Genomic DNA, 57,671 nt, shown 5'->3' with positions numbered 1-57,671 from the left:
ATCCTGCTAATATCCTCCTCTTTATCACAAGTATTCTCATCGGTGCTTTACTTGGTGCCCTAATTGGACAAGCACTTAGTAAGAAATTAGCACATAAAACATCATAAAAAAGAGCCAGATGGCTCTTTTTTTATTTATGACTTAATTTCTTGGTCAAGAAGTCTCCCAAGAACTGAATCGTAAAGATAATCAAGATAATGATGAGGGTTGCAAGGATAGTCACATCGTGATTGTAACGGTTAAAACCATAAGCGATCGCTACGTTACCGATACCTCCAGCCCCAACTGCTCCCGCCATAGCTGTTTCACCGACTAGTGAAATCAAGGTTACAGTCGTCACTCGGATCAAGTCTGGAAGTCCTTCTGATAGGTAAACACCCACAATATCCCAGAATGTCGCTCCACTTGCTTGAGCCGCTTCAATGACACCGCCATCAAGCTCTGATAAAACTACTTGAACCTGACGAGCAAAGAAGGCAAAAACTGCAAAAGATAGAGGTACGATAGCCGCATTTGGACCGATACTTGTCCCTACGATCAAATGAGAGAAGGGTGACAAGACTGCCAAGAGAATGATAAATGGAACTGCACGGAAGATTGAGGTAATCTTATCCAAAACCCAAAAAACAACTTTATCTTCTAAGACGCCACCTGGTCCAGTTAAGACGAGGAAAAGTCCTGCAACTAGTCCTAGGAATCCTCCAATGATAAAGGAAAGAACTGTCATATAAAGCGTTAAGTAAATTGCTGTTCCCCAGCCTGCTTGGCCTAACCAGCCCATCTTATAGACATTTGGTAAATATGTTTGGATCAAGTCTGCCATCTTACTGTCCTCCCTTCAATACTTTTAGTTGCACACCAGCCTGATGGATAGCCTCTTGAGCTTTTGCCAGTGCTTCTTTTTCTCCAGACAAAACAACCACAAGCTCACCCACAGGAGTACCATCCAAAATTTCAATGTTCCCATAGAGAATATTGGCTGTTACTTGGTAGTGTTTGTATAATTCATTCAAAAGTGGCTCATCTGTAGAAGCACCTGCATACTTGAGTTGTACCAAAATGCTATTTTCAGATAAGTTCTCCACGATTTCTTGCTTTTCAATCTTGACCATAGCTTCATCGATACCAGTAGCCGTTGAGATAAAGTCCTGGGTCAATGGTTGCTTAGGATCTGAGAAGATTTCAAGAACGCTGCCCTCTTCAATCAAGCGACCATCCTGCATGACTGCCACACGGTTAGCAATGTCTTTGACAATCTGCATTTCATGCGTAATCAAGACAATAGTCAAGCCTAGTTTACGATTCAATTCTTGCAAGAGTGACAAGATTTGTTTTGTCGTCTTTGGATCAAGAGCTGAAGTTGACTCGTCCGAAATCAAGATTTTTGGATCATTAGCTAAGGCACGCGCAATGGCTACACGCTGTTTTTGACCTCCAGATAATTGTGAGGGATAGTTTTCGGCACGGTCTGCAAGACCAACCAAGTCCAACAACTTAGCCACTTTAGCCTTCTTATCTTTCTCACTGAGTCCAGAGTGTTTGAGGGCAAAGGCTACATTTTCCTCGGCCGTTTTTTGACTCATAAGGTTAAAGTGTTGGAAAATCATCCCAATATCTTGACGCTTACGACGCAATTGCCCGGCAGTTAAGGTTTCTTTCCCATCAAAAATCACATCATCATCAACAGTAATTCTACCTGCAGATGGTTTTTGTAAAAGGTTAATAACACGAACTAGGGTTGATTTCCCTGCTCCAGAATATCCTACAATCCCGTAGATATCCCCTTCTTGAATGTGAATGGTCACATCCTTGACCGCTGTGATGGTTCTTTTCTTTTGGTGGAAAGTCACATCAATCTGGTCTAATTTGATAATGTCTCTACTCATAACTTCTAATCAGCTCCTCTACTAATTCAATATGGGTGTAATAATCGGCGATTCGCACATTTTCATCTCCACCATGGTCTCGGCTATTAGCATTTCCTAGGCCAAATGCAACCATAGGTACTTCTAAGGCATCAAATACCGTATGCATTGGACCTGTACCAGCTGTTGTTGGCAAGACAGATACACCCTGTGGATAAAATTTCTTGGCTAGCTCAATGACATTGAGAATGGCCGGCGCACTCATGTCACTTCGATAGCTCATCTCACCCAAAGTATAGTACAATTCTACCTTATCAAAGCCATTTTTGTCTAGTTGTTTTCGGATTTTCTCCAAAATATCATGGGGTTCAAGCCCCGGAACCAAACGGACTTCTAGCTTGGCACTAGCCTCTGCTGGCAAGATTGTTTTTACTCCTTGACCTTGATAACCAGACTGAATTCCTTCGATATTGAGCGCTGGCTCAAAAAAGAAACGTTTTAGAAAGGCTGTGCGTTCCTCTTGTAAAAGTGGCAATTCCAAGCCATAAATCTGGCTGATTTCCTCTGGATTGCGTTGGGCATAGGTTTCAACCAAGGCCAACTCTCGTTCGTTTGGTTCCTGCACATCATCGTACAAGCCTTCTACCAAGATACGGCCGTCGGCAGCGCGAAGACTAGTCAAAGCTTGAATGAGATACCATGGAGCTGATTCGATGACTCCACCATAGCTAGAATGGATATCGACGTCTGCACTCTTGACCTTGGCATCAAAGGTCACAATCCCCTTGTTTCCACCAGAGATTTCTAACTGTTCTAAAGCATTCTTTGTTCCTTGTTCCCAGACTAATAAATCTGCGCCTCGGAGTTTGTCCGCATGTTTTTCTAAATATTTATCTAAATCCATAGAGGCAGACTCCTCTGCCCCTTCCATGATGAAGCTGATATTGACTGGAAGATCATCGTGATGTTGCATGTATTTTCTCAGAGCGCTCAAGCGAGCAGTGATATGCCCCTTGTCATCATCAACCCCGCGTCCATACATAATGCCATCACGCACAGAGAGTGTAAAAGGATCCTCGGTCCAAACTTGATCACCATCTGCTGGTACTGTGTCATAGTGGTTGTAGAAAATGATAGTTTTGGCATTTGGCCGTGAACTTTTGAAATGTGCCATGACAAAAGGCGCTGTATAGCTCTCGTCAATCTCAACTTCTGCACCAACACGTTTAAAAATCTCACCTAGATAACGAGCCACCTCTTTCAGGCCGACTTGTTGGGCAAAGACTGATTTTTTAGAAATCAAGGTACGCAAAACTTCAAAATAATGTTGCGCTACATGATCCTTTTCAAACTTTTCAATTTGTTCTTCTTGGCTAGGGAAAACCATTTTCTCTCTACCTTTCTACTAGGACTTGTACCTTTAGAATCAATACAAGTGAATTTCATTTGTTTTAGGCTCTATATAAAAGCAAGAGGCGGAAAAAATCTCTCCCACCTCCCTGTGTTTATTACCAAACTGGTTGATCCAAGCCATCTGAAGTTTCTTCGATGACTTTTTTCACTTCGTCAGTGTGGTAAGCTGCGATAATTTTCTTGATTGCATCAGCTTTAGGTGATGATTCCCAATCTTTTTTCGCAACGATGATGTTATACCATTGTTTTGAGTTTTCATCAGCTTGCTCTTTAAAGAGTGCTTTCTTATAGTCCAATTTTGCTTCTGTAACAAAAGTGTTATTTACAACAGCTGCATCAACTGATGACAATGAACGAGCTGTTTGGCTAGCGTCCAATTCAGTGATTTTCAAGTTCTTTGGATTTTCTGTGATGTTTGCGATTGTCGCAAGTGCAGTTCCTGAAACATCCAACTTAATCAAACCAGCTGATTGAAGCAAGTAAAGAGCACGGCTTTCGTTAGTAGCATCGTTAGGTACTGCGATTTCACCGTTATCTGGGATTTCTTCCACTTTAGTGTACTTGTTTTCACTTCCGTTTAAACCTGAATAAAGACGGATTGGTGAGATGTAAGTATCTGCAATCGCAACAAGGTCTTTACCGTTTTCTTTGTTCCAGTTATTCAAGAAGTTGTAGTGTTGGAAAGCGTTCAAGTCTACTTCACCATCAGCAGTTGCTTTGTTTGGTTGTGAGTAGTCTGTAAACTCTGTAAATTCCAATTTAATTCCGTCTTTTTCAACTAGTTCTTGGATTTTATCCCAACGTGCTTCTTCTGAACCGCTACGGTTTACAGTTGCGATTTTAACTGTAGTTGTATTGTCCGCTTTCTTGTTTGAATTTCCGCAAGCTGCAAGTGTAAGGCCTGCTACTGTAGCAATCGCTGCTACACCTAACCATTTTTTGATTTTCATGATTCATTCTCCTTTAAAAATAATACCGTAATAGTATCTCATACTTTATTTGATTTCGCAAATTGTTATTAGATAGGCAGGCATATAGTTTGAAACTATATGCCTAAAAATTGAGAAATCATCCGCCTTTCTCAGACTAGATGATTTCATACAACTATTTAATGTCAGCTTCTGCTGGCAGGTAAGAGCCACCAAAGAACTGTTGAGATAGTTTTTCAAGCGTTCCATCTTTATAAAGTTCTTGGATGCGTTTGTCCACAAAAGCCTTCAACTCATCTTGACCTTTGGCAAGAAGTGGATAAACATAAGGTTGTTGGTCACTTGGGAGTTCGATGACTTTCAAATTATCCAAACCTTGGTTTTTGATAACTGTCTCTACACCGATCTTGTCAAAAATCTTATAGTCAAATTGTCCATCGCTCAAACGAGACATGATTTGTTGGAAATCTGCCTTAGTATAATTAAGGATAGTTGGATTGTCCGCATGTTCTGTGTTGTATGCTTCCAATTGTTTTGCTGAGGTTGTTCCTTGAACGACTTCAGTAGATTTTCCACCGATATCATCAAGAGACTTGATGCTAGTGTCGTCCTTCTTCACAACAAGAACGTTAGGATTTTTAGCAGTTGGCGCTGCGTAGAGGTATTTCTCTGCACGTTCTTTGGTATAACTAAGGTTGTTAACGGCCATTTGGTAACGATCGCTATCAAGTCCTGGGAAAATCCCTGACCACTCTGTCTTTTCAAACTTGACAGTATACTTGTCTGAGTCTTTAAAGATAGCACGAACAAGCTCAATCTCGTAACCTGTCAATTCACCATTTTCTTCATAGATAAATGGTTTTGGCGATCCATTAGTTGCTACAACGATTTCTTTCTTACCAGATGTTGCTTCACCAGATGCAGCATCTTTCTTCTCACCACCTGAGCAAGCTGCTAATACACCTGCGGCAACAAGCCCTAGGGCAGCAAGTGATGAATATTTAACGATTTTTTTCATGATATTTCCTCCAAAATAAGATACAGTCTTATCTTAACAGAAAAAAAGCAATTGCGCCATTATATGATTTCTATATTTGCCATAGGTTTTCTTTATGGCTGATTAAAAAACCAAGCGTAGGACTGCTATCAAGACCACTCCAAAGAGAACCGTCCCCACCAGATTGCGGTAACGAAAGGCGACTAAGGCTGTTGGAAAGACTGCTATCAAGTCTAACCATTTTATCTGTGGGAAGCTTCCGATTTTTCCTGTCACCACACTTGAAAGAATCAAGGCGAAGATAATAGATACAGGTAAAAATTTCAAAAAACGCTCTACGATTACTGGTAATCCTTTGTACTTAGCAAGTATGAAAGGAATCATTCTTGGAATCCAGGTCACCAAGCCAGAGAAGATAATTGCCATTAAAATATACTTACTGACCATCCAAGACCACCCCCATGGTACAACCTAGCAAGGTCGCAAACAGAACAGCTAGTGACTGAGACACCACTGTCAAAAGCATAAAGAAGGAAAGGGCAACAACTCCTAAAATGATGAAGAGGTTGCGCAAGGGAATCCGTTTTTGCATAATTTGAAACTGGGAAGTAAAAATCCCGATAAACATCCCCACTAGGGCAAAATCTAGACCAATAACTTCCGGATTTGGCAAAAGTCCACCTAGAGCAGTCCCGACAACAGTTCCGACAAACCAAGCTAGATAGCTGTTAAGGTTGTTTCCGTGCATCCACATAGGATTAACCTTTTCCGTATGGACCAGCTCGCCCATCAAGACCCCGTATGTCTCATCCGTCAAGAGGCTAGACATTCCGATATTATGCCAGAGACTAGTATGACGGAAATAGGTCGATGCATGTAAACTCAATAAAAAGAGCCGTAGATTGATCAAAAAGACCGTCATGGCAATAGCAGCCACAGGCGCTTGGACTGCAATTAAGGCCAGCATGGCAAACTGGGCACTTCCAGCATAAACAAAGAGACTCATCAAGCCCATCTCTACAGGGGTTACATATGGAGCCCCGATAATCCCACAAGCAAGTCCGATGCTGACATAGCCTAAAGCGGTCGGCACTGCAGCCTGTGCCCCCTCCCAAAATCCTTTTTCTTTCATAAACCTCCTCACTATTCATTCCTTCATCAACTACTTTCCAGACAGTCACAGAAAAATTATTATAACACATTCAAAGAGGAGAAAACAGTCTGGAATTTGAAACTAATAGCAAGTATCAGACCCTGAACAGTATGGTTCATTATGGATACATGAGAAATTGATCAATTCGAATTCTATACTTATAGCCTTCATTTTTTTCAGTATATTCATCTTCTATCGGGTAGACATCAACCCAGAGTTCTCTCCTTTGGCCTTGCAATTTGACTTTATAGCGATAGCCATCATCGTATAATCCTACTGTCTCGGTAGTTACGGATTTGAAAGTCGGAAGAGCTTCAATTTCTTTTTTTATAGTCTGGGATAAATTGTAGAGCGCTACTTGTTGCTCCATTTTTGAAGCTACAGGAATATGAACTGTCACTTCTTCCAAGCGATGTGATTTTGAAAATGTGAAATCCGCTCGACCTGTATAACCATTCAATGCAATATTTTCGTAATGATAGAAAAGCCGGCCTGTTTTATAGAAATAAGGATCCCTTGCATGCCAAGTGTCCCGAAAGGCGGTTTCCGTTTCTTCTATCACTTCATCAGCTTCTCCAAACACTTTTTCAAGAGATTTAAGGGGCATATTGAATGACAGTGACTCAAATAGAATCAATTGTGTCTTTGGAATATCCTGGCAAGCTGACATACAAAGCAATAAAGCTCCAAGAGCAAGCACAACTCTCATTGTTTTTTTTAATCTCATATTTCTACTATACTAAAAAACTCGCGCATTTGTCCAAACAAAAAAGTCAGCCTCAAGCTGACTCTTTATTCTATGGTATCAAATGCCAGGCTAGGTTTGGCATTGAGGTCTAAGCCTGCAAAGTTTTCTTTGTTCCACTCGCTAACACTGGCATAGGCAATCATACCTGCATTGTCTCCGCAGAGACGTAGAGGTGGAATGATAACCTTGACATCGGTGATTTCAGCCGCCAAACGTTCTCTAAGACCTTTATTAGCTGCTACACCACCAGCCACAACTAGAGTTTTAACAGGATATTTCTCCAAGGCTTTCTTGGTTTTTGCCATGAGAATATCCATAACTGCTGCTTGGAAGGATGCAGATAGGTCTTCCTTGGACAAGCTTTCTCCCTTTTGCTCGGCATTGTGATGAAGATTGATAAAGGCGGACTTCAAACCTGAGAATGAAAACTCCAGATTGTCTTCCTTAATCATGGCACGCGGGAAATCATACACATCCTGACCTTTATGGGCCAACTCGTCAATCTCACGACCTGCTGGATAGGTCAAGCCCATGACACGACCGACCTTATCATAGGCCTCACCAACTGCATCATCACGTGTTTCGCCAACAATCTTGTAATCACCAGCCTCAGACACATAGACCAACTCTGTGTGTCCACCACTGACTAAAAGGGCTAACAAGGGGAATTCCAAAGGCTCAACACTTTGAGCTGCCATGAGATGACCAGCCATGTGATTCACAGGAATCAGAGGAAGTCCATGAGCCCAAGCAAAGGCCTTGGCAGCTGACAAGCCAACTAGCAAGGCTCCGACCAAGCCTGGTCCGTAGGTAACCGCCACAGCTGTCACATCGTTTTCAGTAATTCCTGCTTCTGATAACGCCTCCTCGATACAGGCTGTAACGACCTCGACATGGTGACGGCTAGCCACTTCTGGCACTACGCCACCAAAACGTTTATGACTCTCAATTTGACTAGCAATGACATTGGACAAGAGCTCGTCGTCGTTTTTCAGGACGGCGACACTGGTCTCATCACAGGATGTCTCAAATGCTAAAATATATCTATCCTTCATCTATTTCTCTCTTCATGATAATGGCATCCTCAACTGGATCATGGTAGTAGGACTTTCTCTCAGCGATGACCGCCATTTTTTCTTTCTTGTAAAATGCTTGCGCTCGGTGGTTGGACTTTCTAACTTCGAGGAAAATCTCCCTGTCTGTCGGCAATGTTGCAAACAAGGCTGAGGCTATCCCCTGACCTTGATAAGCTTTCTTGACAGCGATTTGCAAGACTTCTGCTTCAAAAAGATTCTCCTGAATTGCTAGAAAACCTATCACTTCTTCCCCATCATAAGCCAAAGCATACCAAGTCTGGTCTTGAGACAGGTCTGCTTGGATTTGTTCCAACGTCCAAGGACTGACGGGATAAACGTCCGTCATCACTTCGTAGATAGCTTGTGCCACATCAGGCTGCTGTTGGATTCGTTTGATTTCTATCATAGGCGTTTAATGTAAGACTCGCCAGACTCCGTATGGTTCTTGAGCCAATTTTCCTCAGCTTCGACACGCTTGAGGTAATTCGGCACAAAATCGTGCAAGGAGTCTGCTTCCTTATCCCATGCCCAAAGAGCAAGATTAGCTGCATTTGGCAAGGTTTCTTGATAGTTAGCCTGTGGTAATTGTTCTTGGATCTGCTCCACAAAGGGACCCACTTCTCCAACAAAGGTCACCTGTTCAGCATCCTTGACTTGCTCAAGGACTTCCTCGAAAGACAGGTGAGCTTCGGGAAAGACAGGTTGAGCATGTTCATAAAATCCTGCGTATACATTGTTACGGCGTGCATCCATCAAGGGAACAACCAGACCTTCCTGTTGATTCGGTAGCAGAGCTAAAAGGCTAGACATCCCTACTAACTCAATGTTTAAGGTATGAGCCAAGGTCTTGGCAGTTGCTACTGCGATTCGCAAACCTGTATAGCTACCAGGCCCTTCAGCCACGATGATTCGATCCAAATCCTTGGGTGTCAAATCTAGACTATCCATTAAGAAATCAATAGCAGGCATGAGGCTAATACTGTGATTTTTCTTGATATTAATCGTGGTCTCAGCAAGAAGCTGCTTGTCCTCTAAAATGGCTAAAGACAGAGCCTTACTGGACGTATCAAAAGCTAATACTTTCATAACACATTCCTATCTTTTTGTCTGTTTACTATTATACTACAAAAGCCGACACATGGGAATTTTCTTTGTTTCCAAACAAGAATGTCCTGCCAAACAGACAGGACAAGCACTTAAGTATTCAAGCCAAAGTAAAATACAAACCAGACCACATAGGTCACTAAGAGAAGGAAAAACGAATACAGAGTCACGAAGCTAATCTTCCAAATGAGCTTGGCTTTCCGATACTCCAGCCGAGTATACAAAACATTTCCTCCGTAAACACAGGCAACAAATCCCGCAAAGGCCAGAAGACGAATGATAATAGCTAGTTGAAACATATCCTGCCCTCCTTCATAAGGAAAAACCTCTTTTCTAACTTTATTATAGCACGTGATTCCAAAGTCTTCAAATACTTGTATCGGGCAAAATGAAACACATTTCAAGCTCCTTACTTTCATGTTTCCTGCTTTTACTAATTCCCCTTTTTATGTTATAATTGAGATAATTGTAACGAATCAAGGTCAATACAGGCAGAAAATGAAATAGAAACAAACAGCTGCAAGCTGGTAATTTTTTGAATACAGCTGACCTGAAAACAGAAAGGAAACACATGATTTACAAAGTTTTTTATCAAGAAACAAAAGACCGTAGCCCACGTCGTGAAACAACACGCTCACTTTACTTAGACATTGATGCCAGCTCAGAACTTGAGGGACGTATCATTGCCCGTGAACTTGTTGAAAAAAACCGTCCAGAATTCAACGTTGAATATATCGAGCTCTTGTCAGACAAATTGCTAGACTACGAAAAAGAAACTGGCGCATTCGAAATTACGGAGTTCTAATATGGCCTATACTCTTAAACCAGAAGAAGTGGGCGTTTTTGCCATTGGTGGTCTAGGAGAAATCGGTAAAAATACATACGGAATCGAATACCAAGACGAAATCATCATCGTTGATGCAGGGATTAAATTCCCCGAGGATGACTTGCTTGGTATCGACTACGTTATCCCTGATTACTCTTACATTGTCGAAAATATCGACCGCGTCAAGGCTCTCTTGATTACCCACGGACACGAGGACCATATTGGTGGGATTCCTTTCTTGCTCAAGCAAGCAAATATCCCTATCTATGCAGGTCCACTAGCTCTCGCTTTAATCCGTGGAAAACTCGAAGAGCATGGCCTTTTGCGCAATGCTACACTTCACGAAATCAACCACAACACCGAGTTGACCTTTAAAAATCTTAAAGCAACTTTCTTTAGAACAACTCACTCGATCCCAGAACCTTTGGGAATTGTTATCCACACACCTCAAGGAAAAATCGTCTGTACCGGTGACTTCAAGTTTGACTTTACACCAGTTGGTGAACCTGCAGACTTGCACCGTATGGCAGCCCTAGGTGAAGACGGAGTGCTTTGCTTACTCTCTGACTCAACAAATGCTGAAGTGCCAACCTTTACAAACTCTGAAAAGGTCGTTGGTCAGTCTATTATGAAGATTATCCAAGGTATCGAGGGACGTATCATCTTTGCATCCTTTGCCTCAAATATCTTCCGTCTCCAACAAGCGACCGATGCCGCTGTTAAAACAGGGCGTAAGATTGCTGTCTTTGGACGCTCTATGGAAAAGGCTATTGTTAACGGAATCGAACTTGGCTACATCAAGGCGCCAAAGGGAACCTTCATCGAACCAAATGAAATCAAAGACTACCCTGCGGGTGAGATTCTTATCCTTTGTACAGGTAGCCAGGGTGAACCTATGGCGGCTCTCTCTCGTATCGCTAACGGAACCCACCGTCAAGTGCAACTCCAACCTGGCGATACGGTTATCTTCTCATCTAGTCCAATCCCTGGAAACACCACTAGCGTTAACAAGCTGATTAACATCATTTCTGAAGCTGGTGTTGAAGTCATCCATGGTAAGATTAACAACATCCATACATCTGGACATGGTGGTCAGCAAGAACAGAAACTCATGCTCCGCCTCATCAAACCAAAATACTTCATGCCTGTTCACGGTGAATATCGCATGCAAAAAGTCCACGCTGGACTTGCCGTAGATACTGGAGTTGAGAAGGACAATATCTTTATCATGAGCAATGGTGATGTCCTTGCCCTTACTGCAAACTCTGCTCGTATCGCTGGTCATTTCAATGCTCAAGATATCTACGTCGATGGAAATCGGATCGGCGAAATCGGTGCGGCAGTCCTAAAAGACCGCCGAGACCTATCCGAAGACGGTGTCGTACTTGCTGTCGCAACGGTAGACTTTGAGTCTCAGATGATTATTTCTGGACCAGATATCCTTAGTCGTGGTTTCGTCTACATGCGCGAATCTGGCGACTTGATCCGTCAAAGTCAGCGCATCCTTTTCAATGCTATTCGTATCGCTTTGAAAAACAAGGATGCCAGCGTCCAGTCTGTCAATGGTGCTATCGTAAACGCCATTCGACCATTCCTTTACGAAAACACTGAACGTGAACCAATCATCATTCCGATGATTCTCACACCAGATGAAGAATAATAAAAAATTCTCTGAAATCCTATGACTTCAGAGAATTTTTATTATTTAACGACAATTTCGTAACGAGTTTTGCTAGTGAAAGTCTCTCCTGCTTTTAGAATGACTTGATCTTTCAGGTCACTGTGAATAGCATCTGGTAAAGCCTGCGCTTCAAGAGCAATTCCATTGTGCTGAATCATCGGCTGACCAGCGATAATGACACTCTCATCCACAAAGTTTGCGGTGTAAACTACAAAGCAAGGAGCTTCTGTCTTGAAGAGAAGGAAGCGACCTGAACCTTGGTCATAGAGGAAACCAGCATTGTCATGTCCTGCAGGCAGAGCAAATGGGTGGTCCAAACCAGATACGAGTTGGATTTGCTCATCTTCTTCTGCAAAGATATCTTTCAACAAGGCGCCATTGTAGATATGTTTGACCACATCACGATCAGCATCTGGAGCTTTAGCTGGGACACCGTCAGGAGCGATTGGATAAATACCTTCTGTATTCAGTTGGAATACATGGCGGTCAACAGTCTGAGTGAAATCACCTGATAAGTTAAAGTAGCTATGGTTGGTCGGATTAACCAAGGTATCCTGATCCGTCGTTACCTTGTAGCTAACTTCGTAGGCACCAGTTTCTTCCAAGTGGTAGCTAATCCAAATTTTAAGGTTCCCAGGGAAACCTCCTGTACCGTCTGTTCTTTCTGTGTAAAGAGTCAAACCATGGTCGCTCACCTCGACTAGCTCAAACAAACTAGAATCCCAACCTGTTGAACCACTGTGGTTACAGTTGCTTGCGTTATTGACTTCGAGTTCATAGGTTTTCCCATTCAATTCGAATGTCGCACCTGCGATACGACCTGCAACTGGACCTACACTCGCTCCATGTTTAGGACTGTTACCTACATAGCTATCAAAATCATCAAAGCCTAGGATAACATTGGCAAAATTACCAGCCTTATCAGGAGTTACATAGCGTAGAATCGTTGCACCATAGGTCATGATTTCTAGTTGGTAGCCTGCTTCCGTTTCAAAGCGATAAGCGACAACATCCTTGCCATCAACTTTCCCAAATACACGTTCTGTGTATGTTTTCATCCTTTTCTCCTTATTATTTGAATTCGTGAATAATAACACCTTGAACGACGCGGTTTACTGTACCTGTAGGTGATGGTGTATCAGGTCTGTTTCCAACCTTAAGCGAAGTCAAAAGGGCAAAGAGTTGGGCATAAACGATGTAAGGGAAGACACGGTAAATATCGTTCAAGACACCGCCACAACCAAGTGCTACTTCTTTGACATTTTCAAGTCCAAAAGTTTGGTCACTCAAGAGAACAACGCGACGAGCAATTTTGTCACCTGCAACTTCACGAACTAAGTCTAAGTCATACTGACGAGTATAATCTGTTGTAGAACCAAAGACTAAAACTACAGTATCTTCATTGATAAGAGATTTTGGACCATGACGGAAGCCAACTGGGCTTTCATACATAGTTGCAACCTGACCAGCAGTCAATTCCAAAATTTTGAGCTGGGCTTCGTGAGCAAGTCCGAAGAATGGACCTGCACCTAAGTAAATCACTCGGTTAAAGTCTAGGTCAACCAATTCTTTCACATCTGCCACATTGTCAAGAACTTTACGAGCAAGACTAGAAAGCACTTCAAAACGTTCAGCTTTAACAGCAAATTCAGTTGGATCAAAGACCAAAAGGGCTGTCAACATCATTGAAGTAAAGCTTGATGTCATAGCAAAGCCAGCATCGTTAGAAGCTGCCGGTTGCAAGAGCAAGAGGTTGCGATCGTCACCGTGAGCTTGAAGTGCTAATTCCCCTTCAGCCGCACAAGTGATCGTTACTTGATAAAGCTCGTCAACCAAGGCCTTAGCCAGGTCAACCGTTGCTACACTCTCAGGTGAATTTCCACTACGTGCGAATGATACCAAAACAGTTGCCACGTCTTTTTTCAAATAAGTTTGTGGATTGGCAACAATATCCGTTGTCGCAATAGAGTTAAAATTCCATTTACGTTCGTCATAGACTTCCTTGAAGTAAGGAACCAAGGTGTCACCTACATAAGCCGAAGTCCCAGCACCAGTCAGGATAACCTTAATGTAGTCATGTTTATCTGCAATTCCTTGCAAAAAGGCTGCAATTTCATCACGACGGGCTTGATAGGATTCAAAAGCTTCCTTCCAAACATCTGGTTGTTGGTAAATTTCGCGTGTGGTGATCTCTGCTCCCAACTCAAGCAAATCTTCTTTTGTATAATCTAGCATTGAAAACCTCTAATCTAATATTGTTTCATGATTGAAAACATGGGAATGGGAGTCGCTCCCATTCCCATGTATATTTTCTATAAGATGATTTAACGTTTTAACGCAATCACATCTTATACTCAATGAAAATCAAAGAGCAAACTAGGAAGCTAGCCGCAGGTTGCTCAAAGCACTGCTTTGAGGTTGCCGGATAAGACTGACGAAGTCAGTAACATATATACGGCAAGGCGAAGCTGACGTGGTTTGAATTTGATTTTTGAAGAGTATTATTCATCTTCATCGTCGTCGAAGCTAGCCAATAAATCATTAACTTTCACAATGCTTTCTGAAGCACGACTCTTATAGTCCGCATCCATGCCAGTTAGGCTTGCATTGATAAATTCAATGACCATCGGAAGGTTCATTCCTGCATAAAGTTCAATGTCACGACCTTCCATAATCAAACGGCTCACCACGTTACATGGAGTTCCGCCAAGAAGATCCGCAAAGACTAGGAAATCATCCAATCCTTCAACAGCAGCTTCAAACTTAGCAGTAAATTCTTCTGGTCCATCTTCTGGAAGAAGAGCGACCGCATGAATGTTATCTTGTGGTCCCATAATCATCTCTGTGCTACCTTTAAGTTCTTCACAGAAACGACCGTGGCTCACTAAAATTAATGATTTCGTCATAAATTATGCGCCCATTCCAAGTGCAAATTTACCAAAGGCAGAAAGAGCCAAGGCAAGCACGATAATGATACCGATAGCTTTTGTAGAGTTCATACCCTTCTTACCAAGCAACCAGAAGATGAAGGCAGTGAAGATTGCTGGAAGCAAACGTGGGAAGATTGAGTTCAAGATATCTTGGAAGTCAATCATCTTTTCACCGATTGGCAATTTGTATGAAATTTCAAAGTTGATCATTGTTGCTACAAGAGCACCCATCATGAACACACCAAGTACAGATGCAGCTTCAATCAAAGCTGTCAAAGTACTTTGCATGTTGTTGATAAGGTTAACCCCTTCTTTGTAGGCAAATTCCAACTGTTTCCAACGGAAGATGTCATACGCTACTGCAACTGCAATCCAAAGGAAGATACCCCAAGGTTGACCAGCGATAGCCATTGTTGCAGCGATAGATCCCATGATAGCAGGTACAAGTGAACCAAAGATAGTATCTCCAAGAGGAGCGAATGGTCCCATCAAACCTGTCTTGATACCGTTAACCGCATCTTTAGAGACAACGCCATCTTTTTCTTCCATGGCAAGGTCAAAACCAACGATGATTGTGTGGAAGAATGGTGAAGTGTTGAAGAATTGAGTATGAACTTTCATCATTTCTTTCAACTCAGGAGTTCCATCTCCATACATTTTACGCAATTGTGGCAAGATCATGTATAGGTAACCTGATGCTTGCATACGTTCGTAGTTCCATCCCAATTGGAAAGTGAACAAGCTACGTTTGTTAATTTGATTAAAATCTTCTTTTGTTAATTTGTAATTAGAATTCGTCATCTTCAATTTCCCCACTTTCTGATGGTGTAGAAGGTGCTGCTACAGCAACTTTTTGGCTGTTCTTGAAGTGAACAACTGCAAGGAAGATACCCACGATAGAGATACCGATCATAGACAATCCTTTGAAGTTGTTAACAAAGCCAATTTTTTCAGCAACTTCAGCAGGAAGAGTGCTAATGATACCAGCAACTGCTCCACCAAGACTTTGTACGTTTGAGTAAAGAACAGTCAACATAGCTGTCAAACCAAATCCCATAGCAAGGTAGTGAAGGTTACGTTTAACTGGAAGGTAACGAAGCAAGATAGCGAATCCAAGACCTGGAAGCATACGACCTGCAAGAGTCAAACCGTCTGCAACCCATTGGTATTCTTTAACAAGGTTTACAACACCTTGTACGAATTCTCCACCGAAAGCAAGGGCGAAGAATACTGGAAGGGCACGAGATAGAGCCCAAGGAAGCGCACCAAGAAGATAGTTACGTTCGATTCCTTTGTAGTCAAAGCGTTCAATCGCAGCGTCAATACGGTGAGCGAAGAATGTTGTAGTCATACGACCAAGTACGTCGAAGTAAGTCAAAAGTGCTGCTACTGGTACAGCGATTGTAGTGATCGCAAGGTCTGTTTCGATTCCTTGTGAAACTGAGAAAGCAGTCGCAAGAACCGCACCAGAAGTTGCGTCAATACGAGAAGCACCACCGAAGGTACCTACCCCAAGTACGAACAACTGCAAGCTACCACCGATAAACAAACCAGTTGTCAAATCTCCCATGACTAAACCAGTAATGAAACCAGCGAATACAGGGGAACCTGCAGAAGAAACGATCGTCAACTCATCACAGATTTGATAAGCTGAGTACAGAGTGAGAAGTAAAATTTGCCACCATTGTATCATAACAATGACCTCCTAAAAATTTTTTCCTATTTTAATAAGCTCAAAAAGTCTGAAACTGGATCATTTGGAACCATTTGAGCAGTAAGTTTAACACCTTTTTCCGCCAATTTGTGGAAATCTTCTACGTCTTTATCAACAACGTTAATAGAACGTGTGATCGCACGTGTTTCTGGTGTTTGAGACATGTTGCCGACATTGACAGTTTCAAGTGGCACACCTGCTTCTACCAAACCGAGGAAACGGTCAGGTTTGCGTGCTACAATCAAAAGACGTTGGCTATCGTATTTACCAGCAAGGATATTCGCTGCTGCTTTATCAACTGGCAAAATACTAAGTTTTACACCTGGTGGTGTTGCGAGTTTCAAGCCGCTTTTTTCAACGTCGTTGTTCACAACATCATTGTCAACGACCATGATACGTGAAACATTAAGTTTAGCAGACCAAAGGTTTGCTACTTGTCCGTGAATTAAGCGCCCATCGATACGGCATCCTACAATTGTCATAAGTTTTCCCCCTTTATAAGTTTTAGTGTAGGTTTACAAGTTAAATGTATGTGTTCCTTATACTCCCCTTCTGTTTCAAAGATAATGATGCGGTTGGCACCTTCTTTGAGATAGCTATGTGGAATATAAAGAGATAAGGTTGGACCGACATTCCAGAAACGACCTAGATGATGTCCGTTGATATAAGCAATCCCTTTACCAAACTCAGATAAGTCTATGTAGGTATCCTTTGGCGCCTCAACTTCAAAGTCATAAGCGTAAAAGGCAGGTTGCCCTTCTGTCCATCCCTTAGAGAAATCAATATTCTCTGGGTTATCAAGAGGAAGTGGATATTGCTTCCAGTTGAGCAAGAAATGCAAATCTTTACAAACACCTGTGCGAATTCCTTTTCGCTGTGTATCTGCTAAGAATTTGTGTCCATAGTTGACACGCCCCATATTTTCAATAAGGATGTCAAATCTAGAGAGCGCTTTCTTTTCGCCTTGATAAAAGATATCTTCACCGATTTCTGTTTGGTACTGTGTTGCCACTCGTTTGCCATCGATAAAGAGTTGAGCTCTATCACGTCCGTCAATAATTCGAATGCGTTCTTCATCTGCATCCCAACTTGCTTCCGTACGATAGAGTAGGTAGCCGTAACCTTGTCCTAGCTCTTCCATTTTCTTAGGATAGAGACTTTCGATAGGACTTGTCAGGCTATCCAAGGTTTCAAACAAGGAAACTTTCTCGACCAGTGGAATGTTTTCTACTTCCATACTCTCTTTGTAAAGCGGTTCAGATTGCGGATACTCAGGATAGTAAGTCGCCATCATTTCTTTCACTGCGAAATATTTAGCAGTTGGATTTCCAGCTTCATCAAGAAGAGCGTCATAATCATAAGATGTTACTTGTGGTAAATCAATGGTTCCTCGAGCTGAACAACCATTCATAAAACCAAAGTTAGTTCCACCGTGGAACATGTATAGGTTGATAGAGCCTCGCTCTAGAACCTCGTGGACAGCTTCTGCTAATTCCTCAGGTTCACGCTTGATGATTGGTTCTTTCCATCGATTGAACCAGCCATCCCAGAATTCCATACACATGAGTGGCCATTTCTTGCCGTGCTCATCAAAGAATTCTTGCATCTGTGAGAAATTGTAAGCAGCCTTGGAACCAAAGTTCCCTGTCACAAAGAGATCATCCTCAATTAAGGTTCCAGCCTTAAGAGTTGCTCTCCATGGTCCATCTGATGTGAAAAGCGGACAAGTAACTGCTCGTTCTTCCATCAAACGTCGAATTTCCCTCAAGTAGGTCTTGTCCTCGCCATAGGATCCGTACTCATTTTCGACTTGCATCATGAGAATGTTCCCACCGTTTTCCAATAATCTCGGAACTAGACGTGGAAGCAACTGATCATAGTAGCGACCAACCATGTCAATGAAAGCTGGGTCAGATGACCGTATTCTCATATCCTTGGTCAAGAGCCATGCTGGTAAACCACCGAATTCCCATTCTGCACAGATAAATGGAGAAGGACGTACAATTGCATATAAGCCCAAATCTTGTGCAGTTTGAAGAAATCTCTCTAAATCAAGATTGCCTTCAAAGTTAAAGTTACCTTCAGCAGGTTCATGCATGTTCCAAGCAACATAAGTCTCAACCGTATTGAAACCTAGTGCCTTGAGGTTATACAATGAATGATGCCAACCTTCCGCAGGAACTCTAAAATAGTGAATGGCGCCAGACAAAATCTTGAATGGTTTCCCATCCAGATAGAAATCATCTTTAATTTCAAATCTTGCCATTCTTCCTCCCCTAAAAGCGAAAAGTTTGCGCTTTCATGTATTGTTATATCAACTATAAACTAATCGGGGATTAATGTCAATACTTTTTGAAATTTTCTTTAAAATTTTTCTATTTTTTTACTGAATCTTTTCTAAAACTCTTCTCAAATCCTATAAAATCAACATTCTGAAAAACTAATGAAATTAAGGAGGAAAACACGAATTATTTATATCTATCCTAAATTCTTATTCCGATATTTTAATTTTTTTAAGTGCTTTTCAGCTATTTTTAAGAATTTATGTTAAAATGATAAGTGGAGAAGGAAAAAAATGAGGTGAAAATATGGCAATTCCAAAGTATCAATACATTAAAGACGAATTGAAAAATAAGATCATTTCTGGTCAATTTGCTAGTGGAGATAAGTTCTACACTGAAGCAGAATTGATTTCCATGTATGATGTTAGTTCAATCACAGTAGTTCGCGCCTTGAACGACCTTGCCAAAGATGGATATATTGTCCGCCAACAAGGGAAAGGAACTTTCGTAGCTCGTGCACGTAAACACAAACTCGTTGAATTTTCTGATGTGGAAATCTTCGAAACCAAAGATGATAAAGTAACTGTTCTTTCTATCGAACGTGGGAACGATCTTAAATATTTAGAAAAACTTGGCCTACGCGGCGATCAATTCTATTATAAGATTGAACGTGTTCGTGAAACAAATGGTGTTACCTATATCTATCACAATTCATACATTCCTGAACAATACATCAATGCCAACTATCCAAATCTTGAATACTATAGTTCTATCTATACTCGTTTCAAATTGGACTACCACATTCACATGAATGACGAGCATTTTGAAGAAATTAACGAAATTGTATTTCCAACTCCAAAACATGCCGCTTCTATTTTAGGAATCGACACTAAATTCCCAACTGTTTTCCAAACTAAGACAACTCAGCTTGAAGCAACTGGTCAAGTTTTGGAATACATCGAAACTTATAAACGTTCTGATTTCTACAAAATTAAATTCATTTCTTGTGACCGTGGTCACTAATTTATAAAAATCCTGAGGCAACTGTCTCAGGGTTTTTATATAGCCATTATAGCATCAGCTCCCTTCCCTGGAAATAGCATTTCAAGCAATTCTATAATTAGTAACCTTTTTACTAAAAAATAGTCAAAATTAGAAAAATACATCTTAATTTATAAATTATTCTATTTTTTATAGTAATTTCCTCAAAAACTTGACTTTATTTTAGTTAGAACATACAATAGAGTTAGTATGTGAAAACGCTATCAAAAATATAAAAGGGGAGGTTTTTTAATGAAACCAGAAAATAAACAGCGCTTCTCTATTCGTAAATATGCAATCGGAGCAGCTTCTGTATTGATCGGATTTGCCTTTCAGGCGCAAGCTGTTGCTGCTGACGGAGTCCTACCTGCTCCAACAGAAAATCAGCCTGCTGTCCAAACTACTGGAGAAGTCACTCCACCAACGAGTGAAGAAAAACTCGAGACTGCTCCAACAACAGAAAACGCTACTCCAGCTGCTCCAGTAGCAACTACTGAAGCTCCAAAAGTTGATGTTGCTCCTGCACCTGCCGTAGCAGAACCAGTCAGAGCAGAAGAAACTCCAGCTAAGGAAGAAATTACTGAAGAAGCTAAGAAGACAGAATCTGAAAAAGAAAAAGAAAAAGAAGAAAACAAAGAAGTTGCTAAGGTCGAAGCACCTGCAGTCGCTACAGAACGAGCAGCTCAAGTGAATGAAAAACTGGCTAAAAAGAAAATTGTTTCTATCGATGCTGGACGTAAATACTTCTCTCCAGACCAACTGAAAGAAATCATCGACAAAGCCAAACACTATGGCTATACTGATCTTCACCTTTTAGTCGGAAACGATGGCTTGCGCTTCATGCTTGATGATATGTCTCTAACTGTAGGTGACAAAACTTACGCAAGCGATGATGTCAAACGTGCTGTTGAAAATGGAACCAATGCCTACTACAACGATCCAAATGGTAATCACCTAACTGAAAGCCAAATGACCGACTTGATTGGTTATGCTAAGAATAAAGGTATTGGGCTTATCCCAACAGTCAACAGCCCTGGTCACATGGATGCTATCCTTAATGCCATGAAAGAACTTGGCATTGAAAAACCTAACTTCAACTACTTTGGTAAAGAATCAGAACGTACAGTTGACCTTGACAACGAAAAAGCAGTTGCCTTCACAAAAGCTTTGATTGATAAATACGCTGCTTACTTTGCTGGCAAGTCTGAAATCTTTAACATCGGTTTGGATGAGTATGCTAATGATGCTACGGATGCCAAGGGATGGAGTGTACTTCAAGCCTATAAATGGTATCCAGAAGATGGTTTCCCAGACAAGGGTTATGATAAATTCATCGCCTATGCTAATGACCTAGCTCGTATCGTCAAATCTCACGGTCTGAAACCAATGGCTTTCAATGATGGTATCTACTATAATAGCGATACTACTTTTGGTACCTTTGATAAAGACATCATCGTGTCTATGTGGACTGGTGGCTGGGGCGGTTACGATGTCGCTTCTTCTAAACTACTTGTTGAAAAAGGGCACGAAATCCTCAATACTAATGATGCTTGGTACTACGTTCTCGGCCGTAATGCTGATGGACAGGGTTGGTATAACCTAGACCAAGGTTTGAACGGTATTAAGAGCACACCGATTACTTCTGTTCCAAAAACTGAAGGTGCTGATATCCCTATCATCGGTGGTATGGTAGCTGCTTGGGCCGATACTCCATCTGCCCGCTACTCTCCATCTCGCCTCTTCAAACTCATGCGTCAATTCGCGAACTCAAATGCTGAATATTTCGCCGCTGACTACGAGTCTGCTGAACAAGCTCTTAAAGAAGTGCCAACTGACCTTAGTCGCTATACTGCAGAAAGTATTGCTGCCGTTAAAGAAGCTGAAAAAGCCATTCGCTCTCTTGATAGCAACCTTAGTCGCGCTGAACAAGATAGCATTGACCAAGCAATTGCAAAACTCCAAGAAGCCGTTAGCAACTTAACCTTCACACCAGAAGCTCAAAAAGAAGAAGATGCCAAACGTGAAGTTGAAAAACTTGCCAAAAACAAGGTTATCTCAATCGATGCTGGACGTAAATACTTCACTCTAGACCAACTCAAACGTATCGTAGATAAAGCCAGCGAACTTGGTTACTCTGACCTTCATCTCCTCCTTGGAAATGATGGACTTCGCTTCCTCTTGGATGACATGACAATCACCGCAAACGGCAAGACCTATGCAAGTGACGATGTAAAAAATGCCATCATTGAAGGAACAAAGTCTTACTACGACGATCCAAACGGAACAACTTTGAATCAGGCTGAAATCACTGAACTTATCAAATATGCTAAGGATAGAGGCATTGGAATTATCCCTGCTATCAACAGCCCAGGTCACATGGATGCTATGCTTGTCGCTATGGAAAAATTGGGCATTGCAAACCCTCAAGCTAATTTTGACAAGGTTTCAAAAACAACGATGGACCTTGAAAACGAAGAAGCTATGAACTTTACAAAAGCCCTTATCGGTAAGTACATGGATTTCTTTGCAGGCAAGACTAAGATCTTTAACTATGGTACAGATGAGTATGCCAACGACGCTACTAACGCTCAAGGTTGGTACTACCTCAAGTGGTATGGACTCTATGGTAAGTTTGCAGATTATGCTAATGGTCTAGCTGCCATGGCTAAAGAAAAAGGTCTGCAACCAATGGCCTTTAACGATGGTTTCTACTATGAAGATAAAGACGATGTTGAGTTTGATAAAGATGTTATCATCTCTTACTGGTCTAAAGGTTGGTGGGGTTATAACCTTGCATCTCCTCAATATCTAGCAAGCAAGGGGTATAAGTTCCTTAACACTAATGGAGATTGGTACTATATCCTCGGCCAAAAACCTGAAGATGGTGGTGGTTTCCTCAAGAAAGCTATCGAAAATACTGAAAAAACTCCATTTAATCAACTAGCATCGACTAAATACCCTGAAGTCGACCTACCTACTGTTGGTAGTATGGTTGCTATCTGGGCAGATAGACCAAGCGCTGAATACAAGGAAGAAGAAATCTTTGAACTGATGACTGCCTTTGCGGACCACAACAAAGACTACTTCCGTGCTGACTACAAGGCTCTACGCGAGGAACTTGCTCAAATCCCTGAAAACTTAGAAGGATATAGCACAGAAAGCCTCGATGCTCTCAAGGCTGCTAAAGATGCTCTGAACTACAATCTCAACCGTAATAAACAGGCTGAATTGGATACACTTGTAGCCAACCTTAAAGCTGCAAGACTTGGTCTCAAACCAGCTGCAACTCATTCAGGAAGCCTTGATGAAAATGAAGTTGCTGCCAACGTTGAAAACCGACCAGAGCTTATCACAAGAACGGAAGAAATCCCATTTGAGACTGTTAAGAAGGAAAACCCTAACCTTCCAGCAGGACAAGAAAAAGTTGTCACTGAAGGTGCCAAAGGTGAACGTACAATCTACGTCTCAGTTACTACTGAAAATGGTAAGGAAACCGAAACAGTTCTTGAAGAAAAAGTCACAAAAGAAGCTGTCAATCAAGTGGTTGAGATCGGAACTCCTGTCACTCACGTAGGAGACGAAAAAGGAGTTGCTCCTGTTGCAGATGCCAAACCACGTGTTGTCATCGAGGACGAAGAAATTCCATTTACAACAATCACTCGTGAAACGGATGCCTTACCTAAGGGAGAAACTCGTGTCGTAACTGAAGGCGTCAAGGGTCGTCGTAGTCATTTCTACTCTGTGTCTACTGCTACTGACGGAAGCGAAGTGAAAACACTGGTTACTAGTGTTGTCGCTCAAGAACCAGTTACTCAAATCATCGAAGTTGGGACTCCTGTAACACATGTAGGAGACGAAGAAGGAGTTGCTCCTGTTGCAGATGCCAAACCACGTGTTGTCATCGAGGACGAAGAAATTCCGTTTACAACTATCACTCGTGAAACGGATGCATTACCTAAGGGAGAAACTCGTGTCGTAACTGAAGGTGTTAAGGGACGTCGTAGTCATTTCTATTCTGTGTCTACTGCTGCTGACGGAAGCGAAGTGAAAACATTGGTTACTAGTGTTGTCGCTCAAGAACCAGTTACTCAAATCATCGAAATTGGTACTCCTGTAACACATGTGGGAGATGAAAAAGGTCTAGCTCCTGTTGCGGAAGAAAAACCAGCACTAGAGATTCCAAATATACCGGCTCCTGTTGCAGAAGAAAAACCTAAATTAGAAATTCCAAGTAAACCAGCTCCAGCAACTGTTCCTGCCGAGGAAAACAAAGCTCTTCCTCAAGCCCCAACTCCTGTGGCAAAAGAAAATAAACTTCCTGAGACAGGAAGCCAAGGTTCAGAATGGTTGATTGCTACAGGTCTCATGGCTGCACTCACAGCTTATGGACTTAGCAAGAAAAAAGATTAAGCATAAATAAAAAGCGAGATACAATCTCGCTTTTTTGTTTTATGATTAGTCACCCAAACCGATGCGTTCGAAAATTTCATCCACTCGTTTGGTGTAGTAAGTTGGGTTGAAGATTTCGTCGATTTCTTCTTGAGTCAAACGTGATGTTACTTCTGGATCTGCTTCAAGAAGTGGTTTGAAGTCTACTTGGTTGTCCCATGATTGAGCTGTCTTCGGCTGAACAAGGTCGTAAGCTTGCTCACGGGTCATGCCTTTTTCAATCAAGGTCAACATCGCACGTTGACTGAAGATAAGGCCAAATGTAGAGTTCATGTTGCGGATCATGTTTTCTGGGAAGACCGTCAGGTTCTTGACGATGTTTCCGAAACGGTTAAGCATGTAGTCAATCAAAATAGTCGTATCTGGTGTGATGATACGCTCAGCTGATGAGTGAGAAATATCACGTTCGTGCCAAAGAGCGACGTTCTCATAGGCTGTCACCATATGACCACGGATAACACGCGCAAGACCTGTCATGTTTTCAGAACCGATAGGATTACGTTTGTGAGGCATGGCAGATGAACCCTTTTGACCTTTGGCAAAGAACTCTTCCACTTCACGTTGTTCTGATTTTTGAAGACCACGGATTTCAGTCGCCATACGCTCGATGGAAGTTGCGATACTAGCAAGAACCGCAAAGTACTCAGCGTGAAGGTCACGAGGAAGCACCTGTGTAGAGATTTCTTGAGCACGGATACCAAGCTTGTCGCAGACGTATTTTTCAACGAATGGTGGGATGTTGGCAAAGTTCCCAACCGCACCAGAAATCTTACCAGCTTCCACACCAGCAGCCGCATGCTCGAAACGCTCGATGTTGCGCTTCATTTCGCTGTACCAAGTGGCCAATTTCAGACCAAAAGTTGTCGGCTCCGCATGCACACCGTGGGTACGACCCATCATGATGGTGAACTTGTGCTCTTTCGCCTTGTCAGCGATAATGTTGGTGAAGTTTTCAAGGTCACGACGGATGATGTCGTTAGCTTGCTTGTAAAGGTAACCGTAGGCAGTATCGACTACGTCAGTAGAAGTCAAACCATAGTGGACCCACTTGCGCTCTTCACCAAGAGTCTCAGAAACCGCACGTGTGAAGGCAACCACATCGTGGCGAGTCTCCTGCTCAATTTCCAAAATACGGTCAATGTCAAAGTCCGCTTTTTCACGAATCAAAGCCACATCTTCCTTAGGGATTTCCCCCAACTCAGCCCATGCCTCGTCAGCCAAGATTTCCACCTCAAGCCAAGCACGGTATTTATTTTCTTCACTCCAAATATTCGCCATCTCAGGGCGAGAGTAACGGTTGATCATGTTGTTTCTCCTTTAATTCCATCATTAATAGTTTCGACGTATATATTCAGCTTGTTTGATATCTCCAACTTGTTCACATGCTTCAATATACATTAGTCTCGATTCTTCGCTCATATACATTATATTTTCCTTAAAATATACTATAGAATCATTAAATCGTTCTAATTTAAATAATACTATTGCATATATTTCATATAACTCTGGCAAAATAATATTTTGTCCTTCTAATTCAAGTATATTGGACAGTCTTTCTTTTAAAGATTTTAAAGAATCTGCATCATCAAAAGTTGTTTCATCAAAAGTTAGGAAAAAAATATTTCCTTCTACAAATTGACGATAGTTTTGAAACTCTCTGTCCTTATAAATATCTGATAATTTTAGAACTTCTTGGTAGAGACCCAGTTTAATTCTAATAGCTATTTGTTTTGCCAACTCTAGTTCAGTCACGTCTACTTCATGTAAAATATCAATATTTATTAGTTCTTTTATTAAAAGTAATTTGTCTATAGTTTCGTATTCATAATAATACAATATACTTTTTTCAACAATTATTTCCTTCATTTCTTTTGACAATGCAATAATCCGATCTAATCCAAAGAATAAAGTAATAAATAATACTGGTATTTTTAAAACATCAGAACCGATTTCTAAATTCCCAATTAAAGTAAATCCAAAAAATATACTATAAATAAGTATTTTTTTTAATAATTTCATTTCTTTGCTAGCACTTCCAGTATAGACCCATATAATAAATATTACTAATAAAGTTAGAAGTAAAGACAAATCTACCCCTAAGGCTGGAAATGATTTGAACAGACAATAACTCATAGTTATGAAAAGAAAAATGAAAAGAAAAATGAAAAATATGATTTTATTTATACTCTTTTTATTTTTTGTACGACTCCCCCACCAATTGTAAATGATTTCTTCAAAATAATTTAAATATTGCACAACAGTATAATATTTACCATTTCCAATAGGATGAAAAATAATTAAAATACCAAATAAAACAATAATTAACATTGCTTGAAAATAAACTCCAAAGATTAGAGTATAAATTAGTATTGTTGAGATTGCAATAAATACTTTCGACTCAAAATTTTGTTTCTTAAACAAGAACATTGTAACCATTGAAATTATCATTGGAAACAACATCTTAAAAAGCAAAGCTAACTCATCAAAAATTATTTCAGAAAATAATTTGAGAGAATCTGCATTCTGAGTTGATGGTACATATTGTAGAAACTCATTCTTCCCTGAAAATATTGCATCTATTATAAAGTATAGATTAGCAAACGCTACTGCTGGCTGTAAAATAAACGGTTTTATCTGCTGATAAACTACAACTAAAAATATGCATGCAAATATTAAAAAAAGAATTCCATATAAAATGCTTAAAGAATCTCTTTTTTTCAAATCATTTTTAGATACATAATTAATTGATGGCAACAACAAATTATTTATCAATCTAAAATCTAAAAAAAAATTTTCCATTAAAAATCTATTCCCTGTATCTTTTCTTTATAATAGCAATTTTTAATTTTTACACCAATCTCTTTACTAAGAAACATCAAACGATTAGATGAGATGAAATAATAGCCAAATTAGAAAATTTTGTGCTTCAAAATTGATAGACCTATTCTTCATCCTTCTCTTCACTATCAGGTTCATTAAGTGGGCTTGGTAAATCTAAATGCCCAATAGTATCAGATAGCCCTTGAATAGACTTTAATATTCCAGAATCTATTTTAGGTATTTGAATATTATGGAACACTTCCATCATAGATTTGATCGCATTATTAAAAGCAAGATTGTTAGCATAAAACCTATCCATTGCTGGTCTTATTACTTCTGATACTGTTTTAGATAAAGATGATAAGCTAGCCAGAAACTCCTGATCAAAAATATCATTTGTAAGTTTTCTAGTTGCTTCAAAATCCCATTTCTCGAGCATACTATATTCAAACTCTTCTAATTCTTTAATTACATCTGACAACAACAAATCTATTTTTTTGTAACGTCTATAGGTTAGTGTGTGAAAATGCATAACATCATTTCTGTACTCTCTTATTCTATCGTAGTTATTTTTGAGTACATCAACTTCTTCACTATTAGTGAATGGTGTAAAATGTTTTTCCCATATAGTGATTGGAAGCGAATTTCTTATCATTTCTTTCAGAATATGGTCATTTTTACTTTGAAAATCTTTAAAATGAATAGTTAAGTCATTAACTGGATTTATATTTATTTCAAATATTAATGCATGGAGTTCAGCTACCTGCAGTCTTTCAATATGCTCTATTGTATGAATTTTTGATAAATCTAATTTATCATTAGTCTTTTCCTTGATAATTCTTACGATATCCTCGTCCTCGAGCGGAGACAAAGCTAATACAAAAATTTTCCGTAATAGTGATTCATATACTTGAAATTTAGGATAAAGCCTATTCGAAAAATACATAGACAAACTATTAGATAGAATTGAATACTTCAAATGATTTTTTCCTAAAAATTCTCTAAACTTTGAAAGAAACTTATCAAATTTTTTTGCCGACTTCAATTTATAATTACTATATTCATAACTAAGTGAAATTTCGACTATTCCACTTCTATATTGTTGGGTATTTATCGTAAATTCGTCATTTTTATAAGAACACTTATAGTCAATCGAATACTCCCCTACATTCTTATCACCAACTTCACCGTGGTTACTAGAAATAATACTAATTATCTCTGAACTACGAAATAATTCATCAAGTTTGACAATGCTAATATTTTTAGTTAATAACTCCACCTCAAATTTCATATTTATCTCTAAAAATCAATCCCTCTCCCAAACTCAACCACACTATCTGGCGCATCACTAAACAAAGTCACATGTCCCATTTTTCGGTTGTGCTTTGCTTCTATTTTACCATACAGGTGGAGGTGGGCGCTTGGATTTTCTGTGACATATTTTTCAGCGGCCTCGACATGCTGGCCGAGGACATTGAGCATGACGGCTGGGGCATGCAGGTGGATAGTTGGCAATGGTGCTCCCAGAACACCGAGAATATGGGTATCAAACTGCGAGAAGTCACAGGCTTCAATCGAGTAGTGGCCTGAATTGTGTGGGCGTGGTGCAATTTCGTTGACGATGATATCATCAGCCGTCGCAAACATTTCCACGCAAAGAGTTCCAGACAAGTTAAGTTGTTCTGCGATTCGTACTGCCATGACTTTGGCTTTTTCTGCTAGACTATCAGAAATACGAGCAGGTACAATGGTTTTTGAAAGAATGTTGTTGCGATGAATATTTTCCTGAACGGGGAAAACCGTCACATCCTTACCATTCCCAGACACAATGACAGAAATTTCAAGGTCGAAATTGACGAATTCTTCTAAAACACAATCTGCTGAATCCGCTAGCGTATAAGCTTCTTCTAAATCTGCTTCTGAGCGAATGACCTTTTGTCCATGCCCATCATAGCCACCAGTCGCAGTCTTGAGAACATAGTTTTTCGATAGGTCAATATCTGCCAAGTCTTGGTTTGAAGTCACGACCTTGTATGGGGCCACAGTGACTTGAGCCTTATTGGAAAGAAAGTCCTTCTCAAAAATCCGGTTTTGGGAAATGCGAAGTAGGTCTATTCCTTGTGGGAGCTGACCGTCTTTGATAACGGCATCCAAACCGTCAGCATCGACATTCTCAAACTCATAAGTGAGGACATCACAGCGCTCCGCCAACTGACGAAGGGCATCCACATCATTATAAGGCGCCACTATGATTTCCGCTACGCGAGAGGCCGGGCAATCCACCGCAGGATCCAGCGCGATAACCTTGTGGCCCATGTAGATAGCAGAAATGGCCATCATTTGACCCAGCTGACCACCACCGATAATTCCGATTGTTTTAGATGAGCTCATTTGTAGACTCCTCTGCGATTTTTCCTTGTTCTTCTGCGAAATCTGACAATGCTGTCGCAATAGCCTGATCCTCTACTGAAAGGAGACGGAGGGCAAAGAGGGCCGCATTGGTCGCACCTGCTTCACCAATAGCCATGGTCGCAACAGGCACGCCACCCGGCATCTGAACAATCGAGTAAAGAGAATCCACGCCACTAAGGGCACGTGATTTGACTGGTACACCGATGACAGGAAGGGTTGTTTTGGCAGCTACCATACCTGGCAAGTGAGCAGCGCCACCCGCACCTGCAATAATGACCTTGATACCGCGACTCCGTGCTTCCTCGGCATGTTTGAACATGAGGTCAGGTGTGCGGTGGGCAGAGACAACTTTCTTTTCGTAGACTACACCGAAGCGGTCTAGGACTTCTGCTGTTTTTTGCATGGTTGCCCAGTCGGATTTGGAGCCCATGATGATGGAAATTACTGGTTTCATTTCTTCTCCTTTTTTAATAATCGTCTAATGTAGTGCAGACGTAAGCAAACCTTCGGTTTCATTCCTAAAATTTGAGCCTAAGGTCTCAAATTTTCCCTAGACCAGAACAGATACTGTTCTGGTCTTTTCACCACGGCGACCATTATCGAGTTTGGCGACTCAGTCGCTTTTTCTTATATCTTTATCGAATCGCCTTGCTTCCGATATCTGTTCGGTAAAAGAGGCCTTCTGTGTTTTGTTTGTTAAGTTGGTTGTAGATAATGTTTTGGCCGTCTTTGACGGTGTCTGCTGTTGTGACGAGCATGTAGACACGTCCTCCGTTTGAGAGGAGGTCTTGGTCGTTTTCAGCGAATTTAGCACCAGCATAGTAAGTGATGATGTCGCCTTCTGTCTTGGCTGGAAGCTTGACACCCTTTTCATAGTCTAATGGGTAGCCCTTTGATGCTACAACTACGCCCAGTGTAACACCCTTGTCCGTCCAAGTGATGGCTGGCTCTTGGCCATCCAAAATATCAGTGATATTTTGCGCAAAATCAGATGTCAAACGAGGCAAGATGGTTTGAGTTTCAGGATCTCCAAAACGAGCGTTGAACTCGATGACTTTGGGCCCATCAGCTGTCAAGATAAGACCGGCATAAAGTACACCAAGATAAGGACGACCTTCTTTAATCATGCCTTCGAGGACTGGCTTGACAATGGTGTCAACCGCTGTGTCAACCACGCTCTGTGGCAAGTGGGGAACTGGCGCATATGCTCCCATACCACCAGTGTTAGGACCTTTGTCGCCATCATAGGCACGTTTGTGGTCCTGAGCTGTTGGCATGATGTAGAACTTGTCCCCATTAACAAAGGCAAAGAGAGAAAATTCCTCACCTGCAAGAAACTCCTCGATAACTACACGCGCACCTGAGTCACCAAATTTATTGTCCAAAAGCATCTCGTGAGCGGCTTCGACCGCTTGCTCAACCGTTTCAGCAACGACGACACCTTTCCCAAGCGCCAAACCGTCTGCCTTGACTACGATTGGAGCGCCTTTTTCTTCGATATAGGCCTTGGCTTCCTCGAAATCTGAGAAGGTCCCATAGGCTGCTGTCGGAACGCCGTACTTGACCATGATTTCCTTAGCAAAATCCTTGGACCACTCCAACTCCGCTGCCAATCTTGTCGGACCAAAGGCTTTGAGACCAGCTGCATTGAAATCATCCACGATTCCAGCAGCAAGGGCATCATCTGGACCGATAAAGGTCCAAGCGATATCATTCACTTTTGCAAACTCAATTAATTTAGAATGTTCGGAAATAGAGATATCTACCAACTCCAGACCATCCAGAGTCATCCCGTCATTCCCAGGAGCTACAAAAACCTTTTCAACGTCTTTTGACTCAATCAACTTCTTAGCAATGGCATGTTCACGACCACCCGAGCCGACAACTAACAGCTTCATCTTTCAACCTCTTTTGCGAATTATTTACTAATATTATACCATAAACGTTCGTTTTAATCTTGTTTCGTTTCGCTTTTAAAGCAAAAAAAGGAAAGAAACTGTTTTCTTCCCTTTTATTTTCTTAATGTCTAAAATGTCTCACGCCTGTGAAGACCATAGTCAAGTCGTATTTATCAGCAGCTTCGATAGACTCTTGGTCACGGACTGACCCCCCTGGCTGGATGATGGCCTTAATACCTGCTTTTGCGATTTCTTCCACGTTATCCGCAAATGGGAAGAAGGCATCCGAAGCAAGGACAGCACCGTCAAGGCGGTCTTTAGCTTGATCAATGGCGATACGGACGGAAGCCACACGGTTGGTTTGACCAGGACCGACACCAAGTGTCATGTGGTCATTGGTTACAATGATTCCGTTTGATTTGACATACTTGATAGCTTTCCAAGCAAACTCAAGGGCAGTCGCTTCTGTCTCAGTTGGTTGGCGTTTGGTTACCACTTGCCAGTCAGCTGGGCTTTCTTTGACCACGTCTTGGTTTTGAACGAGGAGTCCACCGACAACACCTGTGTATTCTGCTTCTACTTCACTAGCATCTTGTGCGTCAAATGGCAAGGCAAGAATGCGCAAGTTTTTCTTTTTGTTGGTCAAAATGGCTAGCGCTTCATCCGTATAGCTTGGTGCGATGATGATTTCAAGGAAAACGCCGTGCATCTTCTCAGCTGTCGCAGCATCTACCTCACGGTTAAGAACGACGATTCCACCAAAGATAGACACTGGATCAGACTCATAAGCGTAGTCCCAAGCAGTCTCGATGTCATCAGCCTGACCGATACCGCACGGGTTCATGTGTTTGAGAGCCACAACGGTTGGACGTTCTTTGAAATCGCGGATAATACGGATAGCAGCATCAGCGTCACGGATATTGTTGAAGGACAATTCTTTGCCGTTCAATTGTTTAGCGGATGCAATAGAGTAATCCGTTGGCAAAGCTTTTTGGTAGAAGTCTGCATCTTGTTGAGGGTTTTCCCCGTAACGCATAGGTTGCTTGAGGTCATAAGTCAAAGTGAGTTTTTCAGGTTTTGTTTCACCCACTTGAGCTGTGAAGTATTCTGCAATCAAGGCATCATAAGCCGCTGTGTGGCGGAATACTTTCGCTGCCAACCGCTGGCGATTTTCATAGCTTGTTTCGCCATTAGCTGCCAATTCGTCAAGCACAACAGCATAGTCAGCAGGGTCTACCACAACCGTTACGCTAGCGTGGTTTTTCGCTGCTGAACGAAGCATAGATGGCCCACCGATATCGATGTTCTCAACCGCGTTAGCGTAGGTCACATCTGGTTTGAGAATGGTTTCCTTGAAAGGATAGAGATTGACCACTACAAGGTCAATCAATTCGATTTTGTTATCCTTGGCCGCTTCCAAGTGGCTATCCAAGTCACGACGAGCGAGGAGACCACCGTGAATATTTGGATGGAGAGTCTTGACACGGCCGTCCATCATTTCTGGGAAACCAGTCACATCATCGATAGCAATGGTGTCAACACCAGCATTGTCAAGGGCAACCTTGGTCCCACCTGTTGAGATGATATCCCAACCAAGTTTTTTGAGTTCTTGGGCAAATTCAACGATGCCCGCTTTATCTGAGACACTAATTAGTGCGCGTTTAGTCATGTTCTTTCTTTTCCTTTTTAAAAAAGTTCTTTCTTTGCTACAGTCGAAAATTTTCTTTCAGCTCGAGGGCTTCCTTATTTTCGTGCAGCCCCCAAACTATCCAAAACTTCTGGATAGAGTTTGTACTCTGTTTCGTGGATGCGAGTCTCGAAAGTATCAAGGGTATCCTCTTCAAGGCGTGGCACACGGACTTGTTTGATGACCTTACCGGTATCAACACCAGAATCCACCCAGTGAATGGTCACACCAGACTGGTCCACACCTGCATTCCAAGCATCCTCAATACCATGAGCGCCTGGAAATTCAGGGAGAAAAGCTGGGTGAATATTGATGATACGGCCTTCATAAGCTGCTAGTAAAGTTGGGCCAACGATTTTCATATAGCCTGCGAGACAAACCAAGTCAATCTGGTGCTCATCTAAGAGTTCGACGACGGCTCCTTCATAGTCTGCCTTATTCTCAAACTCTTTAAGTTCAAAGGTATAAGATAAAACCCCTAGCTTTTCGGCACGTTCTAAGACATAGGCATCCTGGTGATCTGAAAAGACAAATTCTACTGGAAATTGTTCTGCAATCACCTGAAAGTTTGAGCCGTTGCCAGAGGCAAAAACAGCAATCCTTTTAGCCATTATTTAATCACCACACTTGCATCTGTCTTCTTGACAATCCGACCGATTTCATACACAGGTTCGTCAAGAAGTTCCTTGACACGTTCCACATGTTCTGGTTTAACCGCAAGCATAAGACCGACACCCATGTTGAAGATTTCAAACATTTCTTCGTGTTTGATTTGACCATATTTTTCAAGAGCTTTGAAAATTGGAAGAACTGGGACTTTGCTTTCGTCAATTTCAGCCGCCAAATCATCCGCGAACATACGAGGTACATTTTCGATGAAACCACCACCTGTGATGTGGGCAATACCATTCACCAATTCTTCTTTGATCAGTGGCAGAACAGCTTTAACGTAGATACGAGTTGGCTCCAAAAGAACGTCTTTAAGTTTTTTGCCTTCCAATTCTGGGAGGACTTCTTCACCTGTATAATCGGCAAAGACGCGACGCACGAGTGAGTAACCATTTGAGTGAATACCACTGGAAGCAAGTCCGAGAAGGACGTCTCCCTCTGCTACCTTTGAACCGTCGATGATTTGAGATTTTTCTGCAACACCGACTGCGAAACCAGCCAAGTCATAGTCGTCTTCACCATACATACCAGGCATTTCAGCAGTTTCCCCACCGATGAGGGCCGCACCTGCTTGTACACAACCTTCAGCCACACCAGCAACCACTTGTTCTAGCTTAGCTGGTTCATTTTTACCAGTTGCTACGTAGTCAAGGAAGTAAAGGGGCTCAGCACCTGCAGCGATGATATCGTTGACACACATAGCCACACAGTCTTGACCGATAGTATCGTGTTTGTCGTACTTGATAGCTAGCATGAGCTTGGTTCCAACACCGTCAGTTCCTGAAATCAAAACTGGCTCTTTAACACCTGTTTTTGAAAGGTCGAACATACCACCGAAACCACCAAGAGCTCCCATAACACCCGCACGCTCTGTACGTGCTACGTGTTTTTTAATTCGTTCAACAACTTCATAACCCGCTTCAACGTCCACACCAGACTGCGCGTAAGCATTTTTATTTGTCATTTGTTTTTTCCTTTTCCTTTCCTTCAATGGGGAATTTTATTTGTAAAAACTCGTTTTTTCTTCCAAACTTCTACGATAGTCTTCTTCATAGTCGTAGAGAGGAGTTGGATATTTCCCATCAAAGTAAGCCACACAGAGGCCGCCATTTGGCGCATCTGTTTCGATGCCGATAGAATCAATCAAGCCATCAATCGAAAGATAGGTCAAACTATCCGCACCAATGATTTGGCGAGTCTCTTCGACCGTATGATTGGCCGCAATCAGCTCCTGACGTGTCTGGATATCAATCCCGTAAAAACATGGATAGGCAAGAGCAGGACTCCCGATGGCAACGTGTACTTCTGATGCCCCCGCTTCTTTCAAAAGTTGGACAATGCGACGAGAAGTGGTTCCACGGACAATGGAGTCATCTACCATAACCACACGTTTGCCTTTAACAACACCAGAAACAGCAGATAGCTTCATACGAACCCCCTGCTCACGCAATTCTTGAGTCGGCTGGATAAAGGTCCGCTGCGTGTATTGGTTCTTGATGAGACCCATTTCGTTTGGCAGACCTGATTCTTCGGCAAAGCCCATCGCTGCGCTGAGTGAGGAGTTTGGCACCCCGACTACGATATCGGCTTCATGCTTGAACTCACGTGCTAATTGAGCTCCCATTCTCTTACGAGCCGTATGGACATTGACTCCGTGGATATTGGAGTCAGGACGTGCGAAGTAGATATACTCCATGGAACAGATAGCCAACTGAGTATCGTTTGTATAGCTGTCATACTGGATACCATTGTCATCAATAATGACAATCTCGCCTGGTTTCACATCGCGAATCCACTCAGCACCGATTACTTCAAAGGCACAGGTTTCAGATGAAACCACTACTGCTCCATTAGCCATTTTCCCGATTGACAGAGGACGGAAGCCATTTGGGTCAAGCGCTGCAATTAACTTATCTTCAAACATCAAGAGATAAGCAAAACCACCTTTAACAAGACTGAGTGCTTCCTTGATTTTACCCATCAGGTTTGGATTGTGGCTACGGCGAATAAGGTGAGCCAAGATTTCAGAGTCAGAGGTTGAGCTGAAAATCGCTCCTCTTTGTTCCAATTCTTGCTTGAGCGATTCTGCATTGGTCAGATTCCCATTATGAGCCAAACCAAACTGCATATCATGAAAGCGGAAAAGGAAAGGTTGGATATTGTCTACAGAAGCTTCTCCCGCAGTCGCATAACGCACGTGCCCAATCGCTCCAGTTCCTGTCAATTTATCCAAATTCGCAGGATTTTTGAAGACTTCTGATAAAAGCCCCATATCACGATGACGCTTCAATTTCCCTTGGTCATTGGAGAGGATTCCTGCACCCTCCTGACCACGGTGCTGAAGACTATGGAGTCCAAAATAGGTCAATTTGGCAGCGTCTGGGTGGCCCCAGATACCAAAAACACCACATTCTTCATTAAGAGATTTTACTTCGTATGTCATTTTTTATACCTAATTTTTATTTGTGTATCATTCCTTAACGATACTAGAGCGGAATGATACGGCAGAAGCTCGTTTCACTCGCAACAATAAATCATTTGCAATTGTCGTAAGTTAGATCTACTTGATTTTACATTTACTGATGGTTATCTATTAGAAAATCTGCAAAGCCTATTTTCCAGTAAAGTATTTAACCGCTGATGCAAAGAGATATTGGTCTTTATTCCCTGGAATATTTTGGAAGAGACCGTCTTCATAACGTTCTGAGTGTCCCATCTTACCAATGATTTGACCGTTCTTGCTTGTGATACCTTCAATCGCATTGACAGATCCGTTAGGATTGTATTTTGAATCCATGCTTGGTTTTCCTTCGAAATCAACATATTGGGTAAAGATTTGACCATTATCACGGAGCTCCGCAAATTCCTCAGCTGTCACGACAAACTTACCTTCACCGTGTGATACTGGGATGGCATGGATGTCACCAACTTTCACGCCAGCAAGCCATGGTGAGTTCGTATTGGCAATACGTGTTTCAACCATCTTAGCCACGTGTTGGTTGGCATCATTGTAGAAGAGGGTTGGACTAGTACTGCTTGCATCTTCAAAGTTACCATATGGAAGAAGACCTGATTTGACAAGAGCTTGGAACCCGTTACAGATACCGATAATCAAGCCACCACCTTCGATGAAGCTATCAATGGCTGCACGCACTTTTTCGTTAAGCAAAATATTAACGATAAATTTAGCTGATCCATCTGGTTCATCGGCTGCTGAGAAGCCACCTGCAAAGAAGATGATATTTGCTTTTTCGATATTGTCAACCATGGTGTCAACAGACTTGACAATCGCTTCTTCATTCAGTGTGACAAATGGTACTAAGTTGACTTGAGCCCCTTCTTTTTCAAAGGCCTTAGCTGAATCGTACTCAGAGTTGGTACCTGGGAATACTGGGATGTAAACCACTGGTGTCTCAACTGTTTCTTTAGCTTTGATCACAGCATCTGATGCCACAGCAGGTACTTCTTCCAACTCATTTGCTTGTGCAAATTCCGTTGGGTAAACTTCTTCCAATTTACCTTGGAAGGCACTGTCAAGTTTGTGTCCATCAAGCGTTACATCGTTGACAGCAAGTGTAAAGTCAGCTGCTGTTTGTCCAATCTTGGCAGCACCTGCAATGTCTTCAGGAGATGTGAAGATGAATCCACCCAATTGAGCTGTCAGGGCAGTCTCAAGATTTTCAAGAGTTACAGTGGCACCAATATGGTTTCCAAATGTTGCAAGTGCAAGAGCTTCAAGGACACCTCCATATTTGACAGCTGATGCAGATGTGACTTTATGATTAGCTTGGATAGCTTCGAACTTAGCAAAGTTAGACTTGATAAGATCAAAGTCAATTTCTTGTGCCAAAGCATGACCTGGGATGTAATAGATATTTTCACCAGCAGCTTTGAATTCTGGAGAAAGAACCTTACGGCTATCTGCAGTTGTGACACCAAAAGCAACCAAGGTTGGTGGTACTGTCAATTCTTCAAAGGTACCAGACATAGAGTCCTTACCACCGATAGATGGCAAACCAAGTTGAATCTGAGCTTCAATGGATCCAAGAAGAGCTGCTACTGGTTGACCAAAACGCTCTGCTTGTTTATCCATACGCTCGAAGTATTCTTGATAAGAGAAACGAGCCTTAGACCAGTTTGCACCAGCAGCAACCAAACGAGCGGTTGCTTCGATGACCGCATAAGCAGCACCATGATATGGAGACCATTCTGCTACATAAGGGTTGAACCCTTGCGCCATAACAGAAGCAGTTGTTGTCACACCATGTTGGACTGGCAATTTCTGTACAGAAGCTTCCGTTGGTGTGATTTGGTAACGACCACCAAGTGGGTGATTGACTGTTGAACGACCAACTGAGCTATCAAAGATGGTTTGCAAGCCTTTTTGACTGGCATGGTTAAGGTCAGCCAAGACTGCAAGCGTATCTGCTTCAAGGGTTTCGGCAGATGTTTGGCGTTCTTCTGGAAGCTTGACATCCTTGTCAACTACCTTAGCATCCACAACTACACGTACACCGTTTGTATCAAGGAAACGACGTTCCAAATCAACGATGGTTTCGCCATTCCAGTGCATAACAAGATTTGGTTTTTCAGTCACTGTCGCAACGACAACCGCGTCAATATTTTCTTTGTTACATTCTGCAATGAAGGCATCTACATCTTCTGGACGAACTACCACAGCCATACGCTCTTGAGATTCAGAGATGGCAATTTCGGTACCGTTCAAGCCTTGATATTTCAATGGTACTTTGTCTAGATCAATTTCAAGTCCATCAGCCAATTCACCGATTGCTACGCAGACGCCACCAGCACCAAAGTCATTTGATTTCTTGATAAGACGTGTCACTTCCCCATTACGGAAAAGACGTTGGATCTTACGTTCTTCGATGGCATTCCCTTTTTGAACCTCAGCACCAGCTGTTTCAACAGATTCAACCGTTTGAACTTTAGATGAACCTGTCGCACCACCGACACCATCACGTCCAGTCTTACCACCGAGCAAGATAATCACATCACCTGCTTCAGGTTTTTCACGGACAACATTTTCCTTAGGAGCCGCACCGACCACGGCACCTAGCTCCATACGCTTAGCAACGAAACCTGGGTGGAAGTATTCACGAACATAGGTTGTTGCAAGACCAATTTGGTTCCCATATGAAGAATAACCGTGAGCCGCTGTTTTAGAAATGACTTGTTGCGGCAATTTACCAGCGCGAGTCGCTGAAATTGGAGCTGTAATATCACCAGCACCTGAGATACGCATAGCTTGGTAAACGTAGGAACGCCCTGACAATGGGTCACGAATGGCACCACCGATACAAGTAGCTGCTCCACCAAATGGTTCAATCTCCGTTGGGTGGTTATGAGTTTCGTTCTTGAACATGAGAAGCCATGGCTCTTTCACACCATTGACATCCACTTCAATTTCAACAGAGCAGGCATTGATTTCATCAGACACTTCCATGTCATCCAAACGACCATTGGCACGCTCATAACGACCAAAAATAGTCGCCATATCCATCAAGGTTTGAGGTTTTTCCGTACGCCCCAACTCATCACGCATGGCAATATACTTGTCATAAGTCGCTTGCAATTGTTTTTCAAATTTAGATGCTGAGAAGTCGATATTCTTCAACTCAGTCTCGAAAGTTGTGTGACGGCAGTGGTCAGACCAGTAAGTATCCAAAACCTTCAACTCAGTCTCAGTTGGCACACGTCCAATAGACTTGAAGTAATCTTGAATGAAAAGAAGGTCATCCACTTCCATGGCCAATCCTTGCTCAGCCTTATACTTAGCAAAATCTTCTGCTGTATAAGTTTCAAAGAAATCCAAACTTGGGATGGTCTTGTCAGACTCAGAGAAATCCTGTTTAGCAATGTCAACAGTGATATCTTTGAAACGAGAGTCCACTGGGTTCAAAAGGTAATTTTTAACAGCTTCCAATTCACTCGCATCAATATCCCTGTTAACCAAGTAAAGTTGCGCTGTATTCACCGTTACATCACTTGAACTACCAAGCAAAAGCAAAGCTTCTTGTGAAGACGCCGCACGTTGGTCAAATTGACCAGGCAAACTTTCGATAGCAAAGAAAGCATACTTCTCAAGATCAGCCTTAACCTCAGCTTCATCCAAAACAGTATCGGTCACCTGCTCAGAAAAAATATGTTTTTCCGCACGCGCAAACAAATCCTCTGCCAAACCAAAAACATCATAAACCTGAACAATACGAAGATCATTCAAAGTTTTCAACTGAAGATTATGCTGTAATTCTTTTACTAAAGAGTCAGATTTGACACGAAAATCAGCTTTTTTCTCAACGAAAATACGTTTATCCATTTTAGTTCCTTTATCTATTTCTACTTAAAGATTGTAGTGACGACCAAGCATAACTTTACTTCAATCCCTGCAATTTCTCCAACACAACCTTGTACACATCTGTCAGACTTCCCAAGTCCCTACGGAAAACATCCTTGTCCATATGGTGCCCTTCAGCATCCCAAAGGCGGCAGTTATCTGGTGAGAATTCGTCTGCCAAGATGATCTTGCCATCCTTATCAAAACCAAATTCCAATTTGAAATCAATCAAACGAAGACCAATTTGTGCAAACCAATCTTTCAGCAATTCATTGATACGACGTGTTTCTTCCTTGATATAAGCAATTTGTTCATCATTGGCAATATCCAAGAACTTCACATGCTCATCATTGATAAATGGATCATCCAAATCATCGTTTTTGTAGTAAAATTCAACGATTGGAGTTTTCAAGTCCAAACCTTCTTCAACACCGAAACGTTTTGAGAAAGAACCCGCAGTCACGTTACGAAGCACAACCTCCAAAGGAATGATTGAAACCTTCTTGTTAAGTTGTTCTGTATCAGAGATACGTTCGATAAAGTGAGTAGCCACACCCGCAGCATTCAATTTTTCAAAAATAAGAGACGAAATCTGATTATTGAGCACACCTTTGCCTTCGATAGTCTCTTTACGAGCACCATTCAGCATGGTAGCCTGGTCCTTATAAACGGACCTAATCACATGTTCGTCTTCTGTAGTATAGATATCTTTAGCTTTTCCCGTATAAATAAGTTTACTGGACATTTTATCATTCGCCTTTCGTATTACTTGGCCTCATTCTAACACAAAAACAAGCAGAAATCAAATGTTTTACGAACGTAAACGTATTCCCTTCTGAGTTTTATAAAAACTGTAAATCGTTTTAGGATTACAGTTTTTAAATATTATTTAAGAAAAAGTGATCATTATTCCCAATTCAAAAAATCATCCAAATAATAGCGTAAATAACTTTTCTTGCCTGTGATTATTTGTAAGTGGCCTTCTAAACCATACCTAAGCTTTTCAGCTTGTTCTTGAGTTATTTTTGTTTCCGCTTCTATTTTAAAGAAATTTCCTTGGTCAGTTCTCGTTGCAATTGTATCAATACTAGTTATAGTAGAAACAAGCCTCACTTGACCATTAGCGCCATTAGTCGTGGTAAAGCGTACAGAATCTCCAATCTTGATTCCCACAATATCTTTTGAACTAAGATAGGCTGTTAATTTTGTTTTCCCTTCTCTATCTAATAGTGGATATAATTTAGCCAGTAATGTTCCTTCTGTGACGACCGCAGATTGATTCCTTTCAGGATTGAGATAAAGAACTCCGTCTTCCTGGGCTCTTATTGTTCCTTTTTCAAGTAAGCTAGTTTGATTTTTTTTGCCTATTTCTCTTTCTAAATCATCTTGCTCTACAGCTATCTGCTCTTGTACAGTCGAAGAATTCTGAGAAAAGAGACCTATATTTGGCTGTGTAGTACTGTTCTTAAGGTTACTTGTTTTACTTTGATGATGTCTAAAACTCTCCAACTGATTAGCATTGGCTTCATACTGAATCACATCTCCAACCTCCTGATACTGAACAAGTAAATCTCCTCGTTGCACTTGTTTGTTCTCTTCTAGATAATTAACTACCATCCGCCTATTACTAGTTGACTGGATATTAGCAATGATACGACTAGGTTCCACTGTAGCTTTCGAAGATAAACTAATTTCCTTTTCTGCAAACATTGCAAATCCAAACGTAAACACTACCAGAAGTGACATGGGAAAAATCACTCGACTGGAAAAATTATGATAACGTCGATTATAAAATTCCGCACTTTCTAAAAAATCAAGGTGCATTATTTCTCCTTTCTAACAGTTAACTAAATGAGTATAAAAACTATTTCGAGCAAGCAAGTCAGCATGATTCCCCTCCTCTACAATCTTACCCCGATCCAAAACGATAACCTTCTCCACCCGTTCAGCAATAGTCAAACGGTGAGCGATGAAAATCAAGGTCTTATCTAGATTCATGAGATTGTCTACTATCCGTTTCTCTGTTAAGATATCTAAACTGCTCGTCGCCTCATCCAAAATCAAGGTAGAGGCATCTGTCAAAAGAGCGCGCGCCAAAGCAATCCTCTGGCGTTGACCACCAGAAATCCCTGTCCCATCAGAAGTTAATTCTGTCTGGTAATTCAAGGGCATACGCTCAATATCTTCACGAATTTCTGCTAGCTCAACTGCACGTAGTATATCCTCCCGAGTCGTACCCTCCTTGGCTCCAAGGAGAAGGTTTTCTAAAATTGTTCCATTGAATACATAGGGTTGTTGAGGTAAATAGTTGATATGTTGGCGTAGAGACTTTTTATCAATCTGATTTAAATTCATATCCCCCAGTCTGATTTCTCCCTGATTTGGGTTGTAAAAATTAACCATCATCTTAGCTAGGGTCGACTTCCCTGATCCTGAAATCCCTACAAGAGCTATTTTAGAGCCCTGTTTGATTGTCAAATTGATATCTGATAAGATATCTTGACCATATTCATACTTGTAGTGAATTCCCTTAAAAGTCATATCTCCTTGAACCATACTCAAATCCTCTACCATTTTCTGTTCTTCAAACTCGGATTTGACCAGATACACCTCGTTGAGACGACTATTAGCAACTTGAGCTGTTTGGAGCTTACTCTGAAGGTTGATAATGTTTTCTAAAGGATTGGTGAAATAATAAAGAAGCGTATTATATGTAATCAACTGGCCTAAACTCATCTTTCCATCCATAACGAAATTAGCACCCATCCATAATACGCAGACATTTAGCAGCAGTTGAGCAAATTTTTTAAGAGCTTTTTGTTGACTTTCTGCTCTACTATAAGTAAAGGATCTTTTCAGATAGTCCACAAATTCCCTATCAATCTTTTGGTAGCGTGTTTTTTCGCTAGCCAATGATTTAATCGTTTCAATCCCATTGATATCCTCTATAACGGAAGATGATAGAGTTGCATTTGCTTCCATGGCATACCGGTTCATTTTTTCAAAAGGCTTCATAAAAACAAATATAATTACAGCATAAATGGGAAGACCCAATAAGCTTATGAAAAAGAGACTACTATTTTGCAAAAATAAGATGATGGAAATAATCAATACCGTAGATATATCCAAAAAAATTGAAATAATAGTTGAAGCTAAGGCATCTATGATACTATTGGCATCTGTAAATCGAGACACGATTTCCCCCGTCCGTCGAGTCGCAAAAAAAGACACAGGTAGATGAAAAACATGTTTGATATAAGATAAAATAACATCAATCGATAGACGTTGCCCAAGGACAATTAATAGGTAATCTTGAGCAAAAGACAAAATCTGCTGAAGGGCATACACGATAACAAGACATATAGAAATAACACTTAGGGTCGAAGATGTCTGATTTGGTACATAGGTATCAATAATAGATTGTAGATAGTATGAACCAACGATATTAATCAAGGTTACTAGAGTAGTCGCTAAAATGATATTGATGATTAAACCTTTCTGATTTATCAAAATCGGTAGAAAAGAAGTCCAATCCTGATTCTTGTCCTTATGTGGCTGATAATTTGGGGAGGGAGCCACAAAGATAGTTGTTCCTGTCCATTCTTCTTCAAATCTTTCGCGCGATAGTTTTGTCAATCTAACCTCTGGATCTGGATCAGCTATATGGATATTCTGCTTATCCTTCCCTATCACTACATAATAATGAAATAATTCTTTGTCCTTAAGCACGTGAACCACAAAAGGAAAGATTAAATTTGGAGAATCAAATAAAGTCATGTCTGCTTGAATAGCTTGTGGCTCAAAACCTAATGTTTCCGCAGCCTTCACTAGCCCCAAAGCTGTCGTCCCATTTATAGTCGTTTTGGCTAACTCTCGTAGACGTGCTAATGAATAATAGCTTCCAAAATAGCCAAACACCATGGCCAACGAAGCCACTCCGCAGTCCTTCTGATCCATCTGTGAGCGGTAGTGTTTTTTTCTAAATTTCATATTCTTATCCTTTTTCTTAACAATCTAATTAAAAGTTCTATAAGATTATTTTAGCCAAACAAAGTAAGAAATAGATAACTCTTTCTAAAAAAACAAAATCTACACCCAAATAGCACTTTTAAAAGTTTAAGCAAACATATGGATTGACAAATCCGTTAAAATAAATATTCCACACAACCAAAAAAGCAACATGACCAGCATGTTGCTTTTTCTTATATTCTATTTTTAATAATTGCTAATACGTCTGCGACACTTTGGAGGTTGTCAATTTCTTCATCACTGATTTCGATTCCAAATTCATCCTCAATGGTTAGGACAAATTCCATCAAATCTACTGAATCAGCATCCAAATCATCCTTTAAGCTCAAGTTTTCGGTTACGACAAAGTCTTCTCCTTGACGCTCTTGAATGATGGTTACGATACGGTCAAAAATTTGTTGTTCTGTCATATTGTTCTCCTTATTCCTCTGAAAATTCACGCGCAGTTTGAGCAACTACATCTGTCTCAAGCATGGTACGAATCTGGCGTATTGTGCTATAGACAGCCTTGGCATCACTTGAGCCATGAGTCTTAACTACTGGTGCCTTAACACCAAACAGAACCGCGCCTCCAACATCTGAATAGTTGAGCTGTTTTTTCAAACCTCTGAGGTTATCCTTAAGAAGGAAAGCCCCTAGCTTGGCTCTAAGACCGCCACCTACAATAGCATTTTTAAGCAAGCCCATGATACCCATAGCAGTCCCTTCAATAGCTTTGAGAACAGCGTTTCCCGTGAAACCATCTGTTACGACTACATCAGCAACACCATCCATCAAATCACGCGCTTCCACGTTCCCGACGAAATTCAAACTCTTATCAGCCACTAATAGGTCATAGGCTTCCTTGCGGAGTGGATCTCCCTTGCTGCTCTCTGTTCCGTTATTAAGCAAACCTACACGAGGTTTTTCAATACCACGAACATTTCTAGCATAGAAGGAACCTAGGATAGCGTATTGATGCAGGTGATGAGCTGTATTTTCTGCATTGGCACCAAGGTCAAACATGTCAAAACCTTTTCCATCAATAGTTGGCAAGGTTGACATAAGACCTGGTCGATCGATATTTTTGATACGACCAACGATGAAGAATCCTGCTGCTAACAAGGCACCTGTATTTCCTGCAGAAAGAACTGCATCTGCCTCTCCATCTTTGACAGCCTTAGCTGCCAATACCATGCTGGCATTTTTCTTCTTGCGGATGGCTTTTGTAGGCTCATCATCTGAGTCGATTTTTTCATCCGTATGGATAATACTAACGCGCTCTGTAGCTGTTAGATATTGCTTGATTTTGCTTTCATCTCCGTAAAGTTGAATCTCAATATCTGAAAAGTCAGCAAGGGCTTGATTAACTCCCTCTACAATAGCTTGTGGTGCGTAATCACCACCCATTGCATCTACTGCGATTTTTTTCATTTGTTTTCCTCTTTCAGTAGTTGTCCCCAATCTGCTAGGGAATCAATAAATTTCTTTGATTTTAGGTGAATTCCAACATACTCTTCGTAAATCTGGTCCATAAACTTACGCAATTCTTGCTTGATTTCTGACTTAAGAGAAATAGTCTCCAGAGTATCAAAATCAATAGACTGAAATTGATTGAGCAGATAAGGAATATTGGGATTTAAATGACATCGTTTCTCATCTTCATGGTAATGATCGGGACAAAGGCAACCCCCGTATTTGAAGGAGAAGTCAAAGGCTTGCCCCACACGATGACAAAAGGTACACTCATTAAAGTTGAGACTGATTCCAAAACGTGTCAATATTTGAATTTCAAAAATATTGGTCAAAACTTGATAATCCAGACCCTCTTCCATCAGCTCTAAAGTCTTTTGCAAAAAAGCAAATAAGGGAGCATCTTCTTGATTATCCTGCAAACTCGCATCTGCCAAGGCTGCAACGTAAGTCGCATAAGCCATAACAAAGAGGTCACTATTGATTTTCGGAAAAGTCTTCACCTCATGATAATCTTCTATATAACTAAGTCCATCGTCATTGACTTTTAGGAGAAAATGGGCTAAGACTAAAGGTTGAATGACAGGAGCTAGTTTGGATTGGCCGGCGTGTTTGACAAAAAACATGCGCTTGCCTGCCTGTTCTGTAAAGATTTTAACAAGCTTATCATCCTCTCGAAAATTTCGATTGTAAAGCACTAAACCCTGACTCGTAATCGATTGAATCATGCTTCTCTCATGTACTCCTCAAGTCGTTTCATAGCTTCTCTGATGGTTCCCATGCTAGCTGCATAAGATAGGCGAACATAGCCTTCTCCATACTGTCCAAAGGCAGCACCAGGAATAAAAGCAACAGCCTTCTTCTGGGCAAAATCCTTCAGAAAAGCAAAGGAATCTTGATTATAGCCTGCCGGAATCTTAGCAAAGATATAAAAAGCACCGTCCGGCTTGATGATTTCAAAACCAAGCTTAGTCATCTTCTCAATAATGTAGTCCCGACGTTGGATATATTCCTTCTTCATGGGTTCTGCATCATCTTTACCAGCTGTTAAAGCTTCCACAGCAGCATGTTGCGCCATGGTGTTTGCGGCAGTTACCAGATACTGATGACTCTTGATGAGTTGAGCTGTGAAGTTTGCTGGTGCAAAGATAAAACCTAAACGCCAACCTGTCATGGCATGGGATTTAGAAAGACCGTTAATGATTATTGCCTGATCTCTCAACATAGTTCCCAAAGATACATGATTTTCCCCTGTATAGGTCAATTCTGAGTAGACTTCATCACAGACTACGAAAATCTCATACTTACGTAAAACGTCTGCCAAGGCTTCTAATTGCTCGCGACTATAAGTAATTCCTGTAGGGTTGGCTGGATAGTTGAGAATAACTGCCTTGAGCTTGTCACCCTGCTCCAAAATTGCCTTCTCTAGCATTTCAGGAGTTAAGACAAAACCATTCTCAGTCGTGTCAATCTCAACAATCTCTGCGCCAACTAGATTGACAATAGGCTCGTATCCTGGATAGGCAGGAGCTGGCAAGAGAACCTTGTCTCCTTCCTCCAAAATAGCTGTCAGAGTAGCTGATAGAGCCTCTGTCGCACCAATTGTGACCAAGATTTCATTCTCTGGATTGTAGTCCAGCTGATATTTCTCTTTTACAAAATCACTCGCCGCCTGACGCAATGTCAACAAACCACTCATCCCTGTATAGTAGGATTGGTCTTGGTCAATGGCTCGCTTTGCAGATTCCTTGACATGATCTGGCGTTGTAAAATCTGGTTCTCCCAAGGTCAATCGCAGGACTCCAGGAATCTCTGAAATAGCCTGGTCAAATTGACGAATCAAGGAAACTTGTATCTTATCTAATTGTTTATTAAAGCGTTTGGTTAGGTCCATAGATATCCTCCTTGATCAAAGAACATATATCTATTATACTACAAAAGCTCTCTGACCGCAAAATTCCATTTATTTTCAACCTTCTGCTCACTTTCTATTTTACTTTTCTGACAGACAAGCTTATAATAAGAAGTGCTTATTTTCGGAGGTTTTTATGTCATTTCTATCAAAAAATTGGGCAGGACTGTTATCCTGTCTGATCATTTCTACCATTTCTTGGATCTTAGGAAGCTTCTTACCTATTGTAGGTGCACCTGTCTTTGCCATCTTTATTGGCATGATTCTCCACCCATTTCTCGCTTCCTATAAACAACTGGAGGCTGGTTTAACTTACAGCTCCAAGAAATTGCTTCAGTATGCTGTTATCTTGCTTGGATTTGGACTCAATATCTCTCAAGTTTTCGCAGTTGGAAAATCTTCCCTTCCTGTCATCCTCTCAACTATTTCGATTGCTTTGATTATAGCTTTCTTTTTCCAACGTTTTTTTAACATGGATACAAAGCTAGCTACCTTGATTGGAGTTGGATCTTCTATCTGTGGCGGTTCTGCCATTGCAGCGACTGCTCCTGTTATTCACGCCAAGGAAAAAGAAGTGGCCCAAGCCATTTCTGTTATCTTTTTCTTCAATGTCTTGGCAGCTCTTATCTTTCCAACTCTAGGTTCTTGGCTCCATCTTTCCAACGAAGGTTTTGCTCTCTTTGCGGGTACTGCGGTCAACGATACTTCCTCTGTAACAGCCACAGCTAGCGCCTGGGATAGTCTATACAATACAAACACTCTTGAGTCTGCCACTATTGTCAAACTGACCCGTACTCTAGCTATTATCCCTATCACTCTCTTCCTCTCCTATTGGCAAAGTCGTCAACAAGGCAACAACCAAGGAGTGAAGCTTAAAAAAATCTTCCCCGTTTTCATCCTTTACTTTATCCTAGCTTCTCTGCTAACTACTCTTCTCACATCTTTCGGTGTCAGCAATAGCTTCTTTTCACCTCTCAAACAACTCTCCAAATTCCTCATCATCATGGCTATGAGTGCTATTGGTCTCAAAACCAACCTCATTGCTATGATCAAATCCAGTGGAAAATCCATTCTTCTTGGAGCCCTTTGCTGGATTGCTATCATCCTGACTAGTCTTGGCATGCAAACACTCATCGGTATTTTCTAATACTCTTCGAAAATCTCTTCAAACCACGTCAACGTCGTCTTGCCGTACTCAAGTACAGCCTGCGGCTAGTTTCCTAGTTTGCTCTTTGATTTTCATTGAGTATAACACAAAAGGTAGCCCATCAGCTACCTTTTTATTGTTCAAGAATTAAACGTGTATGTTCTCTCTTAATACAACGGTTCATCACGATGTCATCGCATCCCCCAGCACGCAAGATTTCTGCTGCTTCCAAACTTTCAAGTCCTAGTTGTGCCCAAAAAATCTTGGCATCCGCCTTGAGAAAGTCTCGTGCTACATCAGGTAAAAATTCACTGCGACGATAGACGTTGACGATATCTACAGGGAAAGGAATTTCAGCTAGACTGGCATAAGCCTTTTCTCCCAAAATCTCGCTACCTGCAGCTTTAGGGTTAACTGGAATAATTTTATAGCCACGAGCCTGCATTTCTTTAGTCACTCGATTGCTAGTTGTTTCCTCACGATCGGATAAGCCTACTACAGCTAGAGTTTTACTGGTTGCTAGATACTGACGGACCACTCCATCGCTTGGATTGATAAATTCTTGAGTCATAGAAACCCTCCTTTTTCATCAGTATAGCATATTTTGAAAAGGCTTGCAGTTATTGGCTACAAAAAATTTCCTAGCAAGAGGAAAGTCTGCTAGGAAATTCGTTTATTCAAGTGAAAGTTTAGATTTTTTTCTCAATACTAAATAATGGAGAAAGAGGACGTTTTTCATGGATACGTACAATAGCATCACCTAGGAGATGAGCGATAGAAATTTGTTCAATCTTATCAATCAAACGTTCTTCTGGAAGATAGATAGTATCCAAAACAACCAATTTTTTAATGGCTGATTTCTGGATATTCTCCATTGCTGGACCAGAAAGAACTGGATGCGTACAACTTGCGTAAACTTCAACAGCTCCTGCTTCTGCTAGAGCATCAGCCGCATGACAAATGGTTCCAGCTGTATCAATCATATCGTCAATCAAGATACAAGTCTTACCTTCTACCTTACCAATGATATTCATAACTTCACTAGTATTCATCTTGTCTACACTACGACGCTTGTCGATAATGGCAATTGGTGTTTTCAAAAATTCTGCTAATTTACGAGCACGAGTCACCCCACCGTGGTCCGGGCTGACAACGACATAGTCGGAACCAACCATGCCACGACGCTCAAAGTAATCCGCAATCAATGGAGCACCCATCAAGTGATCCACCGGAATATCAAAGAAACCTTGAATCTGTGCTGCGTGCAAGTCGATTGTCAACAAACGATCTACACCAGCAACTTCAAGCATATTTGCAACGAGTTTTGCAGTGATTGGCTCACGCGCTCTTGCCTTTCTATCCTGACGTGCATAACCATAGTAAGGCATAACAACGTTGACAGATTCTGCACTGGCGCGCTTCAAAGCGTCTACCATAATCAAAATCTCAAGTAGATTATCATTTACTGGTGAGCTAGTTGATTGTAGAATAAAGACGTGTTTTCCACGGATCGATTCTTCGATATTAACTTGAATTTCTCCATCTGAAAATTGACGAACAGTCGATTTTCCCAACTCTAACCCAATCTCTTGCGCCACACGCTCTGCCAATTCTCTATTTGAAGAAAGGGCAAACAGCTTTAAATCAGAAAAAGACATGATTTCCTCCGGTATTTATGTATCACTTGTGTTTTTCACAACATTTTTCCATCTACCATTGTAGCGCTTTTTTCTCGATTTTTCAATAAAAAATAAGACAAGAGTAGACTTTTATACTCTTATCTTATACTATCTTATATTAGTGATATCAAAGGTAAAACTTGTCAACCTTCTCATCCTACTTCATGCTACTCCAGAAGCTTTTAATTAGAAAGTTAGTATATCTCCCTCATACTACCTGTATCCACATCGTAAACAGCTCCTGAAATAATAACATCATCTGGAATTAAGGGGCATTCTCGCAGCAATTTCATATCCTCTCGAACACTCTCATCGATGTCTTGAAACGGTAAAAAGTCCTGTCCAGATACATCAACTCCCAATTCACATTTTAGGTGCTCTTGAAAATCCTCGTTATTGAAGGTTTGAGCCCCGCAGTCTGTATGATGAAGAACCACAATTTCTCTTGTCCCCATTTGTTGTTGGGAAATTACAAGTGAACGAATCATATCCTCAGTCACTCGACCACCCGCATTCCGTAAAATATGGGCATCTCCCAGAGCTAACCCCAGAGCTGGCGCAACGTGTAGACGCGAATCCATACAAGTTACGATTGCAACCTTGGTCTTGGGTTTAATGGATAAATGCAAATCTCCATGTAGTTCTACATAAGCTTGATTGGCTTTTAAAAAATTTTCAAAATAGGACATGACAACTCACTTTCTAGTCTGCCAGATAATTTGAACACCAAATTATTTATCTCCTATCTTACCATCTTTTCTTTGTCTTGTCAGCTGTCAACTTTCATATAAAAAAACTGGGACAGAGACATCCAGCAACTAGCTTGGGTTTCTGTCCTAGTTTTTTTAATATTATGAGCCTTTTTGGATATACTTGTTAAGAGAGCCTGCAAAGCTCTGAAGATTGAGACTCTGTACATAGACCTCGCCGGTACCTCGGAAGGTATTCACCACTCCTTCGCCTGTACCGATAGACTGCCAGAAGCCATTTTCTAAGTGGATATCATAGTCCAGAGATTGACTCCAAGCCACCACATGGGCATTGTCAATCGTTATTTCTTGGTTTTGTAGCTCAATTTTCTTAATAGATCCAAAAGCATTGGCCAAAAGAGTTCCCTGACCTTGGGTTGTCATCACAAAGAGACCGCCTTGCCCTCCGAACAGAGCTTTCCCAATAGACTGGCGCTCCATTGTATAGAAAGCTGTACCATCAAGAGCTAAAAAGGCCCCATCATTCAATCGGTACTGGTTTTCGCCTAGCTCAAGAGCAATCACTTGACCAGGAGTATCTGGTGCTAAAGCAAGGTTGCCGTTGTCAGACTCTGCAACAGCTTGAGTGATAAATGTGCTTTCACCAGAAACCATTGAACGCCCTACAGCTTTGACAAAACGTCCCAAACCAGAACCGCTTGCATTGAGCTGGGTATTGAGACTTACATTAGGTGTATGGTAGACCATGCTACCGCGCTGAATAAAGACCGTTTCTCCCTGATTGAGCGACAACTCTACCAAAGGAAACTGCATGTGACTATCCATAGAAAATTTCATCAGAAATTCCTCCTTACTTTTAATAAATGTTTGCAATAAAATAATTAGTAATCTAAACCTGAGTAAAACGATTAGGAGAATACTTTTTTCAAGACTTCCTGAATAGTCGTCACCCCAATCACCTGAATTTCCTTAGGTGGCTTTATACCTGTTAGGGAGTTTTTTGGTACATAGATTTTTGTAAATCCAAGCTTAGCAGCTTCATTGATCCGTTGTTCGATACGATTTACGCGCCGAATCTCTCCCGTCAAGCCCAACTCTCCTACAAAACATTCCTGGGGATTGGTTGGCTTGTCCTTATAGCTAGAAGCAATAGCAACTGCAACAGCCAGGTCAATAGCAGGCTCATCTAATTTGACACCCCCAGCTGATTTGAGATAGGCATCCTGATTTTGAAGCAAGAGACCAGCCCGTTTTTCCAAGACAGCCATAATTAAGCTAGCACGATTGAAATCAAGCCCTGTCGTCGTACGCTTAGCATTTCCAAACATGGTCGGCGTCACCAAGGCCTGCACTTCCGCAAGAATTGGACGTGTTCCTTCCATTGTCACAACGATGGACGAACCAGTCGCTCCATCCAAGCGTTCTTCCAGAAACACTTCACTAGGATTCAGGACTTCAACCAAACCACCTGATTGCATCTCAAAGATTCCAATCTCGTTGGTCGATCCAAAACGATTTTTGACTGCTCTCAAGATACGGAAGGTATGGTGGCGTTCCCCTTCAAAGTAAAGCACCGTATCCACCATATGTTCCAACATTCGAGGTCCCGCCAAGGTTCCTTCCTTGGTCACATGGCCGACGATAAAGATGGCGATGTTATTGGTCTTGGCCAGCTGCATGAGTTCAGCTGTCACCTCGCGTACTTGAGAAACCGATCCTTGCACTCCAGAAATCTCAGGAGACATAATGGTCTGTATAGAGTCGATGATGAGAAAATCAGGCTGGATTCTCTCTACCTCAGCTCTCACGCTCTGCATATTGGTCTCAGCATAGAGATAAAACTCGCTATCAATATCCCCCAAGCGCTCTGCACGGAGTTTAATCTGCTGTGCAGACTCCTCACCACTGACATAGAGGACTGTTCCTACTTGAGACAGCTGGGTTGATACTTGTAAGAGAAGGGTTGATTTCCCAATCCCTGGATCCCCACCGATAAGGACAAGACTTCCTGGTACCACTCCGCCTCCAAGCACACGATTGAACTCCTCCATCTCAGTCTTGGTTCGATTGACATTAATAGAAGTTACTTCAGCCAATTTCATAGGCTTAGTTTTCTCACCTGTCAAGGACACACGCGCATTCTTGACCTCTGCAACCTCAACTTCCTCCACAAAAGAAGACCAAGCTCCACAGTTTGGACAGCGTCCTAAATACTTTGGTGAATTATATTCACAATTTTGACACACAAATGTCGCTTTTTTCTTTGCTATAATTCTAATCCTCTCATTATAAAATCTCTTATTCTTTTCACATCAGCAACTATCTTGTTTCAGAACAGTAAGGCCTCCATCATCCGCATGGACATAATACCGACCATCAGGACTAAATCCAAAAATATAGGGTAAATAACCTTTATAAATTTGACTTTTAGCTTCCTCATCTTTCCCCCAATAAATAGTTAAAATGGGATACTCTTCAGATTGGTCTTTATCCATTGTCACTCTGATGTCTTTGCCATTATCCAGAGGGAGACTTCCACCATATTGACCAGCGATAGGGATAGGTGAATCATAGCCCTCACACATGGCTACTAACTCTACCTCATCGTAATCTCCGTCTATCGGTGTTACTTGCCCATTTTCGCTGTCAATGATTGACATGTAGTCTGAAGAAATGCAAAGAATTTTATGATAGGCATCAGGGAGAAATGCTAGGTAAAGAAATCCTCCAATACTGATCTCATAAATCTTCTTATACCCTCGACAATTCTCGGTGGTAAAAGCTTGAAAGTCCTTATAACTCATTCATTATTCTTCTTTCTATATCTCTATCTCACACTCAATCACTTGGCAAAAATCAATCTTCTCGTCTGGTACAAATTGGCGCATGAGCATTCCGTGAGTCACAATGATAATAGTTTTATAATCTTTATATTTTTCCAAAGCTCTTAAAAAACGATGACGCATCTCTAGATCAGTTTCATAGCGATAAGGAGAATCTTCAGATAAAACTCCTTGATGTTTTAGATAATATTCATGAGCTACCAATACACTAGTTAAATCAGAGTTAGTGCCATCTAAGTCTGGACGCCACTCATGAAAAAACGGCTCTACAAATAAGTCCAATCCTGTTTCAACTGCTATATAATGTGCTGTTTCTAAAGCCCTCGTCACAGACGATGAAATAATAATCTCTGCCTTTCCAAAACATGCAGTTTTAGCAACTTCTTTTGCCAGACTGCGACCTTTTCCTGTCAATGGTGCTAAATCACGACCAAAACCACTATAGAGTTGCGGATTTTCAAGTTTATCAAGCATACTATAATCTGGCTCTCCATGACGTACAAAGATAATCTTCATCTTAGTGCCCAGTTGATCCAAACCCACCAGTACGAACTCCGTCTGCCTCATCTCCATCTGCGATTAAAAATGGTGCAAAAACAGCCTGAACTACACGTTCTCCAACTTCAAGAACAACTTCTTGATCTGTGATATTCTTCATCTGTGCAAAGATATGTCCCTCATTCCCTGGATTGCCATAATAGTCTCCGTCAATGACACCCACAGAGTTAATCAAGATCAAACCTTTTTTACGAGGATTTGATGAACGGTCATAAAGATAGAGCACTTCAGTCGGCTGCATATAAGCCTTAACACCCGTTGGGACGAGAACAATCTCTCCTGGTGCAATCACTGTACGCTCCGCAACCTTTAAGTCGTAGCCAGCTGCATGCGCTGTCTCACGTTTAGGTAACAAAGTTTCATCTGTAAAGCTAGAAACTAATTCAAAACCACGAATTTTCATATTATTCCTCTTTTTAATCTTTTATTCTAGGCTATTTTATCTTATTTATTCGAAAAAAGCACGAAAAAAGAGCACACAATTCACACTCGCTTAGGGCTGCTGGATTCCTCCCCTGACCCGCTTCACGCAGAACTGTTGCTCCACTAGTTATTATACCACATTCCCCTCTATTTTTAAAGAGAAATTATTTTTTACGTCGATTTCGGAAAAAGTCTTGCATAATCTCTGCGCACTCATTCTCTAAAACACCTGTTTCAACGTCCACACGGTGATTGAGCCTCTCATCTGTTAAAATATCGTACAAGCTCCCAGCGGCGCCAAATTTCTGGTTTTTAGCCCCGTAGACCACGTTTGGAATCCGTGCGAGACCAATTGCCCCACTACACATAACACAAGGCTCAATGGTCACAAAAAGCGTACAATCGAGCAAACGCCAACTCTCTTCGCTCAAATTAGCATTCTCTATGGCCATAATTTCCGCATGCATGACTGCCCGTTGCAACTCCTCTCGCGCATTGTGTCCTCTCCCAATGACTTTTCCGTCCTTGACAATTACACAACCAATCGGGATTTCATCATGCTCTAAAGCAATCTCTGCCTCTTTTAAGGCTTCTCTCATAAAAGCTTCTTTTTCTTCAAGCGTGTAATGCATCTCTTCTCTCTTCCTAGCTATCAATTCTATCATTATACCATGTTTCTCAACACAAAAAAAGCCACCGAATGCGGTGACTTTATAGGGAGATTATTATGAAAAAGAAAAGTTTAGGAAATTTGTTACAACAAGTTAGGAGGTCTTCTTGTAACTGTCTATAGTATATCCAACCTGTCTTAAACAAATCTTAAAAATCTCCTATGACCAAACACTTTCTAAAATATTTGTCTGTTCACGACCAGGACCTACTGAGAATGTTGAAATACGAACACCCACCAATTCGCTAACACGGCGAACATAGTTGCGTGCATTTTCAGGAAGGTCTTCCAAATTACGTACTCCAGTGATATCTTCAGACCAACCAGGCAATTTTTCGTAGATTGGTTTACAACGTTTCAATTGTTCGAGACTAGCTGGGTAGTAATCAATACGTTGACCATCAAGATCATAAGCCACACAGATTTTAACAGTATCCAAACCACTCAAAACGTCAATAGAGTTCAAAGAAAGATTTGTGATACCAGAAACACGACGGCTATGACGCATAACAACTGAGTCGAACCAACCTACACGGCGAGGACGCCCAGTAGTTGTTCCATACTCATGCCCCACTTCACGAATACGATCACCAACTTCATCAAATAGCTCAGTTGGGAAAGGACCATCACCTACACGACTTGTATAAGCCTTACATACACCGACAACTTTGTCAATCTTGCTTGGACCTACTCCAGAACCAATTGTCACACCACCAGCCACTGGGTTTGATGAAGTAACAAATGGATAAGTACCTTGGTCAATATCCAACATGACACCTTGTGCACCCTCAAAGAGAACCCGTTTACCATTATCAAGTGCGTCGTTCAAGATAACTGAAGTATCAGTCACATATTGCTTGATTTGTTGGCCATACTCATAGTATTCTTCAAAAATATCATCAATTGAAATAGGTTCACTATCATACAATTTTACAAATTGACGATTTTTCTCAGCAAGATTACGTTCTAAACGTTCACGGAAGATTTCTTTATCCAAAAGATCCGCAATACGAATTCCAACACGAGCTGCCTTGTCCATATAGGCTGGACCAATTCCTTTAATTGTCGTCCCAATCTTGTTATCACCCTTAGCTTCTTCTTGAAGACGGTCTAATTCAATGTGATAAGGCAAAATAACATGCGCACGATCAGAAATTCTAAGATTATCTGTTGTAACACCTTCTTCATGCAAATAAGACAATTCTTTGACAAGAGATTTAGGGTTTACTACCATCCCATTACCAATTACAGAGATTTTTTCTGGGAAGAAAATACCTGAAGGAATCAAGTGCAATTTAAATTTCTTTCCATCAATAACAATTGTGTGACCTGCATTATCTCCGCCTTGGTAACGAGCAATCACTTCTGCATTAGCTGAAAGAAAATCTGTAATTTTTCCTTTACCTTCATCACCCCATTGGGTACCTACAACAACAACTGAAGTCATAATAAATTTTCGTCTGAGCCAAAAGGCTCGTCCTTTCTCATATACATGGTGGGACTCTCACCCACAATTATATCTTACAATTTATTATAAGAAAAAAACACCATTTTATCAAGGATAAACACTAGAAAAGATTAGGGTTTTCCTTTGATTTTAAAATAAATAAAGTAAAAATTTAAGATTATACTATATATTTTTTATTATATATAAATTAACGTTCGTAATAAATGAAAATAACTGTATCTACTAACAATAATTGAATGTTTGTCCAAGTAAATGATTAAGATAGATACGATAAGCAGCCCTAAAATGACAGAGAAGAAAATCCTTCTCATTCTTTATCTTAAAACGAATTAAATAATAAAGTAAAAATTTAAGATGAAGTAATTCCCATTCATCAGTACTTTGAAATAAAATTGAATATTCATTTTCGATTTGCTTTAGAAAAACCAAAGATCGATCATAATATTTTTGAAGCATATAAAAAACCTTTCTTATTGATAAAACAAGTTTATCAGAAAGGCTAAATAAATAGATAAATATTTCTATAAAGTAAAAATTTTAAGCTGAACAAACTTAAAACAAAGAAAAGAAGTAAAAATAGATGGAAAAAAGCTCTGAAAAATCCAGAAAAATAAAGCCAAGAAAACAAAAAAACGTTCCTTAGAACGTTTAACTACTCCGCCAGTAGGACTCGAACCTACGACATCATGATTAACAGTCATGCGCTACTACCAACTGAGCTATGGCGGATA

The 57,671-nt window shown here is 41.1% G+C and carries 54 protein-coding genes, 1 tRNA gene and 1 other RNA gene (1 of these 56 running past the window's edge); 6 read left to right on the top strand and 50 right to left on the bottom strand.

The annotated features are described in order from the left end of the window. Positions 1-107, top strand: partial view of an MptD family putative ECF transporter S component gene (locus K1I61_RS08315; RefSeq protein ID WP_223334734.1) — the 3' portion only. The gene continues 466 nt to the left of window position 1, outside the view; 107 of the gene's 573 nt are visible here — the last part of the coding sequence; its start codon lies off the left edge, out of view; its stop codon occupies positions 105-107. Positions 108-130: 23 nt separating this feature from the next. Here K1I61_RS08315 and K1I61_RS08310 read toward each other — a convergent pair whose 3' ends face one another. The 12 genes from K1I61_RS08310 to K1I61_RS08255 form a co-directional block, all read right to left on the bottom strand. Further along, entirely contained in the window at positions 131-823 is a 693-nt protein-coding gene (locus K1I61_RS08310; RefSeq protein WP_223334733.1) for a methionine ABC transporter permease, read from the bottom strand. Position 824: 1 nt separating this feature from the next. Further along, on the bottom strand, positions 825-1,886 hold the full coding sequence (locus tag K1I61_RS08305; RefSeq protein ID WP_223334732.1) for a methionine ABC transporter ATP-binding protein: 1,062 nt from the start codon (positions 1,884-1,886) through the stop codon (positions 825-827). Next, a complete protein-coding gene (locus K1I61_RS08300; RefSeq protein WP_223334730.1) occupies positions 1,879-3,252 on the bottom strand; it encodes a M20 family metallopeptidase in 1,374 nt (457 codons plus the stop codon). Before K1I61_RS08300 ends, K1I61_RS08305 begins: the two co-directional genes overlap by 8 nt. Before the next feature lie 121 nt (positions 3,253-3,373). Further along, entirely contained in the window at positions 3,374-4,228 is an 855-nt protein-coding gene (locus tag K1I61_RS08295) for a MetQ/NlpA family ABC transporter substrate-binding protein (protein WP_223334728.1), read from the bottom strand. Between the two features lie 154 nt (positions 4,229-4,382). Beyond that, on the bottom strand, positions 4,383-5,225 hold the full coding sequence (locus K1I61_RS08290; protein ID WP_006149171.1) for an amino acid ABC transporter substrate-binding protein: 843 nt from the start codon (positions 5,223-5,225) through the stop codon (positions 4,383-4,385). A 102-nt stretch (positions 5,226-5,327) separates the two neighbouring features. Then, positions 5,328-5,651: an AzlD domain-containing protein gene (locus K1I61_RS08285; protein WP_006152935.1), complete on the bottom strand. Its 324-nt coding sequence runs from the start codon at positions 5,649-5,651 to the stop codon at positions 5,328-5,330. Beyond that, positions 5,641-6,336, bottom strand: a complete 696-nt coding sequence (locus K1I61_RS08280) for an AzlC family ABC transporter permease (RefSeq protein ID WP_006153005.1) — start codon at positions 6,334-6,336, stop codon at positions 5,641-5,643. Before K1I61_RS08280 ends, K1I61_RS08285 begins: the two co-directional genes overlap by 11 nt. 139 nt (positions 6,337-6,475) lie before the next feature. Next, a complete protein-coding gene (locus tag K1I61_RS08275) occupies positions 6,476-7,084 on the bottom strand; it encodes a hypothetical protein (protein WP_223334726.1) in 609 nt (202 codons plus the stop codon). A 65-nt stretch (positions 7,085-7,149) separates the two neighbouring features. After that, entirely contained in the window at positions 7,150-8,160 is a 1,011-nt protein-coding gene (gene tsaD, locus K1I61_RS08270) for a tRNA (adenosine(37)-N6)-threonylcarbamoyltransferase complex transferase subunit TsaD (RefSeq protein WP_223334724.1), read from the bottom strand. Further along, the gene (rimI, locus tag K1I61_RS08265) at positions 8,150-8,587 is read right to left on the bottom strand and encodes a ribosomal protein S18-alanine N-acetyltransferase (protein ID WP_223334722.1); all 438 of its coding nucleotides are present in this window, start codon (positions 8,585-8,587) and stop codon (positions 8,150-8,152) included. The genes tsaD and rimI overlap by 11 nt, the downstream gene beginning before the upstream one ends. Then, positions 8,584-9,267, bottom strand: a complete 684-nt coding sequence (tsaB, locus tag K1I61_RS08260) for a tRNA (adenosine(37)-N6)-threonylcarbamoyltransferase complex dimerization subunit type 1 TsaB (RefSeq protein ID WP_223334720.1) — start codon at positions 9,265-9,267, stop codon at positions 8,584-8,586. The genes rimI and tsaB overlap by 4 nt, the downstream gene beginning before the upstream one ends. Before the next feature lie 110 nt (positions 9,268-9,377). Continuing rightward, positions 9,378-9,584, bottom strand: coding sequence for a hypothetical protein (locus K1I61_RS08255; RefSeq protein ID WP_223334718.1), 207 nt, complete (start codon positions 9,582-9,584; stop codon positions 9,378-9,380). A gap of 272 nt (positions 9,585-9,856) precedes the next feature. Between K1I61_RS08255 and K1I61_RS08250 the strand changes: the two genes are divergently transcribed. Continuing rightward, entirely contained in the window at positions 9,857-10,090 is a 234-nt protein-coding gene (locus K1I61_RS08250) for a DNA-dependent RNA polymerase subunit epsilon (RefSeq protein ID WP_006149161.1), read from the top strand. Between the two features lies 1 nt (position 10,091). Next, entirely contained in the window at positions 10,092-11,771 is a 1,680-nt protein-coding gene (rnjA, locus tag K1I61_RS08245) for a ribonuclease J1 (RefSeq protein WP_004250408.1), read from the top strand. 41 nt (positions 11,772-11,812) lie between these two features. On the opposite strand, the gene K1I61_RS08240 is transcribed toward rnjA, so the two are convergent. The 7 genes from K1I61_RS08240 to K1I61_RS08210 form a co-directional block, all read right to left on the bottom strand. After that, positions 11,813-12,850: an aldose epimerase family protein gene (locus K1I61_RS08240; protein ID WP_223334716.1), complete on the bottom strand. Its 1,038-nt coding sequence runs from the start codon at positions 12,848-12,850 to the stop codon at positions 11,813-11,815. Positions 12,851-12,863: 13 nt separating this feature from the next. Next, positions 12,864-14,027, bottom strand: a complete 1,164-nt coding sequence (locus K1I61_RS08235; RefSeq protein ID WP_223334714.1) for an SIS domain-containing protein — start codon at positions 14,025-14,027, stop codon at positions 12,864-12,866. A 266-nt stretch (positions 14,028-14,293) separates the two neighbouring features. Beyond that, positions 14,294-14,698 (bottom strand): PTS sugar transporter subunit IIA, encoded by a 405-nt coding sequence (locus K1I61_RS08230; RefSeq protein ID WP_000167445.1) that lies wholly within the window; start codon positions 14,696-14,698, stop codon positions 14,294-14,296. A gap of 3 nt (positions 14,699-14,701) precedes the next feature. Then, on the bottom strand, positions 14,702-15,523 hold the full coding sequence (locus tag K1I61_RS08225; RefSeq protein WP_006152801.1) for a PTS system mannose/fructose/sorbose family transporter subunit IID: 822 nt from the start codon (positions 15,521-15,523) through the stop codon (positions 14,702-14,704). Further along, positions 15,510-16,415 carry a PTS mannose/fructose/sorbose/N-acetylgalactosamine transporter subunit IIC gene (locus K1I61_RS08220; RefSeq protein WP_004250396.1) on the bottom strand — a complete coding sequence of 302 codons (906 nt, stop codon included), beginning with the start codon at positions 16,413-16,415 and terminating at the stop codon, positions 15,510-15,512. The genes K1I61_RS08225 and K1I61_RS08220 overlap by 14 nt, the downstream gene beginning before the upstream one ends. A gap of 26 nt (positions 16,416-16,441) precedes the next feature. Then, positions 16,442-16,918, bottom strand: a complete 477-nt coding sequence (locus K1I61_RS08215) for a PTS sugar transporter subunit IIB (RefSeq protein ID WP_004250394.1) — start codon at positions 16,916-16,918, stop codon at positions 16,442-16,444. Continuing rightward, positions 16,915-18,702 (bottom strand): glycoside hydrolase family 35 protein, encoded by a 1,788-nt coding sequence (locus tag K1I61_RS08210; protein WP_223334712.1) that lies wholly within the window; start codon positions 18,700-18,702, stop codon positions 16,915-16,917. The genes K1I61_RS08215 and K1I61_RS08210 overlap by 4 nt, the downstream gene beginning before the upstream one ends. A gap of 322 nt (positions 18,703-19,024) precedes the next feature. On the opposite strand from K1I61_RS08210, the gene K1I61_RS08205 reads away from it, so the two are divergent. Further along, the gene (locus K1I61_RS08205; RefSeq protein WP_006153065.1) at positions 19,025-19,741 is read left to right on the top strand and encodes a GntR family transcriptional regulator; all 717 of its coding nucleotides are present in this window, start codon (positions 19,025-19,027) and stop codon (positions 19,739-19,741) included. Positions 19,742-20,011: 270 nt separating this feature from the next. Next, positions 20,012-24,169: a family 20 glycosylhydrolase gene (locus K1I61_RS08200; RefSeq protein WP_223334709.1), complete on the top strand. Its 4,158-nt coding sequence runs from the start codon at positions 20,012-20,014 to the stop codon at positions 24,167-24,169. Positions 24,170-24,214: 45 nt separating this feature from the next. On the opposite strand, the gene purB is transcribed toward K1I61_RS08200, so the two are convergent. The 18 genes from purB to K1I61_RS08110 all read right to left on the bottom strand — a co-directional run bounded on the left by purB (position 24,215) and on the right by K1I61_RS08110 (position 47,424). Beyond that, positions 24,215-25,513 (bottom strand): adenylosuccinate lyase, encoded by a 1,299-nt coding sequence (gene purB, locus K1I61_RS08195; RefSeq protein ID WP_223334707.1) that lies wholly within the window; start codon positions 25,511-25,513, stop codon positions 24,215-24,217. Between the two features lie 24 nt (positions 25,514-25,537). Further along, entirely contained in the window at positions 25,538-27,007 is a 1,470-nt protein-coding gene (locus K1I61_RS08190) for a hypothetical protein (RefSeq protein WP_223334705.1), read from the bottom strand. A 142-nt stretch (positions 27,008-27,149) separates the two neighbouring features. Then, complete coding sequence (locus K1I61_RS08185) at positions 27,150-28,319, bottom strand: hypothetical protein (RefSeq protein ID WP_223334703.1); 1,170 nt, start codon at positions 28,317-28,319, stop codon at positions 27,150-27,152. Positions 28,320-28,327: 8 nt separating this feature from the next. Continuing rightward, entirely contained in the window at positions 28,328-29,419 is a 1,092-nt protein-coding gene (gene purK / locus K1I61_RS08180) for a 5-(carboxyamino)imidazole ribonucleotide synthase (RefSeq protein WP_263284890.1), read from the bottom strand. Then, positions 29,406-29,894, bottom strand: coding sequence for a 5-(carboxyamino)imidazole ribonucleotide mutase (gene purE, locus K1I61_RS08175; protein ID WP_223334700.1), 489 nt, complete (start codon positions 29,892-29,894; stop codon positions 29,406-29,408). Before purE ends, purK begins: the two co-directional genes overlap by 14 nt. Before the next feature lie 181 nt (positions 29,895-30,075). Beyond that, entirely contained in the window at positions 30,076-31,338 is a 1,263-nt protein-coding gene (purD, locus tag K1I61_RS08170) for a phosphoribosylamine--glycine ligase (protein WP_223334698.1), read from the bottom strand. Positions 31,339-31,459: 121 nt separating this feature from the next. Then, positions 31,460-33,007 carry a bifunctional phosphoribosylaminoimidazolecarboxamide formyltransferase/IMP cyclohydrolase gene (purH, locus tag K1I61_RS08165; protein WP_223334696.1) on the bottom strand — a complete coding sequence of 516 codons (1,548 nt, stop codon included), beginning with the start codon at positions 33,005-33,007 and terminating at the stop codon, positions 31,460-31,462. A 74-nt stretch (positions 33,008-33,081) separates the two neighbouring features. Further along, positions 33,082-33,636: a phosphoribosylglycinamide formyltransferase gene (gene purN / locus K1I61_RS08160; protein ID WP_223334694.1), complete on the bottom strand. Its 555-nt coding sequence runs from the start codon at positions 33,634-33,636 to the stop codon at positions 33,082-33,084. After that, positions 33,636-34,658 (bottom strand): phosphoribosylformylglycinamidine cyclo-ligase, encoded by a 1,023-nt coding sequence (gene purM / locus K1I61_RS08155; RefSeq protein ID WP_223334692.1) that lies wholly within the window; start codon positions 34,656-34,658, stop codon positions 33,636-33,638. Before purM ends, purN begins: the two co-directional genes overlap by 1 nt. A 36-nt stretch (positions 34,659-34,694) precedes the next feature. Next, the gene (gene purF / locus K1I61_RS08150; RefSeq protein ID WP_223334689.1) at positions 34,695-36,137 is read right to left on the bottom strand and encodes an amidophosphoribosyltransferase; all 1,443 of its coding nucleotides are present in this window, start codon (positions 36,135-36,137) and stop codon (positions 34,695-34,697) included. A gap of 168 nt (positions 36,138-36,305) precedes the next feature. Then, positions 36,306-40,031, bottom strand: coding sequence for a phosphoribosylformylglycinamidine synthase (locus K1I61_RS08145; protein WP_223334687.1), 3,726 nt, complete (start codon positions 40,029-40,031; stop codon positions 36,306-36,308). Between the two features lie 55 nt (positions 40,032-40,086). After that, positions 40,087-40,794: a phosphoribosylaminoimidazolesuccinocarboxamide synthase gene (gene purC, locus K1I61_RS08140; RefSeq protein WP_223334685.1), complete on the bottom strand. Its 708-nt coding sequence runs from the start codon at positions 40,792-40,794 to the stop codon at positions 40,087-40,089. A gap of 161 nt (positions 40,795-40,955) precedes the next feature. Continuing rightward, positions 40,956-41,873 (bottom strand): HlyD family efflux transporter periplasmic adaptor subunit, encoded by a 918-nt coding sequence (locus K1I61_RS08135; RefSeq protein ID WP_223334683.1) that lies wholly within the window; start codon positions 41,871-41,873, stop codon positions 40,956-40,958. 12 nt (positions 41,874-41,885) lie between these two features. Then, positions 41,886-44,039, bottom strand: a complete 2,154-nt coding sequence (comA, locus tag K1I61_RS08130) for a peptide cleavage/export ABC transporter ComA (RefSeq protein ID WP_223334681.1) — start codon at positions 44,037-44,039, stop codon at positions 41,886-41,888. A 212-nt stretch (positions 44,040-44,251) separates the two neighbouring features. Further along, on the bottom strand, positions 44,252-44,488 hold the full coding sequence (locus tag K1I61_RS08125) for an acyl carrier protein (protein WP_223334680.1): 237 nt from the start codon (positions 44,486-44,488) through the stop codon (positions 44,252-44,254). A gap of 10 nt (positions 44,489-44,498) precedes the next feature. Beyond that, positions 44,499-45,491, bottom strand: coding sequence for a phosphate acyltransferase PlsX (gene plsX, locus K1I61_RS08120; RefSeq protein WP_223334678.1), 993 nt, complete (start codon positions 45,489-45,491; stop codon positions 44,499-44,501). Continuing rightward, entirely contained in the window at positions 45,488-46,258 is a 771-nt protein-coding gene (recO, locus tag K1I61_RS08115) for a DNA repair protein RecO (RefSeq protein ID WP_223334676.1), read from the bottom strand. Before recO ends, plsX begins: the two co-directional genes overlap by 4 nt. Continuing rightward, positions 46,255-47,424, bottom strand: coding sequence for a pyridoxal phosphate-dependent aminotransferase (locus tag K1I61_RS08110; protein WP_223334674.1), 1,170 nt, complete (start codon positions 47,422-47,424; stop codon positions 46,255-46,257). The genes recO and K1I61_RS08110 overlap by 4 nt, the downstream gene beginning before the upstream one ends. A 154-nt stretch (positions 47,425-47,578) precedes the next feature. Here K1I61_RS08110 and K1I61_RS08105 point away from each other — a divergent pair, with 154 nt between their 5' ends. Continuing rightward, positions 47,579-48,589, top strand: a complete 1,011-nt coding sequence (locus K1I61_RS08105; protein WP_223334672.1) for a YeiH family protein — start codon at positions 47,579-47,581, stop codon at positions 48,587-48,589. A 133-nt stretch (positions 48,590-48,722) separates the two neighbouring features. Here K1I61_RS08105 and K1I61_RS08100 read toward each other — a convergent pair whose 3' ends face one another. From K1I61_RS08100 to K1I61_RS08040, 13 genes are all read right to left on the bottom strand, one after another. Continuing rightward, entirely contained in the window at positions 48,723-49,160 is a 438-nt protein-coding gene (locus tag K1I61_RS08100) for a CoA-binding protein (RefSeq protein WP_223334670.1), read from the bottom strand. A 118-nt stretch (positions 49,161-49,278) separates the two neighbouring features. After that, on the bottom strand, positions 49,279-50,247 hold the full coding sequence (locus tag K1I61_RS08095; protein ID WP_223334668.1) for a ribose-phosphate diphosphokinase: 969 nt from the start codon (positions 50,245-50,247) through the stop codon (positions 49,279-49,281). Between the two features lie 215 nt (positions 50,248-50,462). Next, entirely contained in the window at positions 50,463-50,957 is a 495-nt protein-coding gene (locus K1I61_RS08090) for a beta-class carbonic anhydrase (RefSeq protein ID WP_004250355.1), read from the bottom strand. Positions 50,958-51,119: 162 nt separating this feature from the next. Further along, positions 51,120-51,815 carry a TIGR00266 family protein gene (locus K1I61_RS08085; protein ID WP_006155546.1) on the bottom strand — a complete coding sequence of 232 codons (696 nt, stop codon included), beginning with the start codon at positions 51,813-51,815 and terminating at the stop codon, positions 51,120-51,122. 71 nt (positions 51,816-51,886) lie between these two features. Then, on the bottom strand, positions 51,887-53,251 hold the full coding sequence (radA, locus tag K1I61_RS08080; protein WP_080555149.1) for a DNA repair protein RadA: 1,365 nt from the start codon (positions 53,249-53,251) through the stop codon (positions 51,887-51,889). Between the two features lie 39 nt (positions 53,252-53,290). Further along, the gene (locus K1I61_RS08075) at positions 53,291-53,782 is read right to left on the bottom strand and encodes a hypothetical protein (protein ID WP_223334666.1); all 492 of its coding nucleotides are present in this window, start codon (positions 53,780-53,782) and stop codon (positions 53,291-53,293) included. A 15-nt stretch (positions 53,783-53,797) separates the two neighbouring features. Next, complete coding sequence (locus tag K1I61_RS08070) at positions 53,798-54,337, bottom strand: histidine phosphatase family protein (protein ID WP_223334742.1); 540 nt, start codon at positions 54,335-54,337, stop codon at positions 53,798-53,800. A gap of 1 nt (position 54,338) precedes the next feature. Next, positions 54,339-54,782 (bottom strand): dUTP diphosphatase, encoded by a 444-nt coding sequence (locus K1I61_RS08065; protein ID WP_223334664.1) that lies wholly within the window; start codon positions 54,780-54,782, stop codon positions 54,339-54,341. A 53-nt stretch (positions 54,783-54,835) separates the two neighbouring features. After that, positions 54,836-54,934: signal recognition particle sRNA small type (ffs, locus tag K1I61_RS08060), an RNA gene on the bottom strand. A gap of 32 nt (positions 54,935-54,966) precedes the next feature. Beyond that, entirely contained in the window at positions 54,967-55,434 is a 468-nt protein-coding gene (gene tadA / locus K1I61_RS08055; protein ID WP_223334662.1) for a tRNA adenosine(34) deaminase TadA, read from the bottom strand. Positions 55,435-55,632: 198 nt separating this feature from the next. After that, a complete protein-coding gene (locus K1I61_RS08050; protein ID WP_223334660.1) occupies positions 55,633-56,919 on the bottom strand; it encodes an adenylosuccinate synthase in 1,287 nt (428 codons plus the stop codon). A 243-nt stretch (positions 56,920-57,162) separates the two neighbouring features. Then, the gene (gene comW / locus K1I61_RS08045; protein WP_223334658.1) at positions 57,163-57,396 is read right to left on the bottom strand and encodes a sigma(X)-activator ComW; all 234 of its coding nucleotides are present in this window, start codon (positions 57,394-57,396) and stop codon (positions 57,163-57,165) included. Positions 57,397-57,595: 199 nt separating this feature from the next. Next, a tRNA-Asn gene (locus K1I61_RS08040) sits at positions 57,596-57,669 on the bottom strand. Positions 57,670-57,671: the final 2 nt, after the last annotated feature.

Source organism: Streptococcus infantis, from assembly GCF_019929665.1.
GTDB lineage: Bacteria > Bacillota > Bacilli > Lactobacillales > Streptococcaceae > Streptococcus > Streptococcus infantis_H.
The sequence above is the reverse complement of the archived record's forward strand: the minus strand, read 5'-3'. Positions and strand labels throughout refer to the sequence as shown.

Coding starts and splice junctions, on each gene's coding strand:
- comW (WP_223334658.1), bottom strand. CDS start 57,396: ATGCTTCAAAAATATTATGATCGATCTTTGGTTTTTCTAAAGCAAATC.
- comA (WP_223334681.1), bottom strand. CDS start 44,039: ATGAAATTTAGAAAAAAACACTACCGCTCACAGATGGATCAGAAGGAC.
- K1I61_RS08110 (WP_223334674.1), bottom strand. CDS start 47,424: ATGGACCTAACCAAACGCTTTAATAAACAATTAGATAAGATACAAGTT.
- purH (WP_223334696.1), bottom strand. CDS start 33,007: ATGACTAAACGCGCACTAATTAGTGTCTCAGATAAAGCGGGCATCGTT.
- K1I61_RS08235 (WP_223334714.1), bottom strand. CDS start 14,027: ATGCTAGATTATACAAAAGAAGATTTGCTTGAGTTGGGAGCAGAGATC.
- K1I61_RS08205 (WP_006153065.1), top strand. CDS start 19,025: ATGGCAATTCCAAAGTATCAATACATTAAAGACGAATTGAAAAATAAG.
- purM (WP_223334692.1), bottom strand. CDS start 34,658: ATGACAAATAAAAATGCTTACGCGCAGTCTGGTGTGGACGTTGAAGCG.
- K1I61_RS08300 (WP_223334730.1), bottom strand. CDS start 3,252: ATGGTTTTCCCTAGCCAAGAAGAACAAATTGAAAAGTTTGAAAAGGAT.
- tsaB (WP_223334720.1), bottom strand. CDS start 9,267: ATGAAAGTATTAGCTTTTGATACGTCCAGTAAGGCTCTGTCTTTAGCC.
- K1I61_RS08230 (WP_000167445.1), bottom strand. CDS start 14,698: ATGACGAAATCATTAATTTTAGTGAGCCACGGTCGTTTCTGTGAAGAA.
- plsX (WP_223334678.1), bottom strand. CDS start 45,491: ATGAAAAAAATCGCAGTAGATGCAATGGGTGGTGATTACGCACCACAA.
- tadA (WP_223334662.1), bottom strand. CDS start 55,434: ATGCATTACACGCTTGAAGAAAAAGAAGCTTTTATGAGAGAAGCCTTA.
- K1I61_RS08225 (WP_006152801.1), bottom strand. CDS start 15,523: ATGACGAATTCTAATTACAAATTAACAAAAGAAGATTTTAATCAAATT.
- purC (WP_223334685.1), bottom strand. CDS start 40,794: ATGTCCAGTAAACTTATTTATACGGGAAAAGCTAAAGATATCTATACT.
- K1I61_RS08135 (WP_223334683.1), bottom strand. CDS start 41,873: ATGCACCTTGATTTTTTAGAAAGTGCGGAATTTTATAATCGACGTTAT.
- K1I61_RS08125 (WP_223334680.1), bottom strand. CDS start 44,488: ATGACAGAACAACAAATTTTTGACCGTATCGTAACCATCATTCAAGAG.
- K1I61_RS08050 (WP_223334660.1), bottom strand. CDS start 56,919: ATGACTTCAGTTGTTGTTGTAGGTACCCAATGGGGTGATGAAGGTAAA.
- K1I61_RS08070 (WP_223334742.1), bottom strand. CDS start 54,337: ATGAAGATTATCTTTGTACGTCATGGAGAGCCAGATTATAGTATGCTT.
- K1I61_RS08215 (WP_004250394.1), bottom strand. CDS start 16,918: ATGACAATTGTAGGATGCCGTATCGATGGGCGCTTAATTCACGGACAA.
- K1I61_RS08185 (WP_223334703.1), bottom strand. CDS start 28,319: ATGAAATTTGAGGTGGAGTTATTAACTAAAAATATTAGCATTGTCAAA.
- purF (WP_223334689.1), bottom strand. CDS start 36,137: ATGACATACGAAGTAAAATCTCTTAATGAAGAATGTGGTGTTTTTGGT.
- rnjA (WP_004250408.1), top strand. CDS start 10,092: ATGGCCTATACTCTTAAACCAGAAGAAGTGGGCGTTTTTGCCATTGGT.
- K1I61_RS08255 (WP_223334718.1), bottom strand. CDS start 9,584: ATGTTTCAACTAGCTATTATCATTCGTCTTCTGGCCTTTGCGGGATTT.
- K1I61_RS08240 (WP_223334716.1), bottom strand. CDS start 12,850: ATGAAAACATACACAGAACGTGTATTTGGGAAAGTTGATGGCAAGGAT.
- K1I61_RS08275 (WP_223334726.1), bottom strand. CDS start 7,084: ATGAGATTAAAAAAAACAATGAGAGTTGTGCTTGCTCTTGGAGCTTTA.
- purE (WP_223334700.1), bottom strand. CDS start 29,894: ATGAAACCAGTAATTTCCATCATCATGGGCTCCAAATCCGACTGGGCA.
- rimI (WP_223334722.1), bottom strand. CDS start 8,587: ATGATAGAAATCAAACGAATCCAACAGCAGCCTGATGTGGCACAAGCT.
- purD (WP_223334698.1), bottom strand. CDS start 31,338: ATGAAGCTGTTAGTTGTCGGCTCGGGTGGTCGTGAACATGCCATTGCT.
- K1I61_RS08210 (WP_223334712.1), bottom strand. CDS start 18,702: ATGGCAAGATTTGAAATTAAAGATGATTTCTATCTGGATGGGAAACCA.
- K1I61_RS08095 (WP_223334668.1), bottom strand. CDS start 50,247: ATGTCTTTTTCTGATTTAAAGCTGTTTGCCCTTTCTTCAAATAGAGAA.
- tsaD (WP_223334724.1), bottom strand. CDS start 8,160: ATGAAGGATAGATATATTTTAGCATTTGAGACATCCTGTGATGAGACC.
- K1I61_RS08190 (WP_223334705.1), bottom strand. CDS start 27,007: ATGGAAAATTTTTTTTTAGATTTTAGATTGATAAATAATTTGTTGTTG.
- K1I61_RS08090 (WP_004250355.1), bottom strand. CDS start 50,957: ATGTCCTATTTTGAAAATTTTTTAAAAGCCAATCAAGCTTATGTAGAA.
- K1I61_RS08065 (WP_223334664.1), bottom strand. CDS start 54,782: ATGAAAATTCGTGGTTTTGAATTAGTTTCTAGCTTTACAGATGAAACT.
- purN (WP_223334694.1), bottom strand. CDS start 33,636: ATGGCTAAAAGGATTGCTGTTTTTGCCTCTGGCAACGGCTCAAACTTT.
- purK (WP_263284890.1), bottom strand. CDS start 29,419: ATGAGCTCATCTAAAACAATCGGAATTATCGGTGGTGGTCAGCTGGGT.
- K1I61_RS08290 (WP_006149171.1), bottom strand. CDS start 5,225: ATGAAAAAAATCGTTAAATATTCATCACTTGCTGCCCTAGGGCTTGTT.
- K1I61_RS08305 (WP_223334732.1), bottom strand. CDS start 1,886: ATGAGTAGAGACATTATCAAATTAGACCAGATTGATGTGACTTTCCAC.
- K1I61_RS08100 (WP_223334670.1), bottom strand. CDS start 49,160: ATGACTCAAGAATTTATCAATCCAAGCGATGGAGTGGTCCGTCAGTAT.
- K1I61_RS08220 (WP_004250396.1), bottom strand. CDS start 16,415: ATGATACAATGGTGGCAAATTTTACTTCTCACTCTGTACTCAGCTTAT.
- K1I61_RS08145 (WP_223334687.1), bottom strand. CDS start 40,031: ATGGATAAACGTATTTTCGTTGAGAAAAAAGCTGATTTTCGTGTCAAA.
- K1I61_RS08105 (WP_223334672.1), top strand. CDS start 47,579: ATGTCATTTCTATCAAAAAATTGGGCAGGACTGTTATCCTGTCTGATC.
- K1I61_RS08295 (WP_223334728.1), bottom strand. CDS start 4,228: ATGAAAATCAAAAAATGGTTAGGTGTAGCAGCGATTGCTACAGTAGCA.
- K1I61_RS08250 (WP_006149161.1), top strand. CDS start 9,857: ATGATTTACAAAGTTTTTTATCAAGAAACAAAAGACCGTAGCCCACGT.
- K1I61_RS08310 (WP_223334733.1), bottom strand. CDS start 823: ATGGCAGACTTGATCCAAACATATTTACCAAATGTCTATAAGATGGGC.
- purB (WP_223334707.1), bottom strand. CDS start 25,513: ATGATCAACCGTTACTCTCGCCCTGAGATGGCGAATATTTGGAGTGAA.
- K1I61_RS08200 (WP_223334709.1), top strand. CDS start 20,012: ATGAAACCAGAAAATAAACAGCGCTTCTCTATTCGTAAATATGCAATC.
- K1I61_RS08280 (WP_006153005.1), bottom strand. CDS start 6,336: ATGAAAGAAAAAGGATTTTGGGAGGGGGCACAGGCTGCAGTGCCGACC.
- K1I61_RS08285 (WP_006152935.1), bottom strand. CDS start 5,651: ATGGTCAGTAAGTATATTTTAATGGCAATTATCTTCTCTGGCTTGGTG.
- recO (WP_223334676.1), bottom strand. CDS start 46,258: ATGATTCAATCGATTACGAGTCAGGGTTTAGTGCTTTACAATCGAAAT.
- K1I61_RS08075 (WP_223334666.1), bottom strand. CDS start 53,782: ATGAGTTATAAGGACTTTCAAGCTTTTACCACCGAGAATTGTCGAGGG.
- K1I61_RS08085 (WP_006155546.1), bottom strand. CDS start 51,815: ATGAAATTTTCTATGGATAGTCACATGCAGTTTCCTTTGGTAGAGTTG.